Consider the following 57,366-nt stretch of genomic DNA (forward strand, 5'->3'; position numbering starts at 1 on the left):
TGCGTCGGCTGCCATGCCTGCGTCGTTTCGTGCAAGGAATGGAACACGGGCGGCTATGGCGCGGCCCTGTCCGACCAGGACCCTTACGGCGCCGATGTGTCCGGCACCTTCCTCAACCGGATTCACTCCTTCGAAGTCCTTCCGGAAGGCGCTGAAAAGATTGGCGAAGCGGGCGATGCGCGCATCGTGCATTTCCCGAAGTCCTGCCTGCATTGCGAAGACGCACCGTGCGTCACGGTCTGCCCGACCGGCGCGTCCTACAAGCGGGCCGACGATGGCATCGTGCTGGTCGATGAGGATATGTGCATCGGCTGCGGCCTGTGTGCATGGGCCTGTCCATACGGCGCGCGTGAGATGGACGTCGCCGCCGGCGTCATGAAGAAATGCACGCTCTGCATCGACCGCATCTACAACGAGACGATGGAGGAAGTGGACCGCGTTCCCTCCTGCGTGCGCACCTGCCCGACAAATGCGCGCCATTATGGCGATCTGGCCGATCCCACCTCCGGTGTTTCGAAGATGGTCGCCGCGCGCGGCGGGATCGACCTTATGCCGGAGCAGGGGACGAAACCGGTCAACAAATATCTGCCGCCGCGCCCGCGAAAGCCGTTGGCCGAAAGCGCGATGCCGCTCGCGGAAAACTCGCCCGCCGCCAGCGGTTTCTTCGCGTGGCTCGACGGTATGCTGGAGCGAATCTGATGGCCGGAAACAGCAGTTCTCTAAGTTACCCCTCTCTGTCCTGCCGGACATCTCCCCCGCATGGGGGGAGATCACGCTCGTCATCGATGCAGGCTAATCTCGCCACTTGCGGGGGAGATGTCCGGCTGGACAGAGGGGGGCGCGTAAGGGCCGCAGCATTAACAGTTTTTCGGACGATCTGATGCACCCCGCGCTTTCCATCATCGTTTTCACTACGCTTTCCGGTTTCGGGTATGGGCTTGCGGCGGTTCTCGGCTTCGGTCTTCTCGACCCGCAGTTCGTCGCCACCAAGATCGCGCACATCCTTGCGCTGTTCCTGATCGCTGGCGGGCTTGCGTCCTCGACGCTCCATCTGGGCAATCCGCAACGCGCGTGGCGGGCCTTATCGCAATGGCGAACGAGTTGGCTGTCGCGCGAGGGCGTGCTGGCGATCGCGACTTTCATCCCGCTCTGCATCGCAGCCTACGGCGCAATCTTCCACGATCGCTACTTGCCGCTGCCGGGGATCATCGGCGCGATCATGTCCGGTATCACCGTCTACTGCACGTCGATGATCTACGCCTCGATGAAGTCCGTTCAGGCATGGCACACGCGGCTGACCCCAGCCACCTATCTGTTGTTTTCGGGAGCGGGCGGTGCTTTGCTGGGTGTCGTCTTCGCAGTCATCAGCGGTTCGGGCGTGCTGTTCCTGATGTTTCTGTCCGTAATTTTCCTTGCGGCCGCATGGGCCGTGAAGTCGCGCTGGCGGCGACGGATGGAAAGGATGCAGCCGCTGTCCACGCCTGAAAGCGCGACGGGTCTCGGTTTCATCGGCGAGGTGCGCCTGTTCGAGCGGCCGCACACAAACGACAATTATCTGACCCGGGAAATGGGGTTCCAGATCGCGCGCAAGCACGCGGCCAAGCTCGTCCAGATGAGCTACATGCTCGGCGGCGTCGTTCCCGTCGTCTTGCTGATGCTGACATTGGTTGCGGGTGCCGCCGCTTATGCAGTAGCCATCACGTTCGTCACGCTTGCCGTGATCGCGCATTTCGCAGGCGTGTTCGTGGAACGCTGGCTGTTTTTCGCCGAGGCGCGCCATGCCGTCATGAATTACTACGGACGGTGAGACGTAAAACTCAGTCGGCCCAGCGCTTGTGGAACCACATCCACTGGCCGGGATGCTCGCGCACCCAGCCTTCGACGATGTCGTTCATCATCTGGCAGCTTGCATGGATATCGATTGCGCCGGCTTCGTTGCGCGGCAGTTCGATCTTGTCCTGAAGTTCCAACCGGAAACGATTGCCCGGCAAACGAATCGAGCGGGCCGGATAGACGTCGCACTCGAATTGCCGCGCAAGCTTCGGGACCAGCGGGTTGGTGCGGCATTCGCGCCCGAAGAAGGTCGTTTTCTGGCCCTTGTGGAATTTCTGATCGACCAGAACGCCGACATTGCCGCCTCTGTCGAGCACGCGGGCGAGCGCGAAGGCGGCCCCTGCGCGCGAGGCGAGCAGGTCGCCCATCGTGTCGCGGCGCGTGTTGAGGATGTATTCGGCCATATACGGGTTGTTCGGCGCGCGGAACAATGCGGTCACCGGCAGGTCGTAGGCCGCCGCCGCGATCGGCAGAAGTTCGAAATTTCCCGAATGCGCGGTGAAGATGATGTGCGGGCGTTTCTCCTCGCGGATGCGCAGGAAAATCTCCTCGCCGATCACCTCGGTCCGGCCCGGCGGCATGCCCGGCTCGTGATCGAATATCTGGTCGAGAAAGACGTATTCGGCGGCCAGCCGCGCCATGTTGCCCCACATGTCGGAGGCGATTTCGGCGATTTCGGTTTCGCTCTTTTCAGGATAGGCGCGCCTCAGATTGTCGATGGCGACCTTGTGGCGGCTGACCTTGGGGCCGATCCGGCGCGCCGTGCGGTCAGCAAAATCGAGCGCCTTGTCGGCGGGCAGCTTGCGCAGCCCCCAAAGAATACCCATCGCCAGCCGCGCGGTCGTCCAGTGCTCGGCGGTCTTCAGCGCGCCGGCGAACCGATAGGCCAGCGGCCGCAGGAAGCCCGGCAGCCGGTCGCCCTTCATGACACGCGCAGGATGATCTTGCCGAAGACATCGCGGCCTTCCATGCGCTGCAAGGCGGTGTCGATGCCGTCGAAATCGACTTCCGTGTCGATAACCGGCGAAACGTGGCCGGCGGCCATTTTCTGCATGGCATCCGCCATGTTCTCCATCCGGCAGCCGAAGGAGCCGAGGATTTTCAGTTGCTGCTGGAAAAGCTGCATCAGGTTCATCGAGGTCGACACGCCGGAGGTCGAGCCGCAGGTGACGAGCCGCCCGCCGCGCTTCATGCACAGCATGGAGCGCGCCCATGTGTCCGCGCCGACATGCTCGAAGACGACATCAACGCCCTTTTTCTTCGTCAGCTTGCGCACCACGCCTTCGAAGCGGTCGTCGCGATAATTGATGACGTGATCGGCACCCAGCGCCTTCGCCTTCTCGATCTTGGCGTCGGAACCGACGGTGGTGATGATCGTGCAGCCCATGCGCCTGGCAAGCTGGATCGCGGCCGAGCCGATTCCCGAACCGCCCGCATGGATGAGGATCGTCTCGCCCGGCTGGAGTTTCGCATTGTCGAACAGCATGTGCTCGACCGTACCGAAGGTGACGGGCGCGACCGCCGCGCCGATCTCGTCGACGCCGGGCGGGGCCGGGACCAAAAGGCGCGCCGGCAGGTTCATCTTTTCCTGCGCGAAGCCGTCGAGATGGAAGCCGTGGACGCCCGAGACGTGTTCGCACAGATTGTCGCGCTTTTCCCGGCAGGCCTTGCAAAGGCCGCAGGTCCGCGCGCCGTAGATCGAGACGAGCTGTCCTTCACGAAGGTTGGAGACGCCCGGTCCGACCCGGATGACCTCGCCCGAGGCTTCCGCACCGACGGTAATCGGCATCTTGCGCTTGGCGAAGGCCATGCCGCGCCAGCCCCACACGTCGATATGGTTGAGCGCGACGGCGCGGATGCGCAGCGTGACCTCACCCTGGCCGGGCGCACCGGGCTCGGCAATGTCGACGGTTTCGAGGCGGCGATCCTCGATCAGTTGCAATGCGCGCATGAAATTCCTCACTTAGCCAAACGAAGCAGGACAGTGCCAGAGGGGGCAAAATCGGGCGCAAACTGAGCCCGCGTCTTGGAAAAGGCCACCTAGAACGGTTCGCGCGCCATGACAAGGCACGTATTCTGGCCGCCGAACCCAAAGGAATTCGACAGGACCGTCTTCACATCGGCGTCCCGCTTGACGTTGGGCACGACGTCGAGATCGATCGCCGGGTCGGGATTGTCGTAATTGATCGTCGGCGGCAGCACGCCTTCGCGCATCGTCATGAGCGAGAAGACCGCTTCGACGGCGCCGGCGGCCGAGAGCGTGTGGCCGATCATTGATTTGTTGGACGAGACGGGCATGCGCTTCAAATGGTCGCCGAAGACGGTCGAGAGCGACAAATGCTCCATCTTGTCGTTTTCGGGCGTCGAGGTGCCGTGCGCGTTGACGTAGGAGATGCCGTCCTGGCCGAGGCCGGCATCGTCGAGCGCCGCGCGGATCGCGCCGATGGCAGGCGAGCCGTCCGGCTTGGAGCGCGTGCGGTGAAAATCGTCAGCCTTTTCCCCGCAGCCGCGCAGGACGCCCAGCACCGTCGCGCCGCGCGCTTTCGCGCTTTCCAGCGATTCCAGAACGAGCGCCGCGCCACCTTCGGCCAGCACGAAGCCGTCCCGATCTTTGGAGAATGGCTTCGAAGCTTTCGTGGGGTCGTCATTTGCCGTGGACAGCGCGGACAGAAGCGAAAACCGGATCAGTGCCTCGGCCGTTGCCGAACCGTCCGCGCCAATGGCCAGCGCACGCTCGCATTCGCCGCGCCGGATCGCCTCGACGCCGAGCTGGATCGCGGTCGCGCCCGAGGCGCAGGCCGTGGACAGCGTGATCGGCATGCCGCGCGTGCCGTATTTGTCGGCCAGCCGGTCGGCGATGGTGGCGAATTGCGCGTCCTCGAAGACCCTCGCGGTCAACCGTTCCCGCGCGACCTTCAGGAGGCGCTGGTAGCCCTGTTCCTCGTCGTCCGATGCGTAGAGCGACAGGCGATCCTGCCAGCCGAGCTCGACGGGCGGGGAGGCGAGGAATAGCGGTCCGTCGAATGCGCTTCGCGAGATGCCGGATGCGCCGATCGCCTCGTCGGCTGCCAGATCCGCCAGTTCCAGCGTCAGCGCGGACGCGCCCTTGCTGCTCGAATCGAGATAGTCGACCGTCCCGCAAATGGTGGTGGCGAGGTGGTCGATCGGAAAGCGCGCGATGGGGTGGATGCCCGAGCGACCTGAGGTGAGCGCCGTCCAATTGTCCGTAACGCCCTGGCCGAGCGACGTGACGACGCCGATGCCGGTGACGGCGACGATAGGACGTCCCAGATGATCCGTGGTCTTCACGTCGATCTCCTCTACGCCTTCGAAAGGGACGCCGCGCCCTCGAAACGATTGTAGCCGATCGCGGTGGCGACGACGCGTTCGGGAGATCTGGAGGCCGGTGTCTCGTTTTCAGGATCGAAGGGCGGATAGGCCGCGTCGTTCGTCAAAGCCAGCGCGGCGAGCGCGACCGCGAACGGAAACTGCGCTTCCTTCATGTGGCCGGTCAGCGTCGAGAAGGCGCGGACCGCGTGGCTGCCCTGTTCGCGCAACGCCAGTCGTTCGGCGCCGGTCGCGGCATGCGCGCCGGATGCGCCCGAAATGACGAGTTCCGTTCCGTCCACATCGGGCAATGAGCGCAACAAGCCGGAAACGGCCGCGGCAAAATCGGTGTCCTGCCGGCGCGCCCGCCCGGACGCGACCGCGTCGATCCGGGCATAGGCCGTGCGACCGCGCTTTTCGGCATGATCGCGGGATTCCAGCACGAGAAACGCGCCGCCCGATCCGGTGATGACGCCGCCGCCGTCGTTCGCGCCGCGTTGCCAGACGGACTTCCAGCGCTTGCGGTGAAGATAGCCGCCCAGTTCGTAGCCGAGCAGCATGTCCGGGTGTTCGGTCTGGAAAGCGCCGCCGACGAGAAGGTGCGAGGACTGGCCCGAGCGGATGCGCGCGGCGGCCGTCTCGATCGCGGCTACGCCCGCGCCCTCCTCGCCCATGAAAGTACGCGAGGAGCCCGTCACCTTGTGGACGATGGAAATGTTGCCGGCGAGCAGATTGGAGAGCTGCGCGAGGAAAAGCGTCGGGCGCAGTTCCGTCGTCAGCTTCTCATTGACCAAGAGGTCGCGGTCGTTGCGCGTCAGCGACGCATCGAGAATGGCTTCGTCGACGCTCGTATCGCGTTCGCCCCCGCCCGCCGCCACGATCATGTCCATCGAGGCGCAAAGCGCTTCGTCGTCCTTGATTCCGGCATCGGCAAGCGCCAGCCCGGCCGTATAGGTGCCGAGCCGCTGCCAGGTTTCCATCTGGCGCTGGTCGCCGCGCTTGGGAATCTGTTGGCTCCAGTCAAGCTGGGGCAGGGGGTGCACGGTGTAGGGCGCGAAGCGCTCGCCGTCGAAGACGGCTTTGGCGTTGCCTGACGACAGCACCGACCAGTGCGTGTCCGTTCCTTCGCCGAGGCAGGAAACCAGACCGATTCCAGTGATGACGACGTCGTTCGCTGTCATGCGCCCGCCGTCCCGTCAGGCCGCCTTGGCGGCGACGAGCTGGTCGATCTTGGCGCAGAGGTTTTCCATGACGAAGTATTCCTCGGTCGAGGCCTTTCCTTCGTTGACTTCCTGCGTCCACTTTTCGAGCGGGATCTTGATCCCGAATTCCTTGTCGATCGCGAACACGATGTCGAGGAAGTCGAGCGAATCGATGCCCAGATCGTCGATCGTGTGGCTCTTCGGCGTGATGGTCTCGCGCTCGATCTCGCTCGTTTCGGCGATGATATCGGCAACCTTGTCGAATGTGGCTGTCACTTGATGTCCCTCGATCGAGGTTGAAGAAAGAGAAGGTTCGCGCGCTCTCTAATCGGTTTTTGACGGCAGGAAAAGGGCGCTGCCGAAATTGCCGGAGAACTGTCAGTTGAAGACGATGCGTCCGACCGTTTGCAGGGCGCCGTCATGGGCGGTGACGATGATCGCTTCGCCTTCGCGGGGCCGCGTGCCCAAAACCGCATCGACATAGCTGTCATGCGTGACCATCACGAGAATGCCCGAACCCGTATAGGCTTCGATTTCCTCGATCAGTCTTTGCCGGCGCGCATCGGCCTCCTCGCCGTCGGCGTCGAACGGATCGAGCCAGTCCACCGTTTCGACCAAGGATGCGCCGAAGGCGAGTTCGGCGGTATCCCTGGTCCGGCAGTACCTGCTGGAGAAGATCTCCTCGACCGGTGCGGCGCGCGCGGCGAAAAGCGCTCCGATTCGCCGCGCCTGCTGGCGGCCGCGCTCGGAAAGATTGCGCTGCGTGCGGCATGATTCGATGTCAAACGCGGCAGGTTCTGTGGCACCGGGAGCGTTCGCATGGTTCAAAAGCACGACCTGACCTCCGTTGCGCAGCAACGCCCATCCCGCCTCCGTCGCCGCCGCCGGAAGTGCGAGGGCAAAGGAAAGGATGGTGATGATCAAGGTGCGGTACATGTAGGCTCCGGAACTGGTTTGGCCTTTTCTATATAGGTCGACCCTATCCGATCGAAACCTCGCGGTCGCCGTCCGATTGTCGCGACCGGCGGTTGCGATGCAGCGAAGCGCGCGCTACTGCGGTTCCATGTCGCCTTTGACCGAAACCACCGCCTTTGTGTTCGGGCTCGTCGCGCTCGGCTACGTGTCGGGCTGGACGGGGTTGTTGAAAAGCTCCATCGGCGATGCGCTGACCGCGTTCGCGGTATCCGTTGCGGTTCCGATTTTGCTGTTCCGCACGATCATCGAGGCCGATTTTTCGGGAGCCGCGCCGCTGACGCTCTGGGCCTGCTATTTCTTCGCCGTCGCGGTGGCGTGGGTGACGGCGCAGGTGCTGACGAGCAAGGCGTTCGGCCGCGATGCGCGCGCCAGCGTCGTGGGCGGCGTCTCGGGGTCGTTCTCCAATCTGGTGCTTCTCGGCCTGCCTCTGATTCAGGGGATTTTCGGCCGCGAGGGGCTAGAGGTCCTGTCCCTGATCGTCGCGGTCCATCTTCCGATCATGATGGCGGCGTCGATCGCGCTGTTCGAATGGGCCAATCGCGGCTCGGCGGAGGCGAGCCCCGGCGTGGCGGTCATCATCCGCGATTTCCTTTATAAGCTGGTCGCCAATCCGCTGATCGTCGGCATCCTCGCAGCGCTCGTGTGGCGGCTTGTCGGCCTCGAAATGCCCGCGCTGGGGCAGCGTTTCGTCGATACATTCGCCAATCTTGCGGGCCCCGTGGCGCTGTTCGCGATGGGCCTTTCGCTGCGGCGCATGGGAATTTCGGGCAATGTGAAGGCGGGACTGGCCTTGTCTTCCGTCAAGCTTTTCGTGATGCCCGCGGCGGCGCTCGGCGCCGCGTGGGTGCTCGACCTGTCGCCTCTGGTAGCGATGGTCGCGGTGACGGCCGCCTCGCTGCCCACGGGCGTCAATCCGTATCTGATCGCGACCCGCTTCGGGACGGGACAGGCGCTTGCCTCCAACGTCATGACGCTTTCCACGGCGGCGGCGGCGGCGTCCACGCTGTTCTGGCTTGCCGTGGCTCAACGCCTTTTTGCCTGAACAGCTTGGTCCTTTGGGCGCGTTGCCTTACATCTCTCCCCGACCGACAAGACGAACCAGTTCGAGGGAGAGCGCCATGCTCAAGAAGACCAGTCACTTTCTTCGCGAGGCCAACCTGATCGGCGGCGAATGGGTCCAGGCCGATTCCGGTGAGACCATAGACGTCACCAATCCCGCAAACGGCCAGAAGATCGGCACCATCCCTAAGGGTGGCGCTGCCGAGACGCGCCGTGCGATTGAAGCCGCGCACGAGGCGTTCAAGTCCTTTCGCAAGACGAGCGCGCTCGACCGTTCGAAGATGCTGCGCAAGCTCCACGACGCCCTGATGGACAATCAGGACGCGCTTGCCGAGCTTTTGACGATGGAACAAGGCAAGTCCCTGACCGAATCGAAGGCCGAGATCGGCGCGTCCGCCGCCTATATCCTCTGGTTCGCCGAGGAAGCGCGCCGCGCCTATGGCGATGTGATCCCGTCGCCATGGACGGACCGGCGAATCCTCGTCACGAGGGAGCCGGTCGGCGTGGTCGCCGCCATCACGCCATGGAACTTCCCGTCCTCCATGTTGTCGCGCAAGATCGGCCCGGCGATCGCGGCCGGCTGCACCGCGGTCGTCAAACCGGCGACACAGACGCCCTATTCGGGGCTGGCCTGGGGTGCGCTTTGCGAGGAAGCCGGCATTCCCAAGGGCGTCGTCAACGTCGTTACCGGCGGCGCGAGCGAGATCGGCAAGGAATTGTCGACCAATCCGCTCGTCAAGAAGATCACCTTCACCGGCTCGACGGAGGTCGGCAAGATTCTGATCGGTCAGTCCGCATCGACCGTCAAGAAAGTGTCGATGGAACTGGGCGGCAATGCGCCGTTCCTCGTTTTCGACGATGCCGACATCGACCGCGCGGTCGAGGGTGCGGTCGCCGCGAAATACCGCAATTCCGGCCAGACCTGCGTGTGTACCAACCGCTTTTTCGTGCAGGCCGGAATTTATGACGAGTTCGTCGAGAAGTTCGCCAAGGCTTCGGCCAGGCTCAAGGTTGGTCCCGGTCTCGAAGCCGGTGTCCAGCAGGGGCCGCTGATCGACGTGAAAGCCGTCGAGAAGGTCGAGGAATTCGTTGCCGATGCCAAGGCCAAGGGCGGCAAGGTCGTCACCGGCGGCAACCGCCACGAGCTCGGCGGTTCGTTCTTCCAGCCGACCGTGATCGCGGACGCCAAGCCCGACATGAAATTCATGAAGGACGAGATTTTCGGTCCCGTCGCGCCCGTCTTCCGCTTCGAAAAGGAAGAAGAGGCCGTCGAACTCGCCAACGACACCGAATTCGGCCTCGCCTGCTATTTTTACACGGGCGATCTCGGCCGCGTCTTCCGCGTGATGGAGGGCCTGAAATACGGCATGGTCGGCGTCAATGAAGGTATCATCACGACGCCCGAGGCGCCGTTCGGCGGCGTCAAGGAATCGGGGCTCGGTCGCGAGGGCGGGCATCAGGGCATCGAGGACTATCTCGACACCAAATATGTCTGCATCGGCGGGCTCGGCCTCTAAGAAACGAAAAACGGCGTGGACGACTCAGTCGTCCGCGCCGTTCGACCGTCCGCCATCGTGAACGACCAGATGGCGCACGCGGCGCGCGCCATGTGTTTCGGTCGGCTCGATGATATCGGGTGCAAGGCTCGGCGTGCGCGCGCCGACATCGCGCAGCGGCACGGCATCGGGATCGATCAGCCGTGCTCCGTGGAGATCGAGCTGTGCCACTGGATGCGATCCGAGCCAGAACGGCCGTTCGTCGGCGCACAGAAGGCCGATGGTTCGCTGCACGCCGGGACCTGCATGCAGCGGCAACAGGAGAAGTTCGAAATCGGCCTCGCGTCCTTGACTGGTGCCTGCACGCGCGTCCAGCACGATCGTCGCCTGCTGGTTCAGGCTCGTTTCCACCAGCGCCGAAATGGTGACCCTGTCGTCGAAGCGCCACAGATCGCGAAAGTGCGTATGGCGCAGCTCCTGTCCGAACACCGAGCACAGACGCGTGCCCGCCAGCCGGAAGCGTACCGACCGGTCGTCGTCGAATTCGAGGATGAAGATGTCGGGCAGCCATTTGCGAATTGCCGTCGGGTCGATTTCCGACCGTGACGGCGCAGGGCGACCCGCGCGCAGCATGTTCCAATATCGGAACATCGCGGTCGTGCCGTCCATTCTCATCATCCAGCTCCTGTCCCGATCGTCTCGAAATGAAACGACTCGTGTCGTCGATGCTCTTTACATGGCCAAGGATGCAGGTCGCGTGCCACCCCTGTTAGGAGTTCTTAACGCCTCTCCGGCCCGTTAAGGTTAACGAATGGTTTCGATTGCCGCGCGAGCGACTTCGTGGGAACGTGAATTTACGGGAAGCAAGCGTTTCGACACTCCAGTCTCGAAACGGGGAGCACAGGGGCTCGATCTGGCCGTCTGAAGGCAAGCCTTCGGACGGCCTTTTTCTGTCGGCACGGGCTGGCGAAGAGGTATGCGTGCCTCTATGTGCGGTTGCATGCGCGAGACCATACGATGAACGACGCCCGCCCGATCGACCGTCCCGACGAAGGGGAGTGGCGCGAAACGCCGCCGCCGAAACGCGAGCCGGTTTTCAATCTCCCCATGATCGTCACCGTTCTGATCGTGCTTTGCGCGGGCATCCATGCCGTTCGCGAACTCGTCTTGACCGATCAGCAGAATATCGAACTTCTGGTCCGGTTTGCGTTCATCCCGATCCGCTATTCCGGCCTCTACGACATCGACATCTATGCCTGGGTCAGCCCGGTTACATATGCGTTCCTGCATGGCGGTGTGGCGCATCTCCTCGTCAACATGGTCTGGCTGGCCGCATTCGGCTCACCATTGGCGCACCGGATTGGCTGGGTCCGCTTTCTGGCGTTCTGGGTGTTCACGTCGGTGGCAGCCGTCGCCCTGCACTACATCCTGCATTCCGGCGACCCGACGCCGGTCGTGGGTGCATCGGGCGCGATCTCGGGCATGATGGGAGCAGCGGCGCGCTTCGCGTTCCAGGTCGACCGCTTTGCCGGAAAATCTGCCTTCCGTGGGCCGATCCTGCCCGTCGGCGTCGTGCTTCGCCATCGCATGACCTTCACGTTTCTTGCGGTCTGGTTCGTCATCAATCTGGCGATGGGAATCGGCTTTGCCGCGCCGGGCGTCGGGCAGATCGCCTGGGAAGCCCATATCGGCGGGCTGCTCGCCGGCTTTTTCGGTTTGAGCCTGTTCGATCGCCGCTGAAACCCTTGGAAAAGCGCGCGTTCTTGAAATAATGGCGCGGTGAGGGCACCATGCATCATTGTGCGCAAGGAGGAAGCCATGACCGTAAAAGCCATTCTCGATGCCAAGGGCCGTGACGTAATGACGGTCTCGCCCGACATCACGCTGGCCGAGGCGGCGCGCCTGCTTGGCGAAAAGCGCATCGGCGCGGTGGTCGTGACGGCGGATGGCCAGAAAATCGCCGGAATCCTTTCCGAACGCGATATCGTGCGCCAGATCGGCATCAACGGCGCGGCGGCGCTTGAGGAGCGCGTGTCGAGCGCGATGACCGCCAAGGTGCGAACTTGCCAGGACGGCCACACCGTCAATCAGGTCATGGAGATCATGACGCAGTCGCGCTTCCGCCATCTGCCCGTCGAGCGCGACGGCAAACTTGCCGGCATCATTTCCATCGGCGACGTGGTGAAGCGGCGCATCGAGGATGTCGAGCGCGAGGCCGAGGAAATCAAGCAATATATCGCGACCGCTTGAGAGCGGTGGCCGGGCATCGCGCCCGGCCTTGGCTCGTCAGCGATTATCCTGTTCGGCCCGGACGAGTGCGAGGCCCCGCCGCGTGACGCGATAAGGGCCGCCGCCTGACGAGGCGATCGCTCCCTTTCGTTTCAGCTTGCGGAAAAGCACCAGATCGACGCCCGGCAGACGCCAGCCGTCGCGCGTGAATGCCCTTACATCGTCGATCTTCTTTTCAGTCTTTTCGACCTCGATGCGCCCGCCCTGTGCGAGCAGGTGGAGAATGCGCTGTTCGGCGCGGGAAATGTCCATTTCGTGTGTCCGTGGAAAAGCCGGCGTAACGCCGATGAAAATCGCCGCGGCCGTTGGCACGGCGCGGTCGGTTCAGCTTTTCTGCCCTGCCTCAGGAAGAGGTCAGGGCCTTATCGGGACTCACTGGAATTGGACATAAAGGCTCCATGAAGGACGCAATGGATATAGAATCCATGGCCGGATTTGTCCATTGCCGGGCGACGTCGCCGCGCTCGACACTTGCCACCCGGCCTCGTTTGGACTAGCGACACGGCAAGGTCCGCGCACACCGCGTGCCCCATGTTTTTTACGAATTTACGCCAGGCATCCCATGACGCTCATCGACACCCGCACGCCCGACCCCAAGCGCCTCGTCTCCGGCGCGACCGGCGATTGGGAAATCATCATCGGCATGGAAATCCATGCGCAGGTGTCGTCGCAATCGAAGCTGTTTTCCGGTGCCTCGACCACCTTCGGCGCGGCCCCCAACGCCAATGTCAGCCTCGTCGACGCGGCCATGCCCGGCATGCTGCCGGTCATCAACGAGGAGTGCGTCAAACAGGCGATCCGCACGGGGCTCGGTCTGAAGGCGGAAATCAACCATCGCTCTGTCTTCGACCGCAAGAACTATTTCTATCCCGACCTGCCGCAGGGCTACCAGATTTCGCAGTTCAAGCAGCCGATCGTCGGCGAGGGCGTCGTCCAGGTGCAGGTCGGACCGGACCGCAAAGGCGAGTTCGAGGAAATCGAGATCGGCATCGAGCGCCTGCATCTGGAGCAGGACGCCGGCAAGTCGATGCACGACCAGCACCCGACCATGTCCTATGTTGATTTGAACCGCTCGGGCGTGGCGCTGATGGAGATCGTCTCGAAGCCCGATCTGCGCTCGGCCGACGAGGCCAAGGCCTATGTTACCAAGCTGCGCACGATCATGCGTTATCTTGGCACCTGCGACGGCAACATGGACGAAGGTTCGCTTCGCGCGGACGTCAACGTGTCCGTGCGCCGTCCGGGCGAAGAATTCGGCACACGCTGCGAGATCAAGAACGTCAATTCGATCCGTTTCATCGGACAGGCGATCGAGTCCGAAGCGCGTCGCCAGATCGCAATCCTCGAGGATGGTGGCAAGATCGATCAGGAAACGCGCCTGTTCGACCCGAACAAGGGCGAAACGCGCTCCATGCGATCGAAGGAAGAAGCGCATGACTACCGCTATTTCCCCGATCCTGATCTTCTGCCGCTCGAATTCGATCAGGCATATGTCGACGCACTCGCCGCGCATCTGCCCGAACTTCCCGACGACAAGCGCGCGCGCCTGATCGAGGGCCTTGGCCTTTCGGTCTACGATGCCTCGATCCTCGTCTCCGAAAAGGCGATCGCCGACTATTACGAAAAGGTCGCCGAAGGCCGCGACGGCAAGGCTGCCGCCAACTGGGTCATCAACGACCTTCTCGGCGCGCTGAACAAGGCCGGCAAGGACATCGCCGAATCGCCCGTTTCGCCTGATCAACTCGGCGCAGTCGTCGATCTGATCAAGGAAGGCGTCATTTCCGGCAAGATCGCCAAGGACCTCTTCGAGATCGTCTGGAATGAGGGCGGTGACCCGCGCGCTTTGGTCGAAGAACGCGGCATGAAGCAGGTGACGGATACCGGCGCGATCGAAAAGGCCGTGGACGAGGTCATCGCCGCGAACCCGGATAAGGTCGAGCAGGCAAAGGCCAAGCCCACTATGGCCGGCTGGTTCGTCGGTCAGGTGATGAAGGCGACGGGCGGCAAGGCCAATCCGCAGGCCGTCAGCGACCTCGTCAAGGCCCGGCTCGGCATTGAGTGATCAGTCCCTGATGTTCGTCCGCACGGTATCGAAGCGCGATGTTCAAGCCGTTCGCGATCTGCTGGTGGAGACGTGGCACGCGACCTATGACGTCATCTACGGTGCGGATCGTGTGACGCAGATCACCGACGAATGGCATTCGCTCGCCGCGCTGGAAGCGCGGCTCGACGTGCCGATGTCCGAGTTTCTGGTCGCCGACGATGGTGAGGCGATCGGCGGCATGGCGTTCGCCGACACGGTGGATGACGGCAAGACCCTCATGCTGCGCCAGCTCTATGTTCGCCCCGCTTTTCAGGGCAGGGGCATCGGCGGCATGCTGCTCGACGAGGTCGAGGGCTGTTTTCCCGAAGCTGCGCGCATTCGGCTGGAGGTCGAGGAGGCGAACGCAAAGGCGATCGCGTTCTATCTTGCACAGGGCTTTGCCCGGATCGGCGAGGCAAAAGGCGCGGACGGCGTTGTCGCCCTGATCTACGAACGCCCGATCGTTTGGGCTTGAGGCTTGTCATTACCGGCCCGGACAGCCATAAGACACGCAACAATTCAGCGCCCAGTTTTTCGGATTTGCGCATGTCCATGAAAACCTTCTTCACGCAGTTCTTCACCTGGTGGAACGGCCAGACCCTCGGCACAAGGTTCCACACCTGGCGGCACGGCAAGCCGGTGGGCGAGGACGAGTTCGGCAATCTCTACTATGAGGGCGGCGTCGACACCGAAGGGCGCACGCGTCGCTGGGTGATCTACAAGGACTACGCCGAGGCGAGCATGATCCCGCCCGGCTGGCATGGATGGATGCATCACCGCGTCGACACGCCGCCGCAGGACGACCATTATCAGCCGCGCGAGTGGCAAAAGCCGCACGAGCCGAATCTGACGGGCTCGCGCTTCGCCTATCGACCGAAGGGCTCTGTCGCATCGCAGGAAAAGCGCCCGCGCGTTTCCGGCGATTACGACGCCTGGACGCCCGGTAGCTGACGGTTGGATGCTTCGCTCTTGCCACAATCTGGCATTAGGCGGGAATCGTCGATCGAACGGAGCGGGACTTGGCCAAGATGAAATCCACGCTGGCAGTTGCAGTCGCGAGCATCGCGCTTGCGAGCGTATCGACGCTCGCTTTGGCCCAGTTCCAGTGGGTTCCGCCGCCTTCCGATGAGTATATCTACGAGGAGCCGGCCCAGCAGCCACCCTCGGACGAGTTCATCTACGAAGAACCCTCTCAGGAAGCGCCTTCCGATGGCTTCGTCTTCGAAGAAGCGCCGGTCGAGAATGCGCCTTTCGAAGATGCACCGATGATGGAGGAGGCGCCGACTGAAGTGCCGATCGAGCGGATCGCCAATCCGGTCGCCGAATTTTCCGGCATCGACAAGATCACCGGCCGAATCACGTCCTTCGACGTCTATGTCGATGAAACCGTCCAGTTCGGCGCGCTGCAGGTGACACCGCGCGTCTGCTACTCGTCGGGCGAGGGGCAGGAGCCGCGCACCGATGGTTTCGTGGAGGTCGACGAGATCACGCTCGACCGCAAGATCCGGCGCATCTTTTCCGGTTGGATGTTCGCCGAAAGCCCCGGCCTCAACGCCGTCGAACACGCCGTCTATGACGTGTGGCTGAAATCCTGCAAGGCACAGTCCGACGTGCCCGCGCCGGAAACGGCCGGCGGCTGAAGTTTTCAGGTTTTGCTGCGGGGATCACCCCTCACCCTTACCCTCTCCCCATGGGGAGAGGGGGCACGAGCGTTGCGGCAATCTTCCTTCTCCCCTTGGGGGAGAAGGTGTCGGCAGGCGGATGAGGGCGCTTCAAAGAGAAACGCGTCATTGTTGACACACTTTGGAAATGGCGATCCGATCAAAACCGCGCCGGCTCGCCGTCCAGCGCGCTTTCCAAAATAGCTTCGTATTTGCGTCTCGGCACATCGATCGCGCCGAAGCGCTTGAGATGCTCCGTCGTGAACTGTGTATCCAGAAGGTCGAAACCGTTCGCGCGCAATCGTTCGACCAGCGCGATAAGGCAGACCTTCGACGCATCCCGTTCGAAGCTGAACATGCTTTCGCCGAAGAAGACGCGCCCCAGCGTGACGCCGTAAAGACCGCCGACGAGCCGTTCGCCCTGCCATGCCTCGACCGTATGGCAATGACCGATCTCGAAGAGCTTCGCATAGGCTTCGCGGATCGGCCGGTTGATCCATGTATTCGGACGCCCCGGCCGCGCGGCCCCGCAACCTGAAACGACGCCGGCGAAATCCGTATCGAAGCGAATGTCGAAAACGCCGCTGCGCGCGGTCCGGGCAAGGCGGCGCGAAACGTGAAAATCGTCGAGCGGGATGACGCCGCGCAGTTCCGGCCGCACCCAGAAGATTTCCGGGTCGTCGGCGCTTTCGGCCATGGGGAACACGCCCGCCGCATAAGCGCGCAGCAAGAGGTCCGTCGGGATCGAGAAGCCGGGGGCGAAGGGTCGGGTCATGTCAACTCAACCCTCCGCCGCGTGTCAGGGCTTGGACGCGAGATACTTTTCCAGCCAGTGGATATCGTAGTCGCCATTGGCGATGTCCGAATTCCCGACGAGGTCGCGGAAGAGCGGCAGCGTGGTGTTGATGCCGTCGACGACGAATTCGTCGAGCGCCCTGCGCAGGCGCATCATGCACTCGACACGGTTGCGGCCGTGCACGATCAGCTTGCCGATCAGGCTGTCGTAATAGGGCGGGATCTTGTAGCCATTATAGACCGCCGAATCGACGCGAACGCCGAGCCCGCCGGGCGGGTGGAACGTCGTCACCGTGCCGGGCGAGGGCACGAAGGTGCGTGCGTCCTCGGCATTGATGCGGCATTCGATCGCGTGGCCGTTGAAGCGGATGTCGTTCTGCGTGACCGACAGCCCGCCGGCCGACGCGACGCGGATCTGCTCATGCACCAGATCGATGCCGGTGATCGCTTCGGTGATCGGGTGCTCCACCTGAAGACGCGTGTTCATCTCGATGAAATAGAACTCGCCGTCCTCGTAGAGGAACTCGATCGTCCCCGCACCGGAATAGCCGAGCCCGGCAACGGCCTTGGAGCAGATTTCGCCGATCCTCTCGCGCTCGGAGGCGTTGAGCGCGGGCGAGGTCGCTTCTTCCCAGACTTTCTGGTGGCGGCGTTGGAGCGAGCAGTCGCGCTCTCCCAGATGAACTGCGTTGCCGCGTCCGTCACCCAGAATCTGCACTTCGATATGGCGCGGCTTTTCGAGGTATTTTTCGATGTAGACGGCGTCGTCGCCGAACGCGGCACCCGCTTCCGAACGCGCGGTGCCGAGCGCGATCGCCAATTCGTCCTCGGAACGTGCGACCTTCATGCCGCGCCCGCCGCCGCCGGCCGACGCCTTGATGATGACGGGATAGCCGATCTCGGCGGCAATGCGCTTGGCTTCGTCCTCGTCGGTGACGCCCCCTTCCGAGCCGGGCACGACCGGAATGCCGAGACGCTTTGCCGTGCGCTTGGCCTCGATCTTGTCGCCCATCACGCGGATATGGTCGCCCGAGGGACCGATGAAGGTGATGTTGTGGGCCGCGAGGATGTCGGCGAACTTGGCGTTCTCCGAAAGGAAGCCGTAGCCTGGATGGATGGCGTCCGCGCCGGTGATCTCGCAGGCGGCGACGATCTGATGGATGTTCAGATAGCTGTCGCGCGAGGGCGGCGGTCCGATGCACACGCTCTCGTCGGCAAGGCGCACATGCATGGCGTCGGCGTCGGCCGTCGAATGAACGGCGACGGTCTGGATGCCCAGTTCCTTGGCGGCGCGCAGGATGCGGAGCGCGATTTCGCCGCGATTGGCGATGAGGATTTTCTGAAACATGGTCGCTCCTATTCGATCACGACCAGCGGCTCTCCGAATTCGACCGGCTGCGCGTCTTCGCACAGGATCGCGGTGACCTTTCCGGAGCGCGGGGCCGGAATCTGGTTCATGGTCTTCATCGCCTCAATGATAAGAAGCGTCTGGCCTTCCTTGACGGTCTGGCCGACCTCGATGAAGGGGCGCGCGCCCGGCGAGGGCGACAGATAGGCCGTGCCGACCATCGGGGAGGGGACGGCGTTGCGCGCCTGATCGGCAGCGCTTGCCGGCGCGGCGCGCTCTTCCGATGCAGCGGCGGGCGCGGCAAAGGACGGGGCCGGCGCAGCGGGAGCGGCATAAGCCTGCACCGCAGGAGCCGTCTGGCGCGAAACGCGGATGCGCAGATCGTCCTGCTCCACCTCGATCTCGGACAGGTTCGTGTCGTTGAGGATGCCCGCCAGGTCGCGGATCAGTTGCTGGTCTACGCCGGCTTTCTTGGTCGACATGAAATTTTGCCCTTCTTCTTGATTGTCTCCGGTCATAGCCGGGCGGCAAGTGCCTGGATTGCAAGGATGTAGCCGATCGGGCCGAAGCCGCAGATCACACCGGTCGCGACCGGGGCCACCATGGTCTTGTGACGGAATTCTTCGCGCGCATGGATGTTCGAAAGATGAACTTCGGCGATTGGGATGGATAAAAGACGCAGCGCGTCGTGAATGGCGATCGAGGTGTGGCCGTAGCCGGCCGGGTTGATGATCAGGCCCGCCGCCATGTCCGGCGCCTCCTGAATCCACGTCACCAGGTCGCCTTCCATGTTGGACTGGCGAAAGTCGATGTCGAATCCCAGCCTTTCCGCCTCTGCCCGGCAATCTGCCTCGATGTCGGCCAGCGTCTTTACGCCGTAGATGCCCGGCTCGCGCTTGCCGAGCATGTTGAGGTTTGGCCCGTTCAGGACGAGAATGGTTTTCGGCATCAATACTTTTCCGGATGCAGCGCCTCGCGCGCGGCGTCTCTTCTATAGTCGCCTTGGCCCGCAACGCAAAGGTTGCGGGCGCTATGCACCTCTTCAACAGGCGACAAACATGTCGAAAACTTGATTAGGACGGATTTTCGTCCCGCGTCTGCGCGATTTTCTCGGCCAGCACGTCGCGCCCCATGGCACCGAACACGACCTCGTTGCCGACGACATAGGAGGGCGTCCCGGTGATCGAGAGCTGGTCGGCAAGTTCGTACGTCTCCTGGAAGGCCGCGATGATGGCCGGATTTTCCATTTCCTGGCGCAAGGCCGCTTCGTCGGCATTATGGCGAATGGCGACAAGAACGGCTTCGTCCTCCGTCACGCGCGCTTCGCTTGCCATGAGGTCGCGGTGAAACGCGTCGTAGCTTTGCGGATAGAGGTTGTGGAAGGCCATGGAAACGACATGGGCGCGTTGCGAATCCGGCCCCAGAATGGGAAATTCCTTAAGGACGAAGCGCAAATCCGGGTCGTCCGCGACGAGCGCTTCCATGTCCGGCAGCGCGCGTTTGCAATAGCCGCAATTGTAGTCGAAGAACTCGACGATCGTCACCGATCCTTCCGGGTTGCCGATGATGCCGTCATGGTCGGCATTGAAGATGCGGTCGGCCGATTCCCGGATGATCTCGGTCTGGACGAGCCGCTGGCTTTCCATCTGCCTCGTCTCCAGCGCCTGCTGCACCTCGATCATGATTTCCGGGTTGGTCACGAGATAATCGCGCACGATCGCTTCGACGGCTGCGCGGTCGGGAGCGGCAGCGGATGCGACGGCGGGCGTGGCAAGGGCCGCGGAGGCGGGGGCCGATCCGGCCACATAGCCGGCGACGGCTGCGCCGATCGCGACGACCGCGCCGGCAGCGACTGGAATCAAAGCGTTCATCGTTTTTCCTTTCGGGCAGCCGTCAGTCCTGCGGCCGCTGATTGATGATGTCCTGCGCCCGCACATAGCTCGGCGAGCCGGGCTGAAGGCGCGATTGCGCGCGGGCGGCGAACTGCCGTGCCTCGCGGAAATTGCCCGCGTAATAGTGTCCTTCGGCAGTTGCAAGCTCTGCCTCGGCGATCTCGCCCATCTGGCCGTAAGCCTGCGCAAGATAGCGATAGGCACTCACATATTCCGGCGCGCGCGACAGCCCCTGGGTCAGCGCGTCGACGGCCTTCATCGGCGCTTCGGGGCCGCCGGCTGCCAGCAGCGCCTGGCCGAGGCCGAACTGCATGAAGCCGGAATTGTTCGGGTCGAGACGTCCGGCACGTTGGAAGGCGGTCACCGCATCCTGCGGGCGATTGCCGCGGATCAGCACTTCGCCGCGCAATTCATGGAAATAGGGGTTGTTCGGTTCGCTGGCGATCAGGGCGTCCACCTTTTGCAAGGCTGCGGCCGGCGAGCCGGTCAGATGCGTGACGATAGCGTCGCCATAGCGCGCGGGCATGCCGGTGGTGTCGCGGAAAAGGCGCGAGGTCGCGCTTTGTCCTTGCGTATAGGCCGCGATCTTGGCCCGCATCATGTCGTGCCGGCGCTGCAAAGCGGCCGGGTCCTCGCGACTGTAGAAGCGGCTCGCCTGCGCCAGTTCCTGAACGTTCTGGATACGCTCGCGCGGCAGCGGGTGGCTGATCTGGTAGGGGTCGATCTGCGCGCCCGTCAGCGAAAGCGTGCTTGCCATGCGTTCGAACGTCTTGACCATGCCGCGCGCGGACTGGCCGGTCTGTTCCAGATAGGTGATGGCGGAACGGTCGGCCGTCGCCTCTTCGCTGCGCTGATAGGCCAAAAGCCCGCGCCGCGCCATTTCGCTGCCGCCCATAGCAAGGCCCATGCCGCCCTGTGCAAGGCCGCCCGCGCCGGATGCCGCGCCGCCGATGGCAGCGCCGATGCCCAGAAGACCGGCGACGATCGCCATCGTCTGCGCCGTTTCCAACTGTTGGCGCAGACGTTGTTGGTGCCCGCCTGCGATGTGCCCGGCCTCATGCGCGATCACGCCGATGATCTCGTTGGGCGTCTCTGACGCCAGAAGCGCGCCGGTATGGATGAAGATGCGCCGCCCGGCGACGAAGGCATTGAACGAATTGCTGTTGACGAGGATGATCTCGATGCCCGACCGCGATAGGCCCGCCGCCTGAAGAACCGGGCCTGCATATTCGCGCACCAGCGCCTCGATTTCCGCGTCGCGCACCACGGGAATGCCGCCCCGCTGGGCATGCGCGGTCGAGACGGGCGCAAAAGTGAGTTGCGCGGCAAGCAGGCCGGTCGTCACGATCTTGAAAAGGCGTCCGGCAGTGCTCAGCATGGCGATTCCTCGAAAAACGTCCTGCAGGCTATCCGTAGTCCAGCGGCGACGCGATGGAAAGTCTCAGGCGAAACCCGCGCGGACTTGTGAACCCTCAGTCGATCGGGCATCTCTGCGACCCCTCCGTATTCAGGCCCGCCATATTCAGGAATATCGATCTTGCCGCAAATTCTTCCCTCCCGCCGCTCCGACGTCGAACCTTTCCACGCCATGGATGTGCTGGCGCGCGCCAATGCGTTGCGTGCTGCCGGCCGCAGCATCGTGTCGCTCGCCGTCGGCCAGCCGTCCGATCCGGCGCCTGCGATCGTGCGGCAGGCGGCCGCGCGGGCTTTGGAAGGTGGCTCGATCGGCTACACCGACGCGCTCGGCCGGCGCGACCTGCGCGAGGCGATCGCGCGGCACTATCGCGAGCATTACGGCGTCGATGTCCCCATCGCGCGCATTGTGGTCACAACGGGGTCGTCCGCCGGCTTCAACCTCGCTTTCCTTGCCATGTTCGATCCCGGCGACAAGGTCGCGATCACGGTGCCCGGTTACCCGGCCTATCGCAACATCCTGAAGGCGTTCGGCCTCGACGTGGTCGAGATCGATCTTGAGGGCGCGGCATATCTGACCGCCGCACGGCTGGGAGAGGTGCATCGCAAGGAAGGGCTGAAAGGCCTGCTTTTCGCCAGCCCGGCGAACCCGACAGGCGCGATCACGCCGCCCGAGGCGTTGGAGAAACTTGTCGTGGCGACCCGCGCGATGGGCATCGCGGCCATCTCGGACGAAATCTATCACCGCCTGTCCTACACAAGCGGCGACGTGACCGCGCTTTGCTTCGGCGAGGACGTCACGATCATCAATTCCTTCTCGAAATATTACTGCATGACCGGCTGGCGGATCGGCTGGATGGTCGTTCCGGAACGGCTCGTCCGCGCGATCGAGCGTATCCAGCAAAGCCTTTACATCTCCGCGCCGGAACTCTCCCAGATCGGCGCGGCGAAGGCTTTCGATGCCACCGACGAACTGGAAATCGTTCGCGGCCGCTATCTGGAGAACCGCACGCTGCTGGGTAAGGCACTGCCGGAATTGGGCTTTCCCCTTGCCGCACCGATGGACGGCGCGTTCTACGCCTATTGCGATATCTCGCGCCATTCGAACGACAGCATGGAGTTCGCGACGAAAATGCTGGACGAAGCCGGCGTGGCGGCGACGCCGGGCCGCGACTTCGACCCGTTCGAGGGCGCGCGCTACATGCGCTTTTCCTATGCCGGCAGCAATGCCGACATCGCCGAGGCCGTCACGCGGCTGACGTCCTGGCTGAAATGAAAGAAGCCGGCGCTGGGCCGGCTTCTTCGCAACTCTCGGGCAGGGATCAGAAGAACCCCTTGCGCTGCCACCAACCCTGACGGCGCGGCTTGTCTTCGGCCGGTTCGGCGTCGTTGCTCGGCGTCTGCGACTGGACGACGGGTTCCGGCTTCTCGGCTGGCTTGGCGGGAGCGGGTTCGACTGGAGCCGCTTCCTGGCTGCGACCTTCTATGATTTCGGCTGCCGAGCTTTCCGGCTCGATGGCAACGACGGGAGCGTCCTCGGCCACGGCCTTCGTTTTTGCCGGAGCCTTTCGACGCGGCGCGCGCTTCTTGGCGGCGGGCTTGGCTTCTTCGTCGCCAAGGTCTTCGGCGGCGCTGACCGTCGCTTCCGTCTCGGACGTCGCCGTTTCTTCGGCCACAGCCTTGGCACGGCTCTTGCGAGGCGCACGGGCACGCTTTGGCTTGGCCGGCTGCTCCTCGGTCGGGGCATCTGCCGCTGCTTCGGCCGGAGCAGCGGCCTCTTCAGTCGCGCCCACCTGTTCGGCAGGAACTGCTTCGACCGCATTCATGGCCGCATCATCGACCTGTGCAGGCGAACCATCGGCGTCGACGGTCTGCTCGTCGCCATCCTCGCGTCGATTGCGGCGGCCACCGCGCTTGCCGCGCCGGCGCTTCTTGCGTCCCGCCTCGCCATCGTCGTCCGGCTGCTGGCCTTCGGACGCCTGCTGATCGCCTTCGCCAGCCACCGCGTCCTCGTCGTCGAGATCGCCGGCGGCTGTCTCGACGGCTTCGGTTTCGCCGTTCTGCTCCTGGTCGCGATCCCGGCCGCGCCGACGGCGACGGCGACGGCGCTTGCGGTCGCGATTGCCGTTCTCATCGGCGTCCGGCGGATTTTGCTGCGCCCGGTCCTGTGGCTCTTCGGTCGTCTCTTCGTCCTCGTCGATATCGAGATCGCCCGCCGCCGCTGCCGCCGCTGCGTCCTTGGCCGCTTCCGCTTCATCGTCCACGGTAGGCGTGGCGACCGGTAGCGTGGGAGGCTGATAGCCTTCCGGGCGCTCGATCTGCGCACCGCGCGAAATCACGTAATGCTGCGAACCGATCTCCTCATCGGCCTCGATCGTGATGGTGAGGTCGAAGCGGCGTTCGAGATCGGCGAGCGTCGCGCGCTTGTGGTTGAGCACGTAGAGCGCCGTCGAGGCCGGCGTGCGCACTGTGATGTGGCAGCGCGAATCCTTGAGCAGGTATTCTTCGATGGCGCGAACGACGAGCAGCGCGACGGACGATTCGGAACGAACATGGCCGGTGCCGCCGCAATGCGGGCAGGGCTGCATGGTCGAATCGAGCACCGATGCGCGGATGCGTTGGCGCGACATTTCGAGAAGGCCGAAATGCGATATACGGCCGACCTGGATGCGCGCTCGGTCGTTCTTGAGGCATTCCTTGAGCTTCTTCTCGACCGACCGGTTGTTCCGGTTCTCCTCCATGTCGATGAAATCGATGACGATGAGGCCGGCGAGGTCGCGCAGACGAAGCTGGCGGGCGACTTCCTCGGCTGCTTCCAGATTGGTCTGGAGCGCCGTGTCCTCGATGGAATGCTCGCGCGTGGAACGGCCCGAATTCACGTCGATGGCGACCAGCGCCTCGGTCTGGTTGATGATGATGTAGCCGCCGGACTTCAGCGTCACCTGCGGCTGGACCATCTTGTCGAGCTGCGCCTCGATCCCGTTGCGCGCGAAGATCGGCACGCTCTCGCGATAAGGCTGGACCATCTTGGCATGGCTGGGCATCAGCATGCGCATGAAGTCCTTGGCCTCGCGATAGCCGTCCTCACCCGCCACAAGAATCTGGTCGATGTCCTTGTTGTAGAGGTCGCGCACCGAGCGCTTGATCAGCGAGCCTTCCTCATAGACGAGGGTCGGCGCGGTCGATTGCAGCGTCAGCCCGCGCACGTTTTCCCACATGCGCATCAGATATTCGTAGTCGCGCTTGATCTCGGCCTTCGAGCGGCTTTCGCCGGCCGTGCGCAGGATCACGCCCATGCCGTCCGGCACGTTCAGATCTTCGACGACCGATTTCAGGCGCTTGCGATCCGCAGCGTTGGTGATCTTGCGCGAAATGCCGCCGCCACGCGCCGTGTTCGGCATCAGGACCGAATAGCGGCCGGCGAGCGACAGATAGGTCGTCAGCGCCGCGCCCTTGTTGCCGCGCTCTTCCTTGACGACCTGCACGAGCAGTATCTGGCGGCGCTTGATGACTTCCTGAATCTTGTAATGCTTGCGCACCGGGCGGCGGCGCGAGGCGGCTTCCTCGATGGCGTCTTCCGCGCCGACCGATTCGACATGGTCGTCGTCGCCATTGGAATCGTCGCCGTTTCCGTTCCGCTCGTCTCTGTCATCCGCCGAAGGGGCGTCTTCGGAAACGACATCGGCGGACACGTTTTCCGCCTTGGCGTCGGTGCCGCGCGCGTCGTCGTCGCCGGCGTCCGCATTTTCGGCTGCGTCGTCCTGATCCTGCGCCTTCTGGCCGGCACGTTCACGGCCCTTGCCGCCGCGCCTGCGGCGACGGTTGCGCCCGTTTCCGTCCTCATCCTCGTCGTCGTCGTCCGAATGCGCGGCAGCTTCGGCTTCGGCGCGGATCAGCGCCTGCCGGTCGGCGACCGGAATCTGGTAATAGTCGGGGTGGATTTCCGAAAACGCCAGGAAGCCGTGGCGATTGCCGCCATATTCGACGAAAGCGGCCTGCAGCGAAGGCTCGACCCGCGTTACGCGTGCCAGATAGATATTGCCTTTGAGCTGCTTCTTGTCCTGAGATTCGAAGTCGAATTCTTCAATGCGGTTGCCGCGAACGACGACGACCCGCGTCTCCTCCTGGTGGGAGGCATCGATAAGCATTTTGTTGGGCATGATATATAGACTCCCCGGCACGCACCGCCCCGGGGGAGGTCGTCACAACGCCGCGCCGCGAAGACGGATATGGCATGCCGGATAAAAGGGGGACCCGGGGCCGCTGGCGCGACACGTTAGGCCGACCGCCCGCTGCCGTTGAGGCGCGGTCACATGCGATCATGGGCCTGAGTGTGTCGAAAGCCATGCTACAGCCTGCGGATCCTTTCTGAACCAAGGCCCGGCGGTCGCCGAACCAGCTGCGATTTGCTCGGGTTACGAGCCGGCACGGGGATATCCCTGCCGTTTTCCAAACGGCATGGGCTGAAGCCGACATGCCGAAGAATCCTGTCCGGACAGATGCACCGCATCGGGAAGGGGGAGAGTGACTCCGCCGGTTGCGCATTGCGCATCCCTCAACGGACATTCGCAAAAGTCCGATCTGCTTTTATGATTTGCCGGCCTTCAAGGCAACCCTCTATTTCCGTAGCCGCTAAAGCACTTTCATCGGCGCGAATGACGGTTGCGGGCCTCATGAAAAGGTTTGATTAACCACGTCCGTCTACGACTTCGTAATCCCCGGTCGCCGAGCGACTGCGCCGAAGCGGGACGTTCGACATGGCATCATTGTTCAAAGGATCACCAGCTCTCGCTCCCCGCATGTTCGGGTGGCTCGTAGGGCTCGCGGCGATCCTGCTGATGTCCAGCGCCGCGCATGCCTCACCGATTCAGGTCGAGGGATTGCGCGTGGTCGGCGACGCATCGCGCGCGCGGATCGTGATGGACGTTTCCGACAGTCCCGACCTGCGCTGGTTTTTGTTGCGCGCGCCGCATCGTCTGGTGCTCGAACTCACCGACGTCGAATATCTCCATGACGAAACCGCCGCCTCACCGCGCGGTCTGATAACCGACATCGCGTTCACCGACGCGGGCGGCGCCAAATCGCGCATGATCGTCACCGGCGAGGGCGCGTTCGTGGTCGAGAATGTCGATATCATGAAGAACGAGGACGGCGCGGGCTATCGGGTCGTGGTCGATATGGTCGCCGGTTCGGACCGGCAGTTCGAGGCGGCCCTTGCCGACCAGATCGCGACGACTTCCGTGACCTCGGCAGGGCAGGCACCGGACGTGCCGCGCTTCACCATCGTCATCGATCCAGGCCATGGCGGAGCCGACAGCGGCGCGCGCGGCGTTTCGGGCGTTCTGGAAAAGACTATCACGCTCGCCTTCGGGCTGGAATTGAAGAAGGCGCTGGAGGACCTTGACCGCTACGACGTGCATATGACGCGCGACCGAGACAGGTTCCTGCGCCTCGACGAACGTGTCAGGATCGCGCGGCGACACGAGGCGGACCTCTTCATCTCGATCCATGCCGATGCGATTCGCCATCGCGACGTGCGCGGAGCGACGGTTTATACCGTGTCGGAGACCCCGTCGGATGCAGCCTCGGCCGCCAAGGCGATTCGCGAGAATCTGGCTGATCAGCTCGCCGGCTACGGTTCGCCCGAAGAGAGCGACGAGGTCTCGGGCATTCTGGCCGATCTGGTGCGACGGGAGACCGACGGCTTTTCGCTGCGCTTTGCGAATGCGCTGGTGGACAGCCTGTCCTCCGAAATCGCCATGATCAAGAATCCGCATCGTTTCGCGGGCTTTCAGGTTCTCAAAGCGCCGGACGTGCCATCCGTGCTGGTCGAGCTCGGCTATTTGTCGAACGCGGCCGACGAAGCGCAGTTGCGCGATGTCGAATGGCGCGCGCAGGCGACTGCCGGTATCGTCGGGGCGATAGATCGTTTCGCTGGCGGGCGTATCGGCTCGACGGAATGACCGTCGATCCGATCATATCGGCATCGCTCGCGTTATCGTGGCTTGACGGCAACAGGCATGGTATTAATCCTCCATTGTTGCAGGCACTTGCAATATGTGCCGCAATTTGCCCACAAGCGCACGACAGGTAGCGTTATGCGAAACGGCCGGCAGCGGGCAATCGAATTCCGGGGCGCCGCCGAATCGAACGACAGACTGGAGCGGGCATGATTCGTCTCATCGGGTATTTCTTCGGCATCGGCGTGATGCTGGCGCTTGTGGTTGCCGCCGGCGTCGCCCTTTATATTGGAACGGTCTCGAAGGACCTTCCCGACTATGAGGTGCTGGCCCGTTACGAGCCGCCGGTGACGACGCGCGTCCACGCGTCGGATGGTGCGCTGATGGCCGAATTTGCGCGTGAGCGTCGGCTTTATCTGCCGATCCAGGCGGTTCCCGACCGCGTGAAGGCGGCTTTCCTGTCGGCCGAGGACAAGAATTTCTATCAGCATCCGGGCATCGATATCCTGAGCCTGTTCCGCGCCGTCTCGACGAATGTGCAGAATTTCGGCTCCGGCCGCCGTCCCGTCGGCGCGTCGACCATCACCCAGCAGGTGGCGAAGAACTTCCTTCTCGATTCATCCGTGACCTACGATCGCAAGATCCGGGAAATGATTCTCTCCTTCCGTATCGAGCAGGCCTATTCGAAGGATCGCATCCTCGAACTCTACCTCAACGAGATTTTCTTCGGCCTTGGCTCCTATGGCATAGCGGGCGCGGCGCTGACCTATTTCGACAAGTCGGTCAACGAACTCGAACTCCATGAGATGGCTTATCTCGCCGCGCTGCCGCGCGGACCGGGCAACTATCACCCCTTCCGTCACACCGAGCGCGCTATCGAACGCCGCAACTGGGTGATTGACCAGATGGTGTCGAACGGCTTCGTCGAACCGGAAGATGGCGCGCGGGCCAAGCAGGAAGACATCGGCGTCAATCTGCGCCGTGGCGGCTCCTATATGATGGCGGGCGAGTATTTCACCGAGGACGTGCGCCGCGAGATGATCGCGCGCTACGGCGAGGATGCGCTTTATGAAGGCGGTTTGTCCGTCCGCACCACGCTCGACCCGAAGATGCAGCTTCAGGCGCGCAAGGCGCTTCACAGCGGGCTGATCCGCTACGACACCTTGCGCGGCTTCCGCGGCCCGGTCGAGGAGATCGAGCTTGGCGACGACTGGGGCGTCCCGCTCGCCGAGGTGCGCCGTCTGGCCGACGTGCCCGAGTGGCGTCTGGCCGTCGTTCTCGAAACGTCCGGCGGCGAGGTTTCGGTCGGCCTGCAACCTGAGCGGCAGGCGTCTGGCGAACTGGTTGCCGATCGTGACACGGCGACGCTCAACGTTTCGGACATGGAGTGGGCGCTGCGCCACACGGTCGACGGACAGCGCGTTCGCGCCGGATCGATCGGCGAGGTGCTGCAGGCCGGCGACGTCGTTTACGTCGAAGAAAAGAGCGACGGCGGGTTCATGCTTCGCCAGATGCCGGAAGTTTCCGGCGGCCTGGTCGCGATGGACCCGCAGACCGGCCGCGTGCAGGCCATGGTCGGTGGCTTCTCCTTCTCGCAATCGGAGTTCAACCGCGCCACGCAGGCGATGCGCCAGCCCGGCTCGTCCTTCAAGCCGATCCTCTACGCGGCGGCGCTCGACAATGGCTACACGCCCGCGTCGGTCGTCGACGACGCGCCGATCTCGATTCGCATCGGCAACGACGTCTGGGAGCCGCGCAATTACGGCGGCGATTTCGCCGGACCCTCGACCCTTCGCATGGGCATCGAGCGCTCGCGCAACCTGATGACGGTGCGCCTTGCCAACGACATGGGCATGGACATCGTCGCCGAATATGCCGAGCGCTTCGGCGTCTACGATAAGATGCTGCCGGTTCTGGCCATGTCGCTCGGCTCCGGCGAGACGACGGTCATGCGCATGGTTTCGGCCTACGCTGTGATGGCCAATGGCGGCCGCTATATCCAGCCCTCGCTCATCGACCGCATCCAGGACCGCTACGGCAAGACCGTTTTCAAGCACGACCAGCGCATCTGTCATGGCTGCAACGCGCCCGCTTGGGAGAGTCAGGCCGAGCCCGAACTGATCGACGAGCGCGACCAGGTGCTCGATCCGATGACCGCCTACCAGATCACCTCGATGATGGAAGGCGTCGTCCAGCGCGGCACGGCGACGACGCTTGCCGAACTCGGCCATCCGATCGCCGGCAAGACCGGCACGACCAACGATGCGCGCGACGTCTGGTTCGTGGGCTACACGCCCGACCTCGTCGTCGGTCTTTATATCGGCTACGACCAGCCGCGCTCGCTGGGCTCTGGCGCGACGGGCGGCGGTCTGGCCGCTCCGATCTTCAAGGAGTTCATGACCGAGACGCTGAAGGAAAAGACACCGGTCGCCTTCCGCGTTCCCGAGGGCATGCAGCAGATCGCCATCAACCGCCAGACGGGCATGCGCGCCAATCAAGGCGAGGCAGGCGTGATCATGGAAGCGTTCAAGCCCGGAACGGGGCCGGCCGACAGCTACTGGGTCATCGGCATGGATGGCGCGACCGCCGAGCGCGCGCGCGAAATCTCGCCGCAGGCAAGCGAAGCCCTCATCTCCGGATCGGGCGGCGGTCTTTACTGATCGTCGCCTTCCAAGCGGCTGCGCCGGCTTTACAGCACGGCGCGGCCTGCCTATGTTCCGCGCCGATCTCTTCCCACTATCCGACAGGAAAGGCGAACGCCCAGATGCGCGCCGAAACGGAAAATCTCATCGACGAAATCAGGCAGGCCATAACCCTGCTGAGGAGGCATCTTTGACTGGGATCAGGCTGTAAAGCGACTTGATTACCTGAACAATCGTGCCGAGGACGCCGATCTGTGGAACGATCCGCAGGAGGCGCAAAAGCTGATGCGCGAGCGCCAGTCGCTCGAAGATGCCATCACCGCCATCAAGGGGCTGACGCAGTCGCTCGAGGACAATATCGGGCTGATCGAGCTTGGCGAGGAAGAGGGCGACGACGAGGTCGTGCGCGAGGCCGAAGCGTCGATCCGCTCGATGCGCGGCGAAGTCACCGCACGTCAGGTCGATACGCTGCTGTCGGGCGAGGCCGACGGCAACGACACCTATCTCGAAGTGCATTCGGGCGCGGGCGGAACGGAAAGCCAGGACTGGGCGTCCATGCTCCTGCGCATGTATACGCGCTGGGCCGAACGTCGCGGCATGAAGGTCGAAATCCTCGAACTCCATGACGGGGAAGAAGCCGGCATCAAGTCGGCGACGATCCTCATCAAGGGCGAAAAGGCCTATGGCTGGCTGAAGACCGAATCGGGCGTGCACCGTCTCGTGCGCATTTCACCCTATGATTCCAACGCGCGCCGCCACACTTCGTTCGCAAGCGTGTGGGTCTATCCCGTCATTGACGATTCGATCGAGATCGACGTCTCCGAATCGGATGTGCGCATCGACACCTATCGCGCGTCCGGCGCGGGCGGCCAGCACGTCAACACGACCGATTCGGCCGTGCGCATCACGCATATCGCGACCGGCATCGTCGTCGCCTGCCAGCAGGAGCGCTCCCAGCACAAGAACCGCGCCAAGGCGTGGGACATGCTGCGCGCGCGTCTTTACGAGGCCGAGTTGAAGAAACGCGAGGAAGCGGCCAGCGCGACCGAAGCGTCGAAGACCGAGATCGGCTGGGGCCACCAGATCCGTTCCTACGTGCTTCAGCCCTATCAGCTCGTGAAGGATCTGCGCACCGGAACGGAAAGCACGTCGCCGCAGGACGTGCTCGATGGCGGCCTTGACGAGTTCATGGAAGCCGCCCTTGCGCACAAGATCGAAGGATCGGCCGGTGAGACGATCGCCGATATCGACTAGAATAAGAAAACCGCTGCCGAAATGTCGGCGGCGGTTCTGCCTTTCCCGCAGATGCCGGAAGGCGATGCTGCGCCCCATGCGCAACAGTGATCGTTTTCCTTTTCCACTCCGTTTGTCGCCTGCAACAAACCCTGTTGTGCCGTCGGAATCGATCGCGCACTGTTGTCGGACGTGATTCGAGGGTTCACGGACCGGGGACGGTGATTTGCGGACGTCTGATACTTTTTGGCACCGGATTTGTCTGGCGGGAGCGGGATTGCTCTTGTCGGCCTGCGCCGCGCCGACCGATCTTCAGCGCTCCAGCCTTTCCGAACGCTCCGGCGCGACGCAGGCGATCGCTGTGCCGCCGCCTGGAGGGCCGACGATCGTCGACGTCGTCGAACGCCGATATGCAAATGCGATCCAGCAGGACGTGATCCTGAGCGCGAGTTCGGCAGTATCCGGGCAGAACCTGCTGCGCGTACAATTGTTCGGCTCCGTCGGCACGGAGGGCGGGCAGTCCACCCTGTCGAACCTGCCGCCTACGGAAGGGACCGTTCGGCGCGAGATGCGAACGGCGATTCCAGGCGTCGCGATGCAGATTTCTCCGCTCTACGCGCAAAACAGTTACGGGCCGTTCGGCTATGCCGTCGGGCGGTCGGGGCGCGATCTGTGTCTTTACGCATGGCAGCGGATTCGCGGGCCGGAGCGGGCAGCGCCGTTCGGCACGCGAGGCACGATCCAGACGCGGCTGCGCCTGTGCCAGGCGGGTGCGAGCGAGCATCAGCTTCTGGCCGTCATGTATGGCTACACGATCACGACGAGCTTCGGTTTCGACGGATGGAATCCCTTCGGCGCGGCGGCTTCGCCCGATCCGCGGCTGGGGACGACCGGCAGCCAGATATTTCCTGTCGGCGCGTCCTGGAACGAAACCGTGGCTCCTGCCGAACCTGAGCCGCTGATCCTGCGTCCGGCAAGACGGCAGACGCCGGCGAGCGACGTGGTGCAGATGCGGCAGGCTACCCCCGTCGCGACGGCTCCGTCGGGACCGGTCGTGCCGCCACCTTCGGCGACGGGCGATGCGCCGCTCGTGCCGCCTCCGCCGGGCGCATCGGGTGCAACTCCCACTGCTACGCCGTTGGTTCCGCCACCGCCTGCGACCGGACCGGCCTCGTGAGACTCGGGAGGGGTGACGTTTACGGACGGTTAGTCACATCCGGTGGTTTCGGAGCCGTTTAATCTTTGTCGCCGTCCTTTGGTCTAGGTTGACCAGCGGTGGGGGGTACGTGTCGAACATGCGATCTTGGACGCTGAGTACGCAATGGCGAAATTCGCTTCTGCCCTGATCTGGTTTGCAATGGCGATCTGCGTGCTCGCGATCGTGTCGCTGCCAATCAATCTCCAGACCCATCTGATCGCGGGCACGATCATCCTTGTGGCGATGATTCTGCTCAAACTCACGAAACCGGAAGGGACGTGGCGGCTGATCGCGCTCGCGCTCGGCACGGCGATCGTGCTGCGCTACGTTTACTGGCGCACGACCAGCACATTGCCGCCGGTCACGCAGCTCGAAAACTTCATTCCGGGCCTGCTGCTCTATCTCGCCGAGATGTACAGCGTCTTCATGCTGTTTCTCAGCCTGTTCATCGTCGCCCGGCCATTGCCGTCGCGCCCCGCTGAATTTGTCGAAACGCAGAACGTGCCGACCGTCGATGTTTTCATCCCGACCTACAACGAAGACGCCGCTCTTCTCGCCGATACAGTGTCGGCGGCGATCGCGATGGACTATCCCGCCGACAAGATGACCGTCTGGCTGCTCGACGACGGCGGCACGGTGCAAAAGCGCAATGCTGACAATGTTGTCGACGCGCAGGCAGCCGAGACGCGCTACCGCGAATTGCAGAAGCTGTGCGACGATCTGGGCGTGCGCTACCTGACGCGCGAGCGCAACGAACATGCCAAGGCCGGCAACCTCAATAACGGTCTCGCCCATTCGACCGGCGAACTCGTCGTCGTCTTCGATGCCGACCATGCGCCCGCGCGCAGCTTCCTGCGAGAGACGGTCGGCTACTTCGCCGAGGATCATCGACTGTTCCTCGTCCAGACGCCGCATTTCTTCCTCAACCCCGACCCGCTGGAAAAGAACCTGCGCACCTTCGAGAAGATGCCGTCGGAAAACGAGATGTTCTACGGCATCATCCAGCGCGGCCTCGACAAGTGGAACGCCGCGTTCTTTTGCGGATCGGCTGCGGTTCTGCGCCGCGAGGCTTTGCTTGAAGCCGACGGGTTCAGCGGCGTATCGATCACCGAGGATTGCGAAACCGCCATCGAACTTCATTCGCGCGGCTGGAACTCGATCTATGTCGACAAGCCGCTGATCGCGGGCCTGCAACCGGCGACCTTCGCCTCGTTCATCGGCCAGCGCTCGCGCTGGGCGCAGGGCATGATGCAGATCCTGCGGTTCCGGTTTCCGCTTTTAAAGCGCGGACTCTCGCTGCCGCAGCGCCTTTGCTACATGTCTTCCACATTGTTCTGGCTGTTCCCGTTTCCGCGAACGATCTTCCTTTTCGCGCCGCTCTTCTACATCTTCTTCGATCTTCAGATTTTCACCGCGTCCGGCGGCGAGTTCCTCGCCTATACGCTCAGCTACATGCTCGTGAACCTGATGATGCAGAACTATCTCTACGGCTCGTTCCGCTGGCCATGGATTTCCGAACTCTACGAGTACATCCAGACCGTGCATCTGCTTCCGGCCGTCGTTTCGGTGGCGCTCAATCCGCGCAAGCCCACTTTCAAGGTGACGGCGAAGGACGAGCAGATCACCAAGAGCCGCCTGTCGGAACTGTCGCGTCCGTTCTTCGTGATTTTCGGCGTCCTCCTGATCGGCGTGCTGGCGTCGGCGTGGAAGATTTACGCCGAACCCTACAAGGCCGATGTCACGCTGGTCGTCGGCGGCTGGAACCTTCTCAATCTCGTTCTGGCCGGTTGCGCGCTCGGCGTCGTTTCCGAGCGTAGGGAGAGAGCCGCGACGCGACGCATCCGCATTTCGCGGCGTTGCGAATTCAAGATCGGCGAGGACTGGGTGCGCGGATCGATCGAGGATGTGTCGGTCAACGGGGCGCGGATCAAGGTCAATGCCACCTCTGCCGCGCCGTTCGAGGTCGGAGCCATGACGGCGCTGCGGTTCAAGCCGCACTGGTCCGACGAGACGGGCGAACTTCCCGTGATCGTGCGAAACAGCGAACGCGAAGGCAATGGCATGAATATCGGTTGCTCCTATGACCGCCGGGAACCGATGCATCATCGCCTCGTCGCCGATCTCGTCTTTGCCGATGCGAAGCAGTGGAGCGGCTTTCAGGTCGGGCGACGGCGCAATCCGGGGGTCTTCATCGGCACGCTCTGGTTCTTCCAACTGGCGATATTCCAAACGTTCCGTGGCCTCGTCTACCTGTTCGGCGGCCAGTCCGGCGCGCGGGAGCACCGGCAATGACCCGGCTGACCGTCGCCCTTTGCGCCTTGCTCGCGCTGTCGACCAGCGCGCTTGCCCAGCCGCAACCCTTCGACATGACGCCGGAGCGTCCGGTCGAGAGGCCGAGACCGCAGCGTCCGAATACGCCGACGCCGCCACCCTCCGTACAAATGGACGAAGCGGGGCCGGAAAATGATGCGGAGGAGGTGGCAGACGACCCGCAGCCCGTGCCGGAAGAGACTGCCGGAGAGTTGCGGCGCAATCTCCTGCCGTCCTCGATCCTGCGTCTCGAGGGTGAAAACGATATACGCCGTTTCGCATTCTATCTGACGGATGAGCAGGCTGCCGCGTCCGCGAATCTTCGTCTCGGCTACCAGAATGCCATCGTCGTCGCCCCCGAGGCCTCGCAGCTGGCCGTGGACATCAATGGCGTACGCGTCGTCGGAGAAAGCATCGCGTCGACCAACAGCGTCAAGGAGGTGGCGACGGATCTTCCGGCAGGCCTGCTCCAGCCGGGCCGCAACGAAATTTCGTTCCTGTCCTCCCAGCGCCACCGCACCGATTGTTCGATCCCCTCGACCTACGAATTGTGGACCGAGCTTGACGCGGAGCATACCTATCTGACGCTCGACACGGCGAATGACGTGTCGCAATGGCAGATCGCTGATCTTAAGGCGATTGCGGGCGACAGCGACGGACAGGCGACGATCGGTCTCGTCGTACCTTCGCTGGCGACGGCAGATGTGGCGTCCGAGGTTCTCCGCCTCGCGCAGGCTGTCGCGCTTCTCACCAATCTGCCGAGCCTGCGGTTCGAAGTCGCCAGTTCCGTTGCCGATGGCGCGCTCTCCAGTGCCAACCTCGTCGTCGTCGCTGGTACGACAAGCGAGGTCGAGGGCATCGTCGGCCAGAATGATGGTGTCGACGGCGATGCTGCGGTCTCGTTTCGCCGGCTGGACGGCGTATCCGCGCCGGCTCTTGTCCTGTCGGGCGCGGATCGTTCCGGTTGGGTCGGCGCCGTCGAGCAATTGGCCGCACAGGTCGGGCCGTCCTCCTTTGCGCTGCGCGAAGCACTGATGACCGAGGCCTGGAGCCTCCCGAATCCGCCGATGCTCTATCAGGGGCGCGACCTCGGTTTCGCCGAAATGGGCGTCTCTTCGGAACAGTTTTCCGGCCGGCGCTACATCCGCCGGTTCCAGTTTGCCGTGCCGGCGGACTTTTACGCGCAATCCTATGGCGAGGCCCGCATTCTTCTGGATGCGGCCTATACGGACGACGTCAAGCCGGGCAGTCTGATCAATATCTATGTGAACGGTAACATAGCAACCTCGATGCCGATCACGACACGCGGCGGGCGCGTGCTTCGCCAGTTCCCGATCAAGGTCACGATGCGCCACTTCCGGCCGGGCGTGAACGAGGTCACGTTCGAGGCCGATCTCTTGACGGATGCCGACGAGGTCTGTGCGCCCGGCGCGGCGACGGATCAGACGCCACGTTTCGCCCTGTTCGACACGTCCCGCTTTTCGCTCCCGGATTTCGCGCGCATCGCGCAGATACCCGATCTGTCCGCGATGTCGGGAACGGGCTATCCCTATCTTTTGAACAACGAGCCGGTTCCCGTGGTCATGGGACGCGGCAATATGGGCACCTTGTCGGCGGCCGCCAGCGTCCTTGGGCGGATCGCGATCGCGTCGAGCCGGATCATTCCCTTGAAGGTCCTGTCGTCGCCTTCGGAAGCGCGCGATCGCGATGCGATATTCTTCGGCACGCCGGCGGGGCTCGATCCGAGCGTATTGTCTCAGGTTGGCATCAACGATGCCGTCGCCGCGTCGTGGGCGCCCAGCGCGACGATCGCCGGCGGGGCCGCGACAGGAGTTGAACGCCTCGACATGGAGGCGTGGCGCGAGCAGGTGAACGGCGGCCTGATCGCGCGCACGATCGAGGATTTCAGGACATGGTTGCGCGACACGTTCGACATATCCGCAGACATGCTGCGTTTCGTCCCGCAGGACGCACAGCCTTACGCGCCGACCGCTGAGGACGCATTGATCGTGGCGCAGGCTGCGGGTCCGACGGGGCAGGGCACCTGGACGGTGATTACAGCTCCACACGAGGCGCAGCTTGCCACAGCCGCGCAAAATCTCGTCGGTCACGGTGCCTGGCAGCAACTGTCGGAGCATCTGACGACATTCGCCGGCGATGGAACGATAGGCGCCATGGAGATCAGCCGCGGAACGTTCCGGCAGACGGTCCCGCCCTCCGCCAACAATTATCGGCTGATCGTGGCGAACTGGCTGTCGAGCAATATCCTGTCCTATTCGGCGATCCTCATCGTGGCGTGCGGTTTCCTCGGTATCGCCACGTCGGCGCTGCTCTCCAGGCTGGGACGGCGTCGATGAAACACTTTGTGTGCCTGTTCCTCGTTTTGTCGGCGGCTTTGGCGGGGCAGTCCATGGCGCAGAATGATCGGTCGCTGGTGACGGGTACGGAATGGGACCGTTATTCGGGCCGCTTCGTGACTGCGGAGGGGCGGGTTCTCGATGATGCGAATGCCGGAATCAGCCACAGCGAGGGGCAGGGCTATGGGCTGCTGCTTGCCGAAATGGCCGACAGCCAAGCCGATTTCGACCGGATCTGGGCCTTTACGCGCGATGAATTGTTGTTGCGCGACGACGGTCTGGCAGCCTGGAAATGGGAGGCCGATGCCTCACCGCACGTCACCGATATCAACAACGCGACCGATGGCGACATTCTCATCGCCTATGCGCTGGCGCGTGCGGGCGAGCGCTGGGGAGACGCTCAGTACACGGACGCGGCGGCCGATCTGGCAGGTTCGATAGCCGAGCACGCCGTGCTGCGCTATCAGGGCCGCGTGCTTCTGATGCCGGCCGTCGATGGCTTCGGCGTGGCCGATCGCGCGGACGGCCCGGTCATCAATCCGTCCTACTGGGTGTTCGAGGCGTTTCCGGTTCTCGAGCGGCTTGCGCCGGATGGCCCGTGGCAGGAACTTGCCCGGACGGGCCGCGACCTGATCGCGCATGCGCGCTTTTCGGATCGCCGCCTTCCCGCCGAATGGCTGTCGGTCGCGGGCATTCCGCGTCCCGCACAGGGTTTCAAGGCGGAATTCGGGTATAATGCGCTGCGAATCCCTCTCTACATGATGCGTGGCGGTATGACTGAAGACGACGTAGCGATGGAATTGGGTGCCGCGATACGCGATGCGGACGGCAATCTCGTCCTTGTCGATCTGGGGAGCGGCGAGCCAACGGAAACGCTCACGGATGCCGGCTACCGCATCCTTGCAGCGCTTGGCGGCTGCGTGGCGAACCAGACCCCGCTTGCGCCCGATCTGCGCGACTTCGAACCGACGGTCTACTATCCTTCGACCCTTCATCTTCTGTCGCTCGCCTTCGTGCGTGAGGCCGCGCCGGAGTGTCTGCAATGAGATTGCGCGCTGCAAGGCTCATATTCGCTGCCGGCGTTGCGATCTGGCCGGCCGGTTCCATTGCCGAGAACTGGTCGATCGATGACGAGCGGCTTCGAGTGACCAGCACGGGGGCCGTTCCGGTCGCTCCGTCGTTCGAGGCGCATGAACGGGCCGAGCCCGCGCCGCCTTTGGCCGAACCTGCTCCCCAAGCTGAACCGCTCGTTGCCCAAGCTCCGCAGGACACGCCCCTCCAGCCGCTGCCGCAAGTCGACGAGTCGGCCATCCGCTATTTCGCTGAGCGTGGCGACACGCGTCGGCTCGAGGCGGAAATCGCAAGACTTCGCGCGCTCTATCCCAACTGGACGCCGCCAGCCGATCCGCTCGCGGTGCCGGAAAATGTCGACGAGCGCCTTGAAGAGATGTGGCGGCTTTATGCCGAGGGACGTCTTGGCGAAGTGCGTCAGGCGATAGCCCGGCGGCAGTCCGAACAGGCCGACTGGCAGCCACCGGCCGACCTTCTGGACCGGCTGCAATTGTCGGAAGCGCGCGAGCGCCTTTTCAACGCGTCCGATCTGGATCAGTATCAGATGGTGGTGCGGCTCGGATCGGAGAATCCAAGCCTTCTCACCTGCTCGGAAGTCGACGTCCTGTGGCGCGTCGCCGAAGCCTTTGCGATGACGGATCGCCAACCGCGCGCGCGCGATGCCTATCGCTACATTCTCACGTCCTGCGACGATGTGCAGGAGCGGCTCGCAACCATGCAGAACGCCAGCACCGTCCTGCCGGACGATCTGGTCGAGGAACTGCTCACGCTTGAACGCACCGGCGAGGACGGGCAGGGCGAGTTCGCCAGCATCCGGGATGCACGCGCGCGCGATCTGCTCGCCAGGGCCGGCGAAGAACCGACGCTTCAGGTCGCCGGCGAGGCATTGCGGCGTGTCGAGCGGCTGGCACAGGATGGCGATGATGCAAGCGATCCCCGGCTTCTCGGCTGGTATCATCTTCGCCGTGAAAATGGCGAGGAAGCCGAACGCTGGTTCCATCTGGCGCTCGAACGCGAGCCGACCGGCGAGGCGGCCGAAGGTCTTTCGCTGGCGCTGATCGAGCGCGACCAGTTCACCGAGGCGGAAGACACGATCTATCCGTATCGCGCCGAGAACGACGATCGCCAGGCGGTCTATCTCGCCGCCGCCGCCAATCTGCTCGGTACGGAGCCGCGCGTGGCACTGTCCTCGCAGGTTCTGGCGCGCATCGTCGCGGAGGCGGTAGCGGTGCGCGATGTCACCGTTGCACGTCAGCTTGGATGGTATGCGCGCGCATATGGTCAGCATGAAACGGCCGGCCAATGGTTCGCGACGGCGCTGGGCTTCGATCCCGACGACGAGCCGTCGGCCTACGGGCTCGCTTTGACGCGGTTGCAACTTGGCGACGATACGGGCGTTGCCGAATTGCGCCGGCTCTGGACGGGACGATCCGAACGCATCTTCGCCGTCGGCACGCCCAATGCGATAGATGCCACCGAGCCCGCGCAGGTTGCCGCGCCAGCGCAGTCCCAGCCACAACAACAAACCCGGCAAGAGGAGTCGCAGCCGGTGGCCTCTGGGCCCCGCGCATCCGAGCAGCCGGCGCGCACTGCGGCCCCCGCACCCCAGCGGCAGACAGGTTGCCGAACGACGGTCGATCCACGCTCGCTTTCCCCGGCCACGGCGCTTCAGCGCGGATGGTGCCTGATGGAGCTCAACCGGCCGCTCGAAGCCGCCCAGGCATTCGATGTGGCGCTGGCAAGCAACGCCGAGCAGGCGCGGCGGGACGCGGCCTATGGCAAGAGCCTTGCCTATCTGCGCGCCGGGCTGGTGGACGACGCGGCGGTCGCCGCCGCCTCGGCGCCGATGACGCCCGAACGCGGCGCCGAGTTGCAGTCGAGCATCCTTGCCGAGCGCGCATTGGGCGCATTCGAAAAGCGCCGCTACACCGAAGCGCTGATCGCGCTCGACCAGCGCGCGCAGATCGCGGCCGAGCGCAACGACCTTCTCGTTCTGCGCGGCTACGCCTATCTCAATCTCGGCCGGATCGGTGATGCCGAGCGTGTATTTCGCGCAGTGGCCGCCACCGGCAATCGGGAAGGTTTGCGCGGTATCGCGGCCGTGCAGGAAAGTCGCGGCGCCAACTGATCGATCGAATGCTTGGCCGACTGGCGGGCTTGGTGATCGTCCGCGAGGCTGCTACACTTTGTCCAACTTGAAAAACTGGGTGCCTGCTGCCGGGGCGTTACTGCTTGGCGCGGCGCTGAAGGACATGATGTGAAAGACCCCGAGCACGGCGATGACAAGCCGTCGGACGGGGCACGCGAGCCGCGCGGCAATGCCGGCGGGAAGTATTCGCGTTCGTCTTCGGACGGGCGAGATGCACAGTCGCGGCCCCTTTTGAACGGCAAGTCGGATCAGCAGGCGGCCGGCAATCCCGGCAAATCGCGAAAAAGGCGCAAGCGCAAGCGTGGACGCAAGGTCTATGCGCGTGACGGCTTGGTTCCCGCCCCGTCGAACGAAAGTGATGCCGGGTCGAAACCGGCAGAGGCCCCGGTTGCCCTGCCCGACCGGCCCGTTCCGTCGGCGAACGCCGACCGGCCGGCGCAAACCCGCGACTATCCGGCAGATCAGGGCGTTTACGCAGCGCTCGATCTTGGAACCAACAATTGCCGCCTTCTCGTCGCCATTCCGGGGCGAAACGGCCAGTTCCGCGTGATCGACGCGTTCTCGCGCATCGTGCGGCTGGGCGAGGGACTGACGGCGTCCGGTCGTTTGTCCGATGGCGCCATGGACCGCGCCGTGGAGGCGCTCAAGATCTGTGCCGAAAAGCTGCGCAACCGGCGTTTGCGGCGTGTGCGGCTGATCGCGACGGAGGCATGCCGCTCCGCTTCCAACGGTGCGGAATTCATCTCGCGGGTCAAGCGCGAGACCGGATTGGCGCTGGAGATCATCGACCGCAAGACGGAGGCGCGGCTTGCCGTTTCCGGCTGCGGTTCTCTGGTCGAGCGCGACACCAAAGGCGTCGTGCTTTTCGATATCGGCGGCGGCTCTTCCGAAATCGCGCTGATCGACCTGTCGCGGCACCGCACGCCGCGCCTTGCCAACCATATCGTATCGTGGACATCGCTGCCGGTCGGCGTCGTCTCGCTGGCCGAACGCTTCGGCGGGCAGCATGTGACGCGCGAAATCTTCGACGCCATGGTCGACGATGTCGCCGAGATGCTGACGCGATTCGAAGGACGCGACCGTCTTTCCCATGTCTTGAACGAGGACGGGTTCCACCTTCTCGGCACGTCCGGCACGGTGACGACGCTCGCCGGCATTCATCTTGGCCTCGAACGCTACGACCGGCGCCGCGTCGACGGGTTGTGGTTGCAGGATGAAGAGGTGGACCGGATGATCCGGACCCTGATCGATTGGGAATTCGAAAAGCGTGTCGCCAACCCGTGCATCGGCGCCGATCGCGCCGATCTGGTGCTGGGCGGATGCGCGATTCTGGAAGCAATCCGCCGCGTTTGGCCCTCGAAGCGGCTTCGCGTCGCCGATCGCGGCCTTCGCGAGGGCATGCTTTCCGAACTGATGGCCGATGACGGCGTATGGCGGCGTGCCCGCAAGCGGAGACCGACAGCATGAAGAAGCCCGTAAAGCCCGGAAGCGGCCCAACCGGGGCACGCGCGCTGAAGACGCGCGTGAAGAAGAAGCGCGGGCTGAAGAACTCGTCCCGCCGCTGGCTCGAACGCCATTTGAACGATCCGTATGTTCATCGCTCGAAGGCGGAGGGCTACCGCTCCCGCGCGGCCTACAAGCTGATCGAGATCGACGACAAGCACAAATTGCTGAAGCCGGGCCAGCGTATCCTCGATCTGGGCGCGGCGCCCGGCGGTTGGTGTCAGGTCGCGGCTTCGCGGGTGAAATCCCCGCTCGATGCGCCGACGGTCGTCGGCATCGACTACCTGCACGTCGACATGATTCCCGGCGCGACCTTGCTCGAAATGGATTTCCTCGACGATGCCGCGCCGGATCGGCTGATGGAGGCTTTGGGCGGTGCGCCCGATCTCGTCCTGTCGGATATGGCCGCGCCCACGACCGGTCATCGCCGCACCGACCACATCCGCACGATGCATCTGTGTGAGGTCGCGGCCGATTTCGCCGTCTCGGTGCTGAAGCCGGGCGGCCATTTTCTTGCCAAGACCTTTCAGGGCGGTACCGAAAACAGCCTGCTCGATCTCTTGAAACGCAATTTCCGCACGGTTCAGCACATCAAGCCGCCGGCCTCTCGAGAGGAATCGGTCGAACTCTACATTCTTGCCAAGGACTTCAAGGGACGCGCTGCTTCAAAAGATGAGGATCAGGCTTCCGGCGGCGGTATGTGATCCTTGGGCGCTTTGGGCAGCCCGTGCCCCGACACGGCCCGCCCGGCCGTCTTCGAAAGTCCGAGAATCGGCAGGATCGCCAGCGCTGCCAGTCCGCCGACCGCGAAGAACGCGAAGGAGAACGCCTCGAGCCCGATCGGCTCGCCGGTCCAGATGTGATGGGCTTCCAGAAAAAGGCCTGCCGCCGAAACGCCGACCGCTATCGAGATCTGCTGCGAAACGGCGGCGATGGCCGTCGCCTGGCTTGCCTGCGAATCATCGATTTCGGCGAAGACGAGCGCATTGTTCGAGGTGAAGAACAGTGAGCGAAAGAAACCGGCGAAGACCAGCGTTCCGATGATGACGCCATAGGACGTCGCAGGCGTGAAGAAGCCATTCACCGCGATCAGCGCCGCACCGCTTAAGGAGGCGAGCATGAGTACGGAGCGGAAGCCGAATGCGCGCAGCGCGGTGGTCGCCACGAATTTCAGCGAGATCGCGCCGATTGCGCTGGCGAAGGTGAGCATCCCGGATTCGAAAGCGTCGAGGCCGAAGGCGATCTGGAACATCAGCGGCAGCAAAAAGGGCGTGGCACCGACGCCGATGCGAAAGATCGAGCCGGACATGATGGCGACGCGTGCAGCCTGATTGTTGAAGAGCCTTAGATCGAGGATCGGCGACAGCGTGGAGCGCGCATGGCGCACATAAAGCGTGGCCGCCGCGATGCCGAGCATCAGCGTGGAGACGCCCACCATGGGCGGCAGGGCTGGCAGGGAAACTACGGAAAGGCCGAAGACGATGCCCGCCGCTGCGACCGCCGCGAGCGCGAAACCGCGCCAGTCGATGGGAGCCGCGGCTCCGCCCGGCATCTCCGGCAGCACGCGGCCGGAAACGATGATGCCGAGAATGCCGATCGGTACGTTGATCAGAAAAATCCAGTGCCAACTGACATAGGTTGTAATGAACCCGCCGATGGGCGGCCCCACGAGCGGCCCGATCAGCGCCGGGACCGTGAGCCACGCCATCGCCGAGACGAGCTGGTCGCGCCGCGTCGCGCGCACCAGTACGAGACGGCCGACGGGCGTCATCATCGCCCCGCCCATGCCCTGCAGAAACCGCGACAGGATGAACGCGCCCAGCGAATTGGACAGCGCGCAGAAGATCGAGCCGATAACGAAAACGCCGATCGCAATGCGAAAGACGCGCTTGGCGCCGAACCGGTCGGCCATCCAGCCCGATACGGGTATGAAGATCGCAAGCGCGACGAAATAGGAGGTGAGCGCCAGCTTCAGAGTGATCGGGCTGGTTCCGATATCGGCCGCGATCGCCGGCAGGGACGTAGCGATGACGGTCGAGTCCATCTGCTCCATGAACAGCGCGACCGCCAGGATAAGCGGGATTGTACGATTCACGCTCGATGTCCGGGGTGGTAGGCGTGGCGAAAGGGCATGGCCCGCGATCTAGCATGGACCCGCATTGCGCGACAATTGCACATGTGAACGGTTTCGTGGCAACTTCACTAACGTGTGAACTTGTTTGCCTCTTGGGCATACTGGCCCATCTGCCTGACCATGATCGGAAGAGGAGATGGATGATGGCCTGGCAAACGGACCGCAGAACGATGTTCAAGCTGGCAGGAGGCGGAGCGATGGCGCTTGCGACACCGCAAATCATGGTGCGGGCTGCACATGCCCAGACCGCGAATACCGCGGAACCCGGCAATCCCGGTTTCCATTCCTTCGCGCTTGGCGATTTCCGCATCACGAGCATTCTGGATGGCGGCCGTGCGTCGGACGGGCCGCATCCGATTTTCGGTCAGGATCAGGAGGCGAGCGCGGTCGCTGAACTGATGGAGCAGAACTTCCTGCCACCGAACAGGTTCGTGAACGGCTTCACGCCTGTTATCGTCGACACCGGAGCCGAGCGAATTCTCTTCGACACGGGATTGGGAGAGGGCGGACGCCAGAACGGGCTCGGTCAGTTGCGCGAGCGTATGCAGCAGATGGGATACCAGCCCGACGACATCGACATCGTGGTGCTTACGCATTTTCACGGCGATCACATCGGTGGGCTGATGGAAGGCGGCGAGCCGGCCTTTGCGAATGCGCGCTATGTGGCGGGACAGGCCGAATATGATTTCTGGACCGCGCCGGAACGGGCTGAGGGGCAGACGGCGGACGCGGCCAGCGCCGTGCAGGAAAAGGTCGTTCCGCTGGCCGAGGACATGACGTTCCTCGACGATGGCGGCGAAGTCGTTCCCGGCATTACGGCGATGGCTGCCTTTGGTCATACGCCTGGCCATATGATCTTTCATGTCGAAAGCGGCGACAGGCGGCTGATGCTGACGGCGGATACGGCCAATCATTTCGTCGCTTCGCTTCAGCGGCCCGACTGGCACGTTCAGTTCGACATGGACAAGGATGCTGCGACCGCAACGCGCAGGCGCGTCTTCGACATGATCGCGGCCGATCGCGTCCCTTTCATCGGCTATCACATGCCGTTTCCCGGCGTCGGCTTCATCGAACCGGTCGACCAGGGCTACCGCTTCGTACCGGCCAGCTACCAGTTCGATGTCTGAATGAATTGCGGCGCGGTCCAAGCTTTGCCCTATTGAGGCTGGAAGACGTCATCTGATTCCAGCCTCAGTGAGCTTGCATGACCGATAAGACGATCGACCGCCGCCTCTTTCTGTTCGGAGGCGCCACGCTTTTTCTCGCGCCGCTCGTCGGTTGCGGCACGCGCCGCCTCGTGGGTGACGGCGCGCGAATGACGAGGGACGCCGCGCCGGCCTTCTCCGAAATAAGAAGCAGCAACGCGCTCGGCTCGATCCGGGCGGACCGCGAACTGGAAACGGCAGCGCTCGAACAGGCCGGCCACATGGCCCAAAGCGGCCGCATGGCGCATGATACCGGCCGGGGCAGGGACTTTGCCGCCCGTATGGGCCGCGTGACGACCAATGGCGCGGCCGCCGAGAATCTTGCGCGCGGCCGGTTCGACACCGCACGCGTCATGTCGGTGTGGATGAATTCGCCGGGCCATCGGCGCAACATGCTCGACCCGCGTTTCGGCCGCTTCGGGCTTGCCTATGTGACGGACCCGGCGGATGCGTCCCGGCGTTACTGGGCGATGGTTCTGGCCGCCTGAACCCGGCTGTCGAGCAGCGCGCGAGCGGCATCCGCGTCGATCGGGCGCGAAAAGAAGAAGCCCTGCGCCGAGCCGCAGCCGAGTTCCTTGAGAATCCGGACATGATCGGCCGTTTCCGTGCCCTCCGCCACCACGTCCATGCCCATGTTGCGGGCAAGGTCGAGAATGGTGCGGACGATTTCGTGCCCGTCCTCTCGCTCCTCGAGTGACATGACGAACGACCGGTCGATCTTCAGGACGTCGCACGGCAGATTGTGCAGGTAGCTCAGCGACGAATAGCCCGTTCCGAAATCGTCGATGCTGACCCGCACGCCGACATGCCGAAGCGCCTTGATGATTTCGATCGTGCGCTCGGCATCGACCACAGGGACGCTTTCGGTGATTTCGAGGCGCACGCAACTCTTTGCGATACCCGTATCTCGGATCGCCGCGAGGACCTTCTCCAAAAAGTCCGGCTGATGGAACTGGCGCGGTGATACGTTGACGCTGACCGTCATCTCGCCGGTCGCGCTGCCTTGCTCTTGCCATGCGACCAGCGTTGCGAACGCCTCGCGCATGATCCAGTCCCCGAGGAACACGATGAGGCCGGTGTCCTCGGCAAGGCTGATGAACTCGTTGGGCGAAACGAGGTTTTCCACGCCCGGCCGTTTCCAGCGCACAAGCGCCTCGAACCCGGTTATCGAACCGTCCTCCAGCGTGACGATCGGCTGGTAGTGAAGCACGAATTCACGGTTGTGGAGCGCGTCCCTGAGGTCGCTTTCGAGCGCCAGCCTTGCCGCCGCGATCTCGTGCAGGCTGCGATCGAACACTTCGACCCGCGAACGCCCGGCGGATTTGGCCCGGTACATCGCAAGGTCCGCGTCGCGCATGACGTCGGCGACGTGCGAATAATCGTCGGTATGCGCGGCCACGCCGATCGAGGCCGACGCGTAGATATTCTGGCCACCGACGTCGATCGGGCGCGACAGGGCTTGCAGCAGCCTGCCGGCAAATTCGACCGCCTTGCCCGTGTCCACCACGCCTTCCAGAAGCACCGTGAATTCGTCGCCGCCGAGCCGTGCGAGCGTGGCAAGCATATCGTCGTCGCCCGCATGCTCCAAAACGGTCGAGAAACGTTCGGCGATCTCGATCAGCAGCGTGTCGCCGGCGCCGTGTCCGAGACTGTCGTTGACCAGCTTGAACCGGTCGAGATCGATGAAGAGAACCGCATAGTCGCTACCGGACCGCCGGCTTTTCATGGCGACGGCGCGTTCGAGCCGGTCGCTGAAAAGCAGGCGGTTCGGCAGACCGGTCAATGGATCGTGGGTCGCGTCGTGGATCAGCTTTTCTTCAGCGCGCTGGCGTTCGATGACGCGGCCGAGCTGGGTGCCGATCTGCGCCATGACCTTGAGAAGCTGCTCATCGATGTCCTGCGGATCGCGATGGAAGAATTCCATCACGGCGCACACAGCCGGGCCGACGAGGATCGGAAACGCGAACGCCGCGTGAAGGCCGCACGCCGCCGCGACATGGCAGCGAGGCAGGGTGGGATCGAGCGCGACATTGTCGATCCAGACCGCCGACCCCTTTGCAAGGACGCGTCCGGGCAAACCTTCGCCGCTGGCGAAACGCGTCGCCTGGGTCCGTTCGATGAAGGGCTTCAGCTTTTCCGCGTCGGCCGCGTGCCACATGCCGCTGGGCTTCAGACGCCCGTCGGTATCGTCCATGAGGTGGACGGTGCCGAACGGCCAGCCGGTATGTCGGCAAACGGCGTCGATTGCGAAGGAGAAGGTTTCGCCGGCCATCCGCTCCGTATTCGCTTTCGCCGTGATCGCTTCGAGAAGTTCGAGCTGCCTTTGACGCTCATAAAGATCGCGAAGGCCGCGCTCGGCGATCTCTTCTGCCTGCAACCTTGCGGACCGCTCGCGTTGCAGGCGGTTTTCCAGCTTCAGGATGCGCAAATTGAGTTCGGTAACCGGATCGGCGGGCAGGGCGCCGGATGCTAGTGGGCCCATTTGATTTCCATGAGGCACCGGTCGGCGCCGTGATTCATGCATGATTGGTGTTCGATCGTCACTTCTTCGCAAAAGATGTTCGCGGCGCCCTTCACGAAGCCGTGGGCGAGGTCGCACATCTGACGGGAAGATTCGTAGCCCATGGTAATCGTGTTGCCGTCGCCTTCCTTGAAGTGGAAGAACGGGCAATTCGCGCCCGAATAGAGCTTGCGCACTTCGGGATGGATGATGCTGTTTATCGACAGGATGAAATTGCGCGCCGACTGATGGTTTTCGAACAGCGTGGGATAGCGCTCCTTGAGGATCGGCATCGCTTCCTCGCCGAACCATTGCAGGACTTCGCCGTTGGATTTGCCCAGCTTCGCCGCTGCCGCGCCGACCAGCGCGACGATCTCGTCATCCGAATAATTGCCGAGCGAAGTATAGGCGCCGGTCACATTTGCATCGTCGAGCAGGTCGTCCCATGTCTCGTTGCCGAACGTGCGCACCACGGCCTCCTCGAGGAGGTTGAAAACGACACCCTTCATGAAAAGCCCCCGCTTGATAATGTCGCGACGCTAGCGGCGAGTCTTGACGAATCCATTAATCGCGAGTTTGTGCGGTGCAGCGCTTCCCAAGCGGGAACGGGCATGGTACCAGCCGGCGCCAACCCCAGTTTCCGGCCGAGGAATGGCAATGGCGAAAATCATCGAATCCGCAACCGGCGCGATCGCGCTGACCTTTGACGACGTGCTGCTTCAGCCCGGTCACTCGAATGTGATGCCCGGCCAGACGGATGTCTCGACACGCATCGCACGCGATATCGATCTGAACATCCCGATCCTGTCGGCTGCCATGGACACCGTAACGGATTCGCGGCTCGCCATCGCCATGGCGCAGGCCGGCGGCATCGGCGTCGTCCATCGCAATTTTTCGCCTGCCGAACAGGCCGAGGAAGTCCGTCAGGTCAAGAAATTCGAGAGCGGGATGGTCGTCAACCCTGTGACGATCGGGCCTGACGCGACGCTCGGCGATGCGCAGGCGCTGATGCGCGCGCATGGCATCTCCGGCATTCCCGTCGTCGCCAATGGCGGAACGGGCGGCCATCGCACCGGTGAACTCGTCGGCATCCTCACCAACCGCGACGTACGGTTCGCCTCCGATCCAGCCCAGACGGTGCGCGAACTGATGACGCATCAGAACCTCATCACCGTGAAGGAAACGGTCGATCAGGAAGAAGCCAAGCGCCTTCTTCACCAGCACCGGATCGAAAAGCTGCTCGTGGTTGACGGGGAAGGCCGCTGCGTCGGTCTCATCACCGTCAAGGACATCGAGAAGAGCCAGCTCAACCCGAACGCGGCGAAGGATTCGCAAGGCCGCTTGCGCGTCGCTGCCGCCACCAGCGTTGGTGACGACGGCTTCGAGCGTGCCGAGCGCCTGATCGACGCCGGCGTCGATCTGCTCGTCATCGATACCGCGCACGGCCATTCGCAGCGCGTCCTCGACGCCGTCCTGCGCGCAAAGAAGCTGTCCAACTCGGTTCGCATCATGGCCGGCAACGTCGCGACCGCGGAGGCAACGAAGGCGCTCATCGATGCGGGCGCGGATTCGGTCAAGATCGGCATCGGGCCGGGCTCGATCTGCACCACCCGCATCGTGGCGGGCGTTGGTGTTCCGCAGCTTTCCGCGATCATGGCGGCGGCGGAGGAAGCCGACAAGGCCGGCCTTGGCGTCATCGCCGATGGCGGCATCAAGTTCTCCGGCGATCTCGCCAAGGCACTGGCGGCCGGCGCATGCGCGGCGATGGTCGGCTCGCTTCTGGCCGGCACCGAAGAAAGTCCCGGCGAGGTCTATCTGCATCAAGGCCGCTCGTTCAAAGCCTATCGCGGCATGGGGTCGGTCGGCGCGATGGCGCGCGGCTCGGCCGATCGCTACTTCCAGGCGGAAGTGCGCGATACGCTCAAGCTTGTGCCGGAAGGCATCGAAGGACAGGTGCCCTACAAGGGCCCGGTCGGCGGCGTGCTGCACCAGCTCGTCGGCGGCCTCAAAGCTGCGATGGGCTATGTCGGCGCACCGAACCTTGCTGAACTGCGCGAGCGCGCGACCTTCGTGCGCATCTCGAATGCCGGCTGGCGCGAGAGCCACACGCATGACGTCGCCATCACGCGTGAAAGCCCCAACTATCCCAGCATGAGCTGATCGCTCACGCCGCCTTATCCGAGGCGGCTGACATGATCAGCGAACGGTGCGTGGCCACGCCGGCCATGGCACCGCGGCTGACGGCCATAGCGATCGTCGCCATCGGATTGGCGGCGTCGCCGCAGGCGAAAACGCCTGCGATATTGGTCGCCTGCATTGCGTCCACCTTGATGATGTCGCCGATCGCCGTCGGATCGACAGTGCAGCCGAGTTGTGCGTGAATGTCGTTGGTCAGGCGAAATTCGGGTGTCACGAACAGTCCGTCGAACGCCGCTTCCGTACCGTCGTCCAAAGTGAGAACAGGCGCACCGGGCATGCCCGCAACGCGCCTTATAAGCGATGAATGGAGCGCGATGTTGCGCCTTGCAAACTCGGCGCGATCGGCATCCTGAGGTTTGAACGTCCCGTTGGAAAACAGCGTCGTCTCACCCCACTCGCTGACCATGATCGCTTTTTGAGCCGACATCAGGCCAGTCGCGATAACGGCCAGCCGACCGCGTTGCATTTCGTAGCCGTGGCAATAGGGGCAACTGAAGGCATTGATGCCCCATTGCTCCGAAAGTCCGTCGATTTCCGGCAGAATATCCTCGACACCGCCGGCAAGGATGATCCGCCGCGCCCGAAAGATATCGCCCATGGAATCGCCGATGGTGAAATCGTCCATCTCGCCGGATGCCTCGACCGCGCGCGCGTCTTTCCAGACGACATCGGGGTAGGCGAGAAGCTGCGCCTTCGCCTCCTCGGCTATGGCTGCGGGCGACACGCCGTCGCGGCCGAGAAATCCGTGCGAATGCGAGGCGAAGCGGTTGCGCCGGGCGCCGGCATCGATGATGAGCACGGATTTGCGCGCCCGGGCAAGCTGAAGCGCTGCCGATATGCCTGCATAGCTGCCGCCGATGACGGCGACGTCATGAATGGTGGTGGGCATGATGATGATCCTTGAGTTTGTCTTCGAAGTCGGACCGGATGTCCGCAAGCGTGATCGCCGCAAGACGCTGGAGAACCAGGCTCTGCACATCCTCCATCGCGGTTGCCATGCGCGCGTTGACCGCCCGCTCGACAAGACATTGCGGATTGTCGTTTCGATTGCCGAAAGCGAGCAGCGCCGGATGGCCGAGCGCGGCGTGGATGTCGGCGAGCGTGATCTCGTTCAAAGAGCGCTCCAGCAGCCAGCCGCCGCCATGACCCTTTTCCGACCTGACGAGGCCGGCTTCGCGCAGGCCCGACATGGTGCGTCTCACGACGACAGGATTGGTGCCCAGCATCGCAGCCATGGTTTCGGACGTCAGGGGGCTGCCGGCATCGGCCATATGAAGGACGAGGTGCAGCACGGAGGAAAGTCGCGTATCCAGTTTCATGAAACAAATAAAGTTACGAGAAAGGCGAATGTCAAGGGCGCTGCGCGTGAACGGGCTTTCGCTTTTTCGCGCCGCCTGTCAGTTTGCGGCGTGGAAACGGAGTTCTCCCATGAATCAGGTCGCCATTTTCTGGCCGATGATCGCGCATGCGGTGCTGGTCTTCGGCATTTATTTTCTGATGTTCTTTCGGCGCAAGGCGGCGGTTCAGGCCGGGTCCACGACCGTTTCGCAATTTCGCGAGAACACGAAGGAGCCGCCCGAGAGCCTGTTCGTGCGCAACAATCTGGCGAACCAGTTCGAACTGCCGGTGCTTTTCCACGTCGTGTGTCTGGCGCTTTACGCGGTCCAGGCTGTGGATGTCGTAGCCGTGGTTCTTTCGTGGCTGTTCGTCGCCTCGCGCTATATCCACGCCTTTATTCATATGACATCGAACCGGATTCGCTACCGCCAGCCAGCTTTTTCCGCGGGGTTCCTGATTCTCGGCATCTTGTGGGTGTGGCTGGCTATCGCGATTCTCTAGTCAGTTCCCCGATCGTCGCGGCGAGTTCCCGGAACTCGCCTTCGCGCGTGGCGTGTTTGCGCCAGACCATGCCGATCAGGCGCGACGGGACGGGATCGGCGAACGGCACGAATTTCACGCCGGGCAAGGTGCGCGATGCAGGCAGCGCCATATCCGGCACCAGCGTCAGCCCCTGGCCGTGGGCGACCATCTGCAACAGGGTCGTCAGGCTCGTCGCGCCGAAATTGGTCATTGCGACGGGTTTGACCGAACCGCAGATCGCCAATGCCTGATCGCGCAGGCAATGTCCTTCCTCCAGCAGGATCAGTCGCTCGAGTTCCGGACTTTCCGGCGCGACCGGCGGTTCGATGAAATCGGGGTCGTGTTCGGGAACGGCGAGCACGAAGCAATCATCCATCATGGGTTCGCTCGCCAACCGCTTCTCATCGAGCGGCAGCGCGGCGATGAACGCGTCGAGCCGGCCGGCAAGCGTTTCTTCCACCAGCGTCGCGGTCACCGATTCCCTCAATTCCAGCGACAGGTCGGGAAAGCGCTGTCCAAGCGCGGGAAGGATCGCGGGCAGGAGATAGGGCGCGACGGTCGGGATGACGCCGAGCCGCAAGCGTCCGGACATGGCCGCCCGCTCGCGTCGCGCAAATCCTTCGATGTCGCGCATGTCGCCAAGCACGCGCTCGATGCGCGGCAGCAGAATCTGCGCGTCGTCGGACAAGGTCACGCCGCGCCGCCCGCGTTCGAACAGGCGCATGCCAAGCTTTTCCTCCATCTCGGCGATCTGCGCGGAAAGCGCCGGCTGCGTCACCCCGGCAAGCTGCGCGGCACGGCCGAAATGCAGCGTTTCGGCGAGCGCGGCGAAATATTCCATCTGGCGAATGGTGAGTTTTATCATAATCAAAATCTATCGCTATTCTTAGAAATCGCAATTTGAAATTATGGTCGTGGTTGAATATGTCCATCCTGATCGCCCGCGCTAAAGCGCGGGCCACCAAGCAAACCGCCAGGGAGAAAAGACATGGATGCGAAGGTTGAGGAAAATGGTGCAGGCAAATGCCCTGTCACGCATTCCCGTGGCCGCCAGAATCGCGACTGGTGGCCAAACCAGCTCAATGTGAGCGTGCTTCACCAGAACAACGCCGAAGCCAATCCGATGGGCGAGGCGTTCGATTACGTCAAGGAATTCGAGAATCTCGATATCGACGCCGTGGTCGCCGACCTCACGGCGCTGATGACGGATTCGCAGGAATGGTGGCCGGCCGACTACGGTCATTACGGCCCGTTCTTCATCCGCATGGCCTGGCACAGCGCCGGCACCTACCGCGTCGGTGACGGGCGCGGCGGCGGCGGGCGCGGGCAGCAGCGCTTCGCGCCGCTCAACTCGTGGCCGGACAACGGCAATCTCGACAAGGCGCGCCGCCTTCTGTGGCCGATCAAGCAGAAATACGGCCGCGCATTGTCGTGGGCCGATCTGATGATCCTGACCGGCAACGTCGCGCTGGAATCTATGGGCTTCAAGACCTACGGATTTGGCGGTGGCCGCGCCGACACCTGGGAGCCGGAAAACCACGTCAACTGGGGCGCGGAAGACAAGTGGCTCGCCGACAGTTCTCATGAGAACAGCCGCTATTCGGGCGACCGTGAACTCCACGGCAATCTCGGCGCGGTCCAGATGGGCCTGATCTACGTCAATCCGGAAGGCCCGGACGGCAACCCGGACCCGATGAAATCGGCCCGCGACATCCGCGAGACGTTCGGCCGCATGGCGATGAACGACGAGGAGACCGTCGCGCTGGTCGCCGGCGGCCACACCTTCGGCAAGGCGCATGGTGCCGGTCCCGCCGATCATGTCGGCTTCGAGCCGGAAGGCGCGGAGATCGAGCATCAGGGCCTTGGCTGGGCATCGACGTTCGAAAGCGGCATGGCCGGCCATACGATCACCAGCGGCATCGAGGGCGCGTGGACGCCGACGCCGATCACATGGGACATGGCGTTCTTCGACACGCTTTACGGCCATGAGTGGGAACTGACCAAGAGCCCGGCCGGCGCGAACCAGTGGAAGCCGGTCGGCACGACCGGCGACGATACCGTGCCTGACGCGCATGACGGCCAGAAGAAGCACGCGCCGATGATGACGACCGCCGACATGGCGCTGCGCACGGACCCGGAATACGACAGGATCGCGCGCCGTTTCCATGCCAATCCGCAGGAATTCGCCGAGGCGTTCGCAAAGGCCTGGTACAAGCTCACCCATCGCGACATGGGGCCGTTGAAGCTTTATCGTGGCAAGCTCGTGCCGAAGGAACCGCTGATCTGGCAGGACCCGATCCCCGAGGTCGATCATCCGCTGGTGGACAACACGGACGTTGCGGCATTGAAGGTGAAGATCGCCGATAGCGGCCTGAGTGTCTCGGAACTGACCTCGACGGCTTGGGCGTCGGCGTCGACGTTCCGCGAATCCGACAAGCGCGGCGGCGCCAATGGTGCACGCGTTCGTCTTGCGCCGCAAAAGGACTGGGACGTCAACAACCCTGCCGAACTGGCAAAGGTTCTGACGGCTCTTGAGAAGATCAGGGACGAGTTCAATGCCTCGCAGACCGGCGGCAAGAAGATCTCGCTCGCCGATCTGATCGTGCTGGCCGGCTCCGTCGGCGTCGAGAAAGCCGCGAAGGACGCCGGGCATACGATTTCGGTGCCGTTCACGCCCGGCCGCATGGATGCGTCCCAGGAACAGACGGAAGTCGAATCCTTCGATTACATGGAGCCGAAAGCCGATGGCTTCCGCAATTATGTGCGCAATCCGATCATGTCGGTCGAGGAGCATCTGGTCGACCGCGCGCAACTGCTCCTGCTGACCGCGCCTGAGATGACGGTGCTCGTCGGCGGCCTGCGCGTCCTCGGCGTCGGAAGCCCCGAACACGGTGTGCTGACCGACAGACCGGGCAAGCTCACCAACGATTTCTTCCTCAATTTGCTCGACATGGGCACGAAGTGGAAGGGGATCGAAGGTTCGGATGGCATCTTCGAAGGGCTCGACCGCAAGACGGGCGAAAAGCGCTGGACCGCGACGCGTGCCGATTTGATCTTCGGCTCCCATTCCCAGCTTCGCGCCTTCGCCGAAGTCTACGGCAGCAATGATGCAAAGGAAAAGTTCGCAAAGGACTTCGCCGCCGCCTGGGTCAAGGTCATGGAACTCGACCGTTTCGATCTCGGAGAGGCCCGCCGCAAGGCCGCCTGACGCGCAGCGTTTTCGAACATGGCAGGCCGGGCAATGCCCGGCCTGCCAGATGACGATGATTTGACGCCGATCAGTGCCCGGCCTTCGTCATAATACGCCACCTTTCGGGTTGCGCGGGACGGCCGCTGCCATTAGCAAGCGCTCATCCGGGTAACCGACGACAGGATATGACATGCGCTTGGGCGGCAGGCTGGCAGCAGCCATCGACGTTTTGACCGATATGGAAACCCGCCACAGGCCGGCGGCCGAAGCGCTGAAGGACTGGGGCCTGTCGCATCGCTTCGCCGGCGCCGGCGACCGCGCTGCGATCGGAAACATCGTCTACGACGCCTTGCGTCGCAAGCGCTCGGCCGGCTGGCTCGCGGGAAGCGACACGCCGCGCGGCATTGCGCTCGGTGCGCTGGTCCTTGAGCAGGGAATGAGTGTTGCCGACATCGTTTCAGCGGTCGAAGGCGACCGGTTTGCGCCGCAGCCGCCCACGGCCGAAGAAATCGAGGCGCTGACAACGCGTCGACTGGAAGATGCGCCGCCGCTCGTTCAGGCCGATTGTCCCGATTGGTGCGAGCCACTCCTGCGCGAAACGTTCGGAGAGGCGTGGATCAACGAGGCCGCTGGCCTTGCCGCGCGCCCGCCGCTCGACATGCGCGTCAACACGTTGAAATCCGACGACGCCCGAGTTGCAGCCGAATTGCACCAGACCGGCGCGGCGGCTACCGAAATCGCGCTTCACGGTCTACGCATCGCGCCCATCGAAGGCGCCGGCCGCCACCCGAACGTGCAGGTGGAGCCGGCCTTCCAGAAGGGCTGGTTCGAGGTGCAGGACGAGGGCTCGCAGATGGCCGCGTCACTTGCCATGGCGACGCCCGGCATGCAGGTTCTCGACTATTGCGCCGGCGCGGGCGGCAAGACGCTGGCTTTGGCGGCCACAATGGAAAACAAGGGCCAGATCTTCGCCCACGATTCCGACAAGGCGCGGCTCGCACCTATCTTCGACCGCCTGAAGCGGGCAGGGGTTCGCAACGCGCAGGTGGTGGCCGGCGAGGCCAATCTTTCCGGCCTCGAAGGCCAGATGGACCTCGTGCTGATCGACGCGCCCTGCACGGGCTCAGGCACATGGCGTCGGCGGCCCGACGCGAAATGGCGGCTGACCGACCGCCAGCTTGAAACCCGCACGAACGAGCAAAGTGAAATCCTTGAAAAGGCGAGCCGTTTCGCGAAGCCCGGAGGCCGCGTCGTCTACGTGACCTGTTCCGTCTTCGATGCGGAGAACGGCGCGCGGATCGACGATTTCCTGGCGCGGAACCCGGCATTCGAGCCGGTCGATCACGAGGCGCATTTCCACGCGGTTTTTCCCGGTCATGCCGGCCGCGCCCGTATTCGAAAGGATCGTGGCGTGGTTCTGTCGCCGCGCCTGACCAGCACCGACGGTTTCTTCGTCGCCCTGTTGAAAAAGACGAGCTGACCGGAACATTGACGCCACGGCAAAGCGCGCCAGATTCCCGGTGTCTTATCGGAGCCTGACATGTCGCGCTTTCTCACCCTTGCCCTGTTCGTCCTTCTCGTCGTCGTCGGCGGCTCGCTGATCGGCGTCAACAACGTGCCCGGCGAGTGGTATCAGTCGCTCGCCAAGCCACCCTTCAATCCGCCCAACTGGATATTCGCGCCGGTCTGGACGATTCTCTACGTGCTGATCGCGGTTGCCGGCTGGCGCATCTGGCGCGAGCGGTCGACGCGCGGGGCGATGACCGCCTGGTGGGTGCAACTCGGCCTGAATTTTCTCTGGTCACCGGTCTTCTTTACGCTCAATTCGATCGGTCTTGCGCTGCTCGTCATTCTGGCGTTGCTGGTCACCATCATCGTGTTCATCCGCATAGCGTGGGATCGCGACCGCATTTCCGCGGTTCTGTTCATCCCCTATCTCGCGTGGGTCGCCTTCGCGACGCTTCTCAACGCCTCGATCTGGTTTCTGAACTGAGGGAACACGACATGCCGATAATTCTGAAGCGAAACGATCAGGAGCGCTCGCCCGGCGGTACCGCGCTTTTCGAAGGCGGCGAGCACGGCGCGCCGATCTCGCTTTTCCTGCTCGACACGGAGAGCGGCAAGGGGCCGGACCTTCACCGCCATCCATATCCGGAGCTCTGGGTGATCCACGAAGGGACGGCACGATTTCTCGTCGATGAAGAGGAGATCATCGCGGAGCCGGGCGACGTCGTGATGGTCGAGGCGGGAATCTGGCACGGCTTCAAGAGCTCCGGCAATGTTCGGCTCAAAGCCACCTGCATTCATTCCAATGGCCGCATCGTGCAGGAGTTCAAGGCCGACATCGAGGGCTGACGCGCCCACAGATTGCCACCTTCATGCTGCTTTGCAATAAACGCGAGACAGCAGAAGGTGGACGATGAACGATCTTTTCAAGCCCGATGGCGATTACGAGGAGCGCGTGCGCGCCAGTTTCGACCGC

General features: G+C 63.5%; 51 protein-coding genes (2 of these 51 cut by a window edge). 30 read left to right on the top strand and 21 right to left on the bottom strand.

All coding sequences use genetic code 11. The features are described from left to right. Both GTW25_RS13270 and GTW25_RS13275 read left to right on the top strand, forming a co-directional pair. Positions 1-699, top strand: the 3' portion of a protein-coding gene (locus tag GTW25_RS13270; protein ID WP_252912619.1) for a 4Fe-4S dicluster domain-containing protein. It extends 63 nt beyond the left edge of the window; only the last 699 of its 762 coding nucleotides appear in the window; its start codon lies off the left edge, out of view; its stop codon occupies positions 697-699. Between the two features lie 181 nt (positions 700-880). Beyond that, the gene (locus GTW25_RS13275; RefSeq protein ID WP_252912620.1) at positions 881-1,807 is read left to right on the top strand and encodes a dimethyl sulfoxide reductase anchor subunit family protein; all 927 of its coding nucleotides are present in this window, start codon (positions 881-883) and stop codon (positions 1,805-1,807) included. 10 nt (positions 1,808-1,817) lie between these two features. Here the strand turns inward: GTW25_RS13275 and GTW25_RS13280 are convergent, their stop codons facing one another. The 6 genes from GTW25_RS13280 to GTW25_RS13305 form a co-directional block, all read right to left on the bottom strand. Further along, positions 1,818-2,759, bottom strand: coding sequence for a lipid A biosynthesis lauroyl acyltransferase (locus tag GTW25_RS13280; protein ID WP_252912621.1), 942 nt, complete (start codon positions 2,757-2,759; stop codon positions 1,818-1,820). After that, a complete protein-coding gene (locus GTW25_RS13285) occupies positions 2,756-3,784 on the bottom strand; it encodes a zinc-binding dehydrogenase (RefSeq protein ID WP_252912622.1) in 1,029 nt (342 codons plus the stop codon). The genes GTW25_RS13280 and GTW25_RS13285 overlap by 4 nt, the downstream gene beginning before the upstream one ends. An 89-nt stretch (positions 3,785-3,873) precedes the next feature. Further along, complete coding sequence (locus GTW25_RS13290; RefSeq protein ID WP_252912623.1) at positions 3,874-5,142, bottom strand: beta-ketoacyl-ACP synthase; 1,269 nt, start codon at positions 5,140-5,142, stop codon at positions 3,874-3,876. Positions 5,143-5,153: 11 nt separating this feature from the next. Beyond that, positions 5,154-6,341, bottom strand: a complete 1,188-nt coding sequence (locus GTW25_RS13295) for a beta-ketoacyl-ACP synthase (protein ID WP_252912624.1) — start codon at positions 6,339-6,341, stop codon at positions 5,154-5,156. A 15-nt stretch (positions 6,342-6,356) separates the two neighbouring features. Continuing rightward, on the bottom strand, positions 6,357-6,638 hold the full coding sequence (locus GTW25_RS13300; protein ID WP_252912625.1) for an acyl carrier protein: 282 nt from the start codon (positions 6,636-6,638) through the stop codon (positions 6,357-6,359). Positions 6,639-6,740: 102 nt separating this feature from the next. Further along, on the bottom strand, positions 6,741-7,298 hold the full coding sequence (locus GTW25_RS13305; protein ID WP_252912626.1) for a histidine phosphatase family protein: 558 nt from the start codon (positions 7,296-7,298) through the stop codon (positions 6,741-6,743). A 127-nt stretch (positions 7,299-7,425) separates the two neighbouring features. On the opposite strand from GTW25_RS13305, the gene GTW25_RS13310 reads away from it, so the two are divergent. Continuing rightward, positions 7,426-8,379 carry an AEC family transporter gene (locus tag GTW25_RS13310; protein ID WP_252912767.1) on the top strand — a complete coding sequence of 318 codons (954 nt, stop codon included), beginning with the start codon at positions 7,426-7,428 and terminating at the stop codon, positions 8,377-8,379. Between the two features lie 76 nt (positions 8,380-8,455). Then, positions 8,456-9,913: an NAD-dependent succinate-semialdehyde dehydrogenase gene (locus GTW25_RS13315; RefSeq protein WP_252912627.1), complete on the top strand. Its 1,458-nt coding sequence runs from the start codon at positions 8,456-8,458 to the stop codon at positions 9,911-9,913. Between the two features lie 24 nt (positions 9,914-9,937). Here GTW25_RS13315 and GTW25_RS13320 read toward each other — a convergent pair whose 3' ends face one another. Continuing rightward, positions 9,938-10,561, bottom strand: a complete 624-nt coding sequence (locus GTW25_RS13320) for a PAS domain-containing protein (RefSeq protein ID WP_252912628.1) — start codon at positions 10,559-10,561, stop codon at positions 9,938-9,940. Between the two features lie 348 nt (positions 10,562-10,909). On the opposite strand from GTW25_RS13320, the gene GTW25_RS13325 reads away from it, so the two are divergent. Continuing rightward, on the top strand, positions 10,910-11,632 hold the full coding sequence (locus GTW25_RS13325) for a rhomboid family intramembrane serine protease (RefSeq protein WP_252912629.1): 723 nt from the start codon (positions 10,910-10,912) through the stop codon (positions 11,630-11,632). A gap of 78 nt (positions 11,633-11,710) precedes the next feature. Beyond that, positions 11,711-12,142 carry a CBS domain-containing protein gene (locus tag GTW25_RS13330; protein ID WP_252912630.1) on the top strand — a complete coding sequence of 144 codons (432 nt, stop codon included), beginning with the start codon at positions 11,711-11,713 and terminating at the stop codon, positions 12,140-12,142. Positions 12,143-12,178: 36 nt separating this feature from the next. Here GTW25_RS13330 and GTW25_RS13335 read toward each other — a convergent pair whose 3' ends face one another. Continuing rightward, positions 12,179-12,433, bottom strand: coding sequence for a YjhX family toxin (locus GTW25_RS13335; RefSeq protein ID WP_252912631.1), 255 nt, complete (start codon positions 12,431-12,433; stop codon positions 12,179-12,181). Between the two features lie 310 nt (positions 12,434-12,743). Here GTW25_RS13335 and gatB point away from each other — a divergent pair, with 310 nt between their 5' ends. The 4 genes from gatB (at position 12,744) to GTW25_RS13355 (ending at position 15,904) form a co-directional block, all read left to right on the top strand. Further along, positions 12,744-14,243, top strand: coding sequence for an Asp-tRNA(Asn)/Glu-tRNA(Gln) amidotransferase subunit GatB (gene gatB, locus GTW25_RS13340; protein ID WP_252912632.1), 1,500 nt, complete (start codon positions 12,744-12,746; stop codon positions 14,241-14,243). Between the two features lie 10 nt (positions 14,244-14,253). After that, a complete protein-coding gene (locus tag GTW25_RS13345) occupies positions 14,254-14,739 on the top strand; it encodes a GNAT family N-acetyltransferase (RefSeq protein ID WP_252912768.1) in 486 nt (161 codons plus the stop codon). 77 nt (positions 14,740-14,816) lie between these two features. Then, complete coding sequence (locus tag GTW25_RS13350) at positions 14,817-15,215, top strand: NADH:ubiquinone oxidoreductase subunit NDUFA12 (protein ID WP_252912769.1); 399 nt, start codon at positions 14,817-14,819, stop codon at positions 15,213-15,215. A gap of 314 nt (positions 15,216-15,529) precedes the next feature. Then, entirely contained in the window at positions 15,530-15,904 is a 375-nt protein-coding gene (locus tag GTW25_RS13355) for a DUF2155 domain-containing protein (RefSeq protein ID WP_372493176.1), read from the top strand. A 181-nt stretch (positions 15,905-16,085) separates the two neighbouring features. Here GTW25_RS13355 and aat read toward each other — a convergent pair whose 3' ends face one another. The 6 genes from aat to GTW25_RS13385 all read right to left on the bottom strand — a co-directional run bounded on the left by aat (position 16,086) and on the right by GTW25_RS13385 (position 21,338). Beyond that, positions 16,086-16,700 carry a leucyl/phenylalanyl-tRNA--protein transferase gene (gene aat / locus GTW25_RS13360; RefSeq protein WP_252912633.1) on the bottom strand — a complete coding sequence of 205 codons (615 nt, stop codon included), beginning with the start codon at positions 16,698-16,700 and terminating at the stop codon, positions 16,086-16,088. A gap of 24 nt (positions 16,701-16,724) precedes the next feature. Next, positions 16,725-18,068, bottom strand: a complete 1,344-nt coding sequence (gene accC / locus GTW25_RS13365; protein ID WP_252912634.1) for an acetyl-CoA carboxylase biotin carboxylase subunit — start codon at positions 18,066-18,068, stop codon at positions 16,725-16,727. Between the two features lie 8 nt (positions 18,069-18,076). After that, on the bottom strand, positions 18,077-18,550 hold the full coding sequence (gene accB, locus GTW25_RS13370; protein ID WP_252912635.1) for an acetyl-CoA carboxylase biotin carboxyl carrier protein: 474 nt from the start codon (positions 18,548-18,550) through the stop codon (positions 18,077-18,079). A 32-nt stretch (positions 18,551-18,582) separates the two neighbouring features. Beyond that, a complete protein-coding gene (aroQ, locus tag GTW25_RS13375; protein WP_252912636.1) occupies positions 18,583-19,017 on the bottom strand; it encodes a type II 3-dehydroquinate dehydratase in 435 nt (144 codons plus the stop codon). Positions 19,018-19,141: 124 nt separating this feature from the next. Continuing rightward, positions 19,142-19,939: a DsbA family protein gene (locus GTW25_RS13380; protein ID WP_252912637.1), complete on the bottom strand. Its 798-nt coding sequence runs from the start codon at positions 19,937-19,939 to the stop codon at positions 19,142-19,144. Positions 19,940-19,961: 22 nt separating this feature from the next. Then, positions 19,962-21,338: a M48 family metalloprotease gene (locus tag GTW25_RS13385; protein ID WP_252912638.1), complete on the bottom strand. Its 1,377-nt coding sequence runs from the start codon at positions 21,336-21,338 to the stop codon at positions 19,962-19,964. A 210-nt stretch (positions 21,339-21,548) separates the two neighbouring features. Between GTW25_RS13385 and GTW25_RS13390 the strand changes: the two genes are divergently transcribed. Beyond that, positions 21,549-22,649: a pyridoxal phosphate-dependent aminotransferase gene (locus GTW25_RS13390; RefSeq protein WP_252912770.1), complete on the top strand. Its 1,101-nt coding sequence runs from the start codon at positions 21,549-21,551 to the stop codon at positions 22,647-22,649. 46 nt (positions 22,650-22,695) lie between these two features. Here GTW25_RS13390 and GTW25_RS13395 read toward each other — a convergent pair whose 3' ends face one another. Continuing rightward, positions 22,696-25,533: an Rne/Rng family ribonuclease gene (locus GTW25_RS13395; protein WP_252912639.1), complete on the bottom strand. Its 2,838-nt coding sequence runs from the start codon at positions 25,531-25,533 to the stop codon at positions 22,696-22,698. Between the two features lie 597 nt (positions 25,534-26,130). On the opposite strand from GTW25_RS13395, the gene GTW25_RS13400 reads away from it, so the two are divergent. The 10 genes from GTW25_RS13400 (at position 26,131) to GTW25_RS13445 (ending at position 42,500) form a co-directional block, all read left to right on the top strand. Then, positions 26,131-27,336: an N-acetylmuramoyl-L-alanine amidase gene (locus GTW25_RS13400; protein ID WP_252912640.1), complete on the top strand. Its 1,206-nt coding sequence runs from the start codon at positions 26,131-26,133 to the stop codon at positions 27,334-27,336. Between the two features lie 206 nt (positions 27,337-27,542). Beyond that, on the top strand, positions 27,543-29,993 hold the full coding sequence (locus tag GTW25_RS13405; RefSeq protein WP_252912641.1) for a penicillin-binding protein 1A: 2,451 nt from the start codon (positions 27,543-27,545) through the stop codon (positions 29,991-29,993). Between the two features lie 104 nt (positions 29,994-30,097). Further along, a protein-coding gene (prfB, locus tag GTW25_RS13410) for a peptide chain release factor 2 (protein WP_252912642.1) occupies positions 30,098-31,229 on the top strand; the annotation gives its coding sequence in 2 pieces (ribosomal slippage) (positions 30,098-30,163 and positions 30,165-31,229; 1,131 coding nt in all). A 256-nt stretch (positions 31,230-31,485) separates the two neighbouring features. Further along, a complete protein-coding gene (gene bcsN / locus GTW25_RS13415; RefSeq protein WP_252912643.1) occupies positions 31,486-32,385 on the top strand; it encodes a cellulose biosynthesis protein BcsN in 900 nt (299 codons plus the stop codon). A gap of 144 nt (positions 32,386-32,529) precedes the next feature. After that, positions 32,530-34,698: a UDP-forming cellulose synthase catalytic subunit gene (gene bcsA, locus GTW25_RS13420; RefSeq protein WP_252912644.1), complete on the top strand. Its 2,169-nt coding sequence runs from the start codon at positions 32,530-32,532 to the stop codon at positions 34,696-34,698. Further along, on the top strand, positions 34,695-37,073 hold the full coding sequence (locus GTW25_RS13425) for a cellulose biosynthesis cyclic di-GMP-binding regulatory protein BcsB (RefSeq protein WP_252912645.1): 2,379 nt from the start codon (positions 34,695-34,697) through the stop codon (positions 37,071-37,073). Before bcsA ends, GTW25_RS13425 begins: the two co-directional genes overlap by 4 nt. After that, complete coding sequence (locus GTW25_RS13430; RefSeq protein WP_252912646.1) at positions 37,070-38,119, top strand: family 8 glycosyl hydrolase; 1,050 nt, start codon at positions 37,070-37,072, stop codon at positions 38,117-38,119. Before GTW25_RS13425 ends, GTW25_RS13430 begins: the two co-directional genes overlap by 4 nt. Further along, a complete protein-coding gene (locus tag GTW25_RS13435) occupies positions 38,116-40,272 on the top strand; it encodes a tetratricopeptide repeat protein (protein WP_252912647.1) in 2,157 nt (718 codons plus the stop codon). The genes GTW25_RS13430 and GTW25_RS13435 overlap by 4 nt, the downstream gene beginning before the upstream one ends. Before the next feature lie 129 nt (positions 40,273-40,401). Continuing rightward, a complete protein-coding gene (locus GTW25_RS13440; RefSeq protein ID WP_252912648.1) occupies positions 40,402-41,760 on the top strand; it encodes a Ppx/GppA phosphatase family protein in 1,359 nt (452 codons plus the stop codon). Beyond that, a complete protein-coding gene (locus GTW25_RS13445) occupies positions 41,757-42,500 on the top strand; it encodes an RlmE family RNA methyltransferase (protein ID WP_252912649.1) in 744 nt (247 codons plus the stop codon). Before GTW25_RS13440 ends, GTW25_RS13445 begins: the two co-directional genes overlap by 4 nt. Here the strand turns inward: GTW25_RS13445 and GTW25_RS13450 are convergent. After that, the gene (locus GTW25_RS13450) at positions 42,476-43,891 is read right to left on the bottom strand and encodes an MFS transporter (protein ID WP_252912650.1); all 1,416 of its coding nucleotides are present in this window, start codon (positions 43,889-43,891) and stop codon (positions 42,476-42,478) included. The two genes, GTW25_RS13445 and GTW25_RS13450, sit on opposite strands and share 25 nt — an antisense overlap. Positions 43,892-44,073: 182 nt before the next feature. On the opposite strand from GTW25_RS13450, the gene GTW25_RS13455 reads away from it, so the two are divergent. Both GTW25_RS13455 and GTW25_RS13460 read left to right on the top strand, forming a co-directional pair. Beyond that, positions 44,074-45,057, top strand: a complete 984-nt coding sequence (locus GTW25_RS13455; RefSeq protein WP_252912651.1) for an MBL fold metallo-hydrolase — start codon at positions 44,074-44,076, stop codon at positions 45,055-45,057. A gap of 77 nt (positions 45,058-45,134) precedes the next feature. Then, positions 45,135-45,623, top strand: a complete 489-nt coding sequence (locus GTW25_RS13460; RefSeq protein ID WP_252912652.1) for a CAP domain-containing protein — start codon at positions 45,135-45,137, stop codon at positions 45,621-45,623. On the opposite strand, the gene GTW25_RS13465 is transcribed toward GTW25_RS13460, so the two are convergent. Then, entirely contained in the window at positions 45,596-47,617 is a 2,022-nt protein-coding gene (locus tag GTW25_RS13465) for an EAL domain-containing protein (RefSeq protein ID WP_252912653.1), read from the bottom strand. The genes GTW25_RS13460 and GTW25_RS13465 overlap by 28 nt on opposite strands. Next, positions 47,605-48,144 (bottom strand): heme NO-binding domain-containing protein, encoded by a 540-nt coding sequence (locus tag GTW25_RS13470; protein WP_252912654.1) that lies wholly within the window; start codon positions 48,142-48,144, stop codon positions 47,605-47,607. Before GTW25_RS13470 ends, GTW25_RS13465 begins: the two co-directional genes overlap by 13 nt. Before the next feature lie 148 nt (positions 48,145-48,292). Between GTW25_RS13470 and guaB the strand changes: the two genes are divergently transcribed. Further along, positions 48,293-49,795 carry an IMP dehydrogenase gene (gene guaB, locus GTW25_RS13475; protein ID WP_252912655.1) on the top strand — a complete coding sequence of 501 codons (1,503 nt, stop codon included), beginning with the start codon at positions 48,293-48,295 and terminating at the stop codon, positions 49,793-49,795. A gap of 4 nt (positions 49,796-49,799) precedes the next feature. On the opposite strand, the gene GTW25_RS13480 is transcribed toward guaB, so the two are convergent. Both GTW25_RS13480 and GTW25_RS13485 read right to left on the bottom strand, forming a co-directional pair. After that, positions 49,800-50,723 (bottom strand): NAD(P)/FAD-dependent oxidoreductase, encoded by a 924-nt coding sequence (locus GTW25_RS13480; protein WP_252912656.1) that lies wholly within the window; start codon positions 50,721-50,723, stop codon positions 49,800-49,802. Then, positions 50,704-51,153 (bottom strand): Rrf2 family transcriptional regulator, encoded by a 450-nt coding sequence (locus GTW25_RS13485; RefSeq protein WP_252912657.1) that lies wholly within the window; start codon positions 51,151-51,153, stop codon positions 50,704-50,706. Before GTW25_RS13485 ends, GTW25_RS13480 begins: the two co-directional genes overlap by 20 nt. 109 nt (positions 51,154-51,262) lie before the next feature. On the opposite strand from GTW25_RS13485, the gene GTW25_RS13490 reads away from it, so the two are divergent. Beyond that, complete coding sequence (locus GTW25_RS13490; RefSeq protein ID WP_252912658.1) at positions 51,263-51,673, top strand: MAPEG family protein; 411 nt, start codon at positions 51,263-51,265, stop codon at positions 51,671-51,673. Here GTW25_RS13490 and GTW25_RS13495 read toward each other — a convergent pair. Then, a complete protein-coding gene (locus GTW25_RS13495) occupies positions 51,657-52,559 on the bottom strand; it encodes a hydrogen peroxide-inducible genes activator (protein ID WP_252912659.1) in 903 nt (300 codons plus the stop codon). The genes GTW25_RS13490 and GTW25_RS13495 overlap by 17 nt on opposite strands. Before the next feature lie 123 nt (positions 52,560-52,682). On the opposite strand from GTW25_RS13495, the gene katG reads away from it, so the two are divergent. The 5 genes from katG to GTW25_RS13520 form a co-directional block, all read left to right on the top strand. Beyond that, positions 52,683-54,902, top strand: a complete 2,220-nt coding sequence (katG, locus tag GTW25_RS13500; protein ID WP_252912660.1) for a catalase/peroxidase HPI — start codon at positions 52,683-52,685, stop codon at positions 54,900-54,902. 172 nt (positions 54,903-55,074) lie between these two features. Further along, the gene (locus GTW25_RS13505) at positions 55,075-56,364 is read left to right on the top strand and encodes an RsmB/NOP family class I SAM-dependent RNA methyltransferase (RefSeq protein WP_252912661.1); all 1,290 of its coding nucleotides are present in this window, start codon (positions 55,075-55,077) and stop codon (positions 56,362-56,364) included. Between the two features lie 60 nt (positions 56,365-56,424). Continuing rightward, positions 56,425-56,877, top strand: coding sequence for a TspO/MBR family protein (locus tag GTW25_RS13510; RefSeq protein WP_252912662.1), 453 nt, complete (start codon positions 56,425-56,427; stop codon positions 56,875-56,877). Between the two features lie 11 nt (positions 56,878-56,888). Continuing rightward, a complete protein-coding gene (locus GTW25_RS13515) occupies positions 56,889-57,239 on the top strand; it encodes a cupin domain-containing protein (RefSeq protein WP_252912663.1) in 351 nt (116 codons plus the stop codon). 64 nt (positions 57,240-57,303) lie between these two features. Beyond that, a protein-coding gene (locus GTW25_RS13520) for a PaaI family thioesterase (RefSeq protein WP_252912664.1) crosses the window boundary here: on the top strand, positions 57,304-57,366 show its start. 396 nt of this gene lie beyond the right edge of the window; the window shows 63 of its 459 coding nt (coding positions 1-63); its start codon is at positions 57,304-57,306; the stop codon falls past the right edge of the window.

The sequence above is a fragment of the Aliihoeflea aestuarii genome (assembly GCF_024105665.1).
Taxonomy (GTDB): domain Bacteria; phylum Pseudomonadota; class Alphaproteobacteria; order Rhizobiales; family Rhizobiaceae; genus Aliihoeflea; species Aliihoeflea aestuarii.

Coding starts and splice junctions, on each gene's coding strand:
- GTW25_RS13275 (WP_252912620.1), top strand. CDS start 881: ATGCACCCCGCGCTTTCCATCATCGTTTTCACTACGCTTTCCGGTTTC.
- GTW25_RS13280 (WP_252912621.1), bottom strand. CDS start 2,759: ATGAAGGGCGACCGGCTGCCGGGCTTCCTGCGGCCGCTGGCCTATCGG.
- GTW25_RS13285 (WP_252912622.1), bottom strand. CDS start 3,784: ATGCGCGCATTGCAACTGATCGAGGATCGCCGCCTCGAAACCGTCGAC.
- GTW25_RS13295 (WP_252912624.1), bottom strand. CDS start 6,341: ATGACAGCGAACGACGTCGTCATCACTGGAATCGGTCTGGTTTCCTGC.
- GTW25_RS13305 (WP_252912626.1), bottom strand. CDS start 7,298: ATGTACCGCACCTTGATCATCACCATCCTTTCCTTTGCCCTCGCACTT.
- GTW25_RS13310 (WP_252912767.1), top strand. CDS start 7,426: ATGTCGCCTTTGACCGAAACCACCGCCTTTGTGTTCGGGCTCGTCGCG.
- GTW25_RS13315 (WP_252912627.1), top strand. CDS start 8,456: ATGCTCAAGAAGACCAGTCACTTTCTTCGCGAGGCCAACCTGATCGGC.
- GTW25_RS13320 (WP_252912628.1), bottom strand. CDS start 10,561: ATGGACGGCACGACCGCGATGTTCCGATATTGGAACATGCTGCGCGCG.
- GTW25_RS13325 (WP_252912629.1), top strand. CDS start 10,910: ATGAACGACGCCCGCCCGATCGACCGTCCCGACGAAGGGGAGTGGCGC.
- GTW25_RS13330 (WP_252912630.1), top strand. CDS start 11,711: ATGACCGTAAAAGCCATTCTCGATGCCAAGGGCCGTGACGTAATGACG.
- GTW25_RS13335 (WP_252912631.1), bottom strand. CDS start 12,433: ATGGACATTTCCCGCGCCGAACAGCGCATTCTCCACCTGCTCGCACAG.
- gatB (WP_252912632.1), top strand. CDS start 12,744: ATGACGCTCATCGACACCCGCACGCCCGACCCCAAGCGCCTCGTCTCC.
- GTW25_RS13345 (WP_252912768.1), top strand. CDS start 14,254: ATGTTCGTCCGCACGGTATCGAAGCGCGATGTTCAAGCCGTTCGCGAT.
- GTW25_RS13350 (WP_252912769.1), top strand. CDS start 14,817: ATGAAAACCTTCTTCACGCAGTTCTTCACCTGGTGGAACGGCCAGACC.
- GTW25_RS13355 (WP_372493176.1), top strand. CDS start 15,530: ATGATGGAGGAGGCGCCGACTGAAGTGCCGATCGAGCGGATCGCCAAT.
- aat (WP_252912633.1), bottom strand. CDS start 16,700: ATGACCCGACCCTTCGCCCCCGGCTTCTCGATCCCGACGGACCTCTTG.
- accC (WP_252912634.1), bottom strand. CDS start 18,068: ATGTTTCAGAAAATCCTCATCGCCAATCGCGGCGAAATCGCGCTCCGC.
- accB (WP_252912635.1), bottom strand. CDS start 18,550: ATGTCGACCAAGAAAGCCGGCGTAGACCAGCAACTGATCCGCGACCTG.
- aroQ (WP_252912636.1), bottom strand. CDS start 19,017: ATGCCGAAAACCATTCTCGTCCTGAACGGGCCAAACCTCAACATGCTC.
- GTW25_RS13380 (WP_252912637.1), bottom strand. CDS start 19,939: ATGAACGCTTTGATTCCAGTCGCTGCCGGCGCGGTCGTCGCGATCGGC.
- GTW25_RS13385 (WP_252912638.1), bottom strand. CDS start 21,338: ATGCTGAGCACTGCCGGACGCCTTTTCAAGATCGTGACGACCGGCCTG.
- GTW25_RS13390 (WP_252912770.1), top strand. CDS start 21,549: ATGGATGTGCTGGCGCGCGCCAATGCGTTGCGTGCTGCCGGCCGCAGC.
- GTW25_RS13395 (WP_252912639.1), bottom strand. CDS start 25,533: ATGCCCAACAAAATGCTTATCGATGCCTCCCACCAGGAGGAGACGCGG.
- GTW25_RS13400 (WP_252912640.1), top strand. CDS start 26,131: ATGGCATCATTGTTCAAAGGATCACCAGCTCTCGCTCCCCGCATGTTC.
- GTW25_RS13405 (WP_252912641.1), top strand. CDS start 27,543: ATGATTCGTCTCATCGGGTATTTCTTCGGCATCGGCGTGATGCTGGCG.
- bcsA (WP_252912644.1), top strand. CDS start 32,530: ATGGCGAAATTCGCTTCTGCCCTGATCTGGTTTGCAATGGCGATCTGC.
- GTW25_RS13425 (WP_252912645.1), top strand. CDS start 34,695: ATGACCCGGCTGACCGTCGCCCTTTGCGCCTTGCTCGCGCTGTCGACC.
- GTW25_RS13430 (WP_252912646.1), top strand. CDS start 37,070: ATGAAACACTTTGTGTGCCTGTTCCTCGTTTTGTCGGCGGCTTTGGCG.
- GTW25_RS13435 (WP_252912647.1), top strand. CDS start 38,116: ATGAGATTGCGCGCTGCAAGGCTCATATTCGCTGCCGGCGTTGCGATC.
- GTW25_RS13445 (WP_252912649.1), top strand. CDS start 41,757: ATGAAGAAGCCCGTAAAGCCCGGAAGCGGCCCAACCGGGGCACGCGCG.
- GTW25_RS13455 (WP_252912651.1), top strand. CDS start 44,074: ATGGCCTGGCAAACGGACCGCAGAACGATGTTCAAGCTGGCAGGAGGC.
- GTW25_RS13460 (WP_252912652.1), top strand. CDS start 45,135: ATGACCGATAAGACGATCGACCGCCGCCTCTTTCTGTTCGGAGGCGCC.
- GTW25_RS13465 (WP_252912653.1), bottom strand. CDS start 47,617: ATGGGCCCACTAGCATCCGGCGCCCTGCCCGCCGATCCGGTTACCGAA.
- GTW25_RS13470 (WP_252912654.1), bottom strand. CDS start 48,144: ATGAAGGGTGTCGTTTTCAACCTCCTCGAGGAGGCCGTGGTGCGCACG.
- guaB (WP_252912655.1), top strand. CDS start 48,293: ATGGCGAAAATCATCGAATCCGCAACCGGCGCGATCGCGCTGACCTTT.
- GTW25_RS13480 (WP_252912656.1), bottom strand. CDS start 50,723: ATGCCCACCACCATTCATGACGTCGCCGTCATCGGCGGCAGCTATGCA.
- GTW25_RS13485 (WP_252912657.1), bottom strand. CDS start 51,153: ATGAAACTGGATACGCGACTTTCCTCCGTGCTGCACCTCGTCCTTCAT.
- GTW25_RS13490 (WP_252912658.1), top strand. CDS start 51,263: ATGAATCAGGTCGCCATTTTCTGGCCGATGATCGCGCATGCGGTGCTG.
- GTW25_RS13495 (WP_252912659.1), bottom strand. CDS start 52,559: ATGATAAAACTCACCATTCGCCAGATGGAATATTTCGCCGCGCTCGCC.
- katG (WP_252912660.1), top strand. CDS start 52,683: ATGGATGCGAAGGTTGAGGAAAATGGTGCAGGCAAATGCCCTGTCACG.
- GTW25_RS13505 (WP_252912661.1), top strand. CDS start 55,075: ATGCGCTTGGGCGGCAGGCTGGCAGCAGCCATCGACGTTTTGACCGAT.
- GTW25_RS13510 (WP_252912662.1), top strand. CDS start 56,425: ATGTCGCGCTTTCTCACCCTTGCCCTGTTCGTCCTTCTCGTCGTCGTC.
- GTW25_RS13515 (WP_252912663.1), top strand. CDS start 56,889: ATGCCGATAATTCTGAAGCGAAACGATCAGGAGCGCTCGCCCGGCGGT.